Consider the following 55,001-nt stretch of genomic DNA (forward strand, 5'->3'; position numbering starts at 1 on the left):
GAGGGGGCACCTCCCTGCTCGAGCGAAGCCGAGAGCTTGGGGGAGGGCGTGCCAGACCCCGCGAGCCCGGCCTGATCCAAACGAAAGACCCTAGTCCTGCCAGTCCGCGTACAGCGGCTGGAGCGCGTCGGCGAGATAGAGCTCCCGCATCGCCACGCGCTGGATCTTCCCGCTCGTCGTGCGCCGGACGCTGCCCCTGCGCAGCAGCGCCACACCGCGCACCGCGAGTCCGAACTCGCGGCTGACCGTCTGCTTCATGTCGGCGGCGAGCCGTGCGTACTCCTCCTCGGGGAGCTGTCCGGTGACCTCCTGGGCCACCACGAGCGCCTCCTCGTGGCGGCCGCCGCGCTCCTCGATGACCGTGAAGGCGGCCCCCGGCATCGTCGCCAACTCCGGGTGCTTGGCGCGCAGTTCGTGCTCGACGTCCTGCGGGTAGAGGTTGCGGCCGTTGATCATCAGGGTCTCCTTCATCCGGCCCGTGATGAAGAGCTCGCCGTCGAGCAGCGCGCCGAGGTCGCCGGTGCGCAGATAGCGGTCGCCGTCCAGCGTGGCGCCGAAGATCTCCTCGGTGGCCTCCGCGTTGTCCCAGTACTCCTTGGCAACACTGGGACCGCTCAGCCAGATCTCCCCGACCTGCCCCTCCGCAAGGCCCTCGCCGCTGACGGGGTCCACGATCCGGCAGGCCAGGTCGTGGAGCACGCCGCAGCTGACCAGCTCGCGGGTCGTGAGGTCGGTGGCCTCGCCGGCCCCGGCGGACCTCGCGTGGGCGAGTTCGTTCTTCTCCAGGAACTCGGCGTCGGCCACCAGCGTGACCGGCTCCCGCAGCACGGATCCGGAGACGTACAGGGTCGCCTCCGCCATGCCGTAGCAGGGCACGAGCGCGTCGGCCCGGAAGCCGTAGGGGGCGAACCGTTCGGTGAACTCCCGCAGCGTCGCCGCGTGTACGGGCTCCGAGCCGTTGATCGCGTAGCGCCAGCGCGACAGGTCGAGCCCCTCGATCTGCTCGTCCGTGATGCGCTGCACGCACAACTCGTACGCGAAGTTCGGGGCGTTGGAGTGCCCGATGTCGAACCGGTCGATGGCGCGCAGCCATTGGTGCGGGCGGCGCACGAACGTGATCGGGTTGAGCGTGACCACGCCCCTGCCGAGCAGGACGCCGGTGAGCAGATGACCGATGAGGCCCATGTCGTGGTAGAGCGGGATCCAGCCGCCGTGCCGGGCGCCGGGCGCGACGGCGAAGCTCTCGCCCATGGCCGCGACGTTGTGCAGCAGATTGCCGTGGGTGATCACCACGCCCTTGGGGTCGGAGGTCGAACCCGAGGTGTACTGGATCAGCGCGGGCGTCTCGGGGTCCGCCGCGTCGCCGGGCAGGCTCGCCGCCTCGTCGTCCCCGGCACCGCCGTCGTACGCCGCCTCGTCGCCCGGCAGGCCCTCGCCCGCGGTCACGAGCAGCGGCACGTCGTCGAGGGACTCGGTGAGCGCCCACTCCGCGACCGCCGGGTGGTTCTCCCCGTCGGTGAGGATCGCGCGGATGCCGCCCTGGCGCACGATGCCCTTGACCCGCAGGCGCTCGCGCCGGTTGCGGCCGGGCAGCGGGGCGGGCACGGTGATCAGGCCCGCGTAGAGGCAGCCGAAGAAGGCGATCGGGAACTGCGTGCCCGACGGGTACTGGAGGAGCACCCGGTCGCCCGCGTCCAGACCGAGCTCCGTGCGCAGCCGCCCGGCGAGCTCGCGGGCCGCCCGGTCCAGGGCCGCGAAGGTCAGCGTGTCGAATCCGTCGTCGGTGTCCGGGACCCTGATGTGGATCACCGCCGCCTCCTCGGGCCGCGAGCGGGCGAGCCCGCGCAGGACCTGGGACAGGCTGGACGCCTTGCGTACGTCGGTCATCGTTCTCCACGTCGTCCGGGGCCGGCGGGCGGCGCGCGGCCGAGGGTGCGCTTGCCGAAGAGGCGCTTCTGACACTGCCGCACGACCGTAGGGAAACGCCTTATGCGCCCGGTATCGACCAGCCATCCGCCGCCCGGGACCAGCGGATAACAGGGCGATACGCACCCCATATCCCGCGAACCGAGACTGAGACGGCTCGACCGGTGGGCCGTCGGAATCCCCGCGGACCGCAGTCCCGGGCCGCCGAGCGCGGATCCCCGTCCAAGGAGTGCCGGATGACAACAGCGGGCACGAACACGGCAGTGATCGCCGGAGTGGGCGCCCATCTGCCGCCGAACACGGTGTCCAACCACGATCTCGTGCGACGTCTGGACACGACGGACGACTGGATCAGGTCCAGGACCGGCATCGCCACCCGGCACGTCATCTCCCCCGGCACCACGACCGCCGACCTCGCCGTCGAGGCGGGCCGGCGGGCGCTGAAGTCGGCGGGCCGCGACCGCGTGGACGCCGTCGTGCTCGCCACCACCACGCCCGACAGGCCCTGCCCCGCGACGGCGCCCGAGGTCGCGTCGCGGCTCGGTCTGACCGGGGTCGCCGCCTTCGACGTGTCGGCCGTGTGCACCGGGTTCCTGTACGGCCTGGCGACCGGCGCCGGACTGATCGCGGCGGGCACCGCGGAACACGTCCTGGTGATCGCCGCGGAGGCGTTCACCACCCTGATCGACCCCGACGACCGTACGACGGCGCCCATCTTCGGCGACGGCGCGGGCGCGGTGGTGCTGCGCGCGGGCACCCCCGACGAGCCCGGCGCCGTGGGCCGGACGCTGCTCGGCAGCGACGGCGAGAACGCCGACCTCGTGGCCGTCGGCACCAGCGGCGGCGCGCGCCGCACCGAAGGTCCGCTGCCCCGCGAGGAGCGGTACTTCCGGATGGCGGGCAGCCGGGTCTTCCGGCACGCGGTGACGCGGATGTCCGTCGTCTGCGCGGAGGCCCTCGCCGCCGCCGACTGGACGGCGCAGGACGTCGACCTGCTCGTCGCCCACCAGGCCAACGCCCGCATCACGTCGGCCGTGGCGGACTTCGTCGGCATCCCGCCCGAGCGGCGCGCCACCAACATCGAGCGGGTCGGCAACACCGCGGGCGCCTCGGTGCCGATCCTGCTCGCCGACGCCGCGGCCGACGGCACCCTGCGCCCCGGCCACCGGGTGCTGCTCACCGCCTTCGGCGGGGGTCTCACCTGGGGCGCCACCACCCTCGTCTGGCCCGATGTGTCCCCCGTCCTCTGAAAACGCTTGGAGATCCGCATGTTCGACAAACTGCTCGCCATCCTCGGTGACCAGCTGCACGTCCCGGTCGAGGGCCTCACCCCCGAGACGACGCTCGCCGACGCCGAGCTCGACTCGCTCGCCCTGGTCGAGCTCAGCCTGATCCTGGAGAAGTCGCTCGGCTTCGAGATCCCGGAGGAGTCCCTCACCGGCGTCACCACCCTCGGCGACGTCGTGGGCCTCATGGAGAACGCGGGCACGAGGGCCTGATGGACCGTCACGACATCGCCGTCACCGGCCTCGGGCTCGTCACCCCCGCCGGCATCGGCGTGGCGACCAACTGGGAGACGGTGTGCGCCGGGCGTCCCACGGCGTCCCTCGACGAGTCCCTCGCGGACAACCCGGTGCGGATCTCCAGCCGGGTGCCGGACTTCGACGCCGCGGCGCTGCTCGGCGCCCGCCGCGCGCACCGCCTCGACCGCTTCGTCCAGTACGCGCTCGTCGCGGTGCACGAGGCCCTCGCGGACGCCGGACTCGACGCCACGTCGTGGGACGCGCCGCGCGTCGGTGTCGTGCTCGGCACCGCCCAGGGCGGCCAGTCCACCGTCGAGCGTCAGTACCAAGTACTGCTCGACGAGGGCGCGTCGCGGGTCTCGCCGCTGCTGCTGCCCATGCAGCTGCCCAACATGCTGGCCGGACAGGTCGCCATGGAGTGCGGCGCCCGCGGCCCGAACCTCGTCGTCGTCACGGCCTGCGCCTCCGGCACCACGGCCATCGGCACCGCCCGCGACCTGCTGCTCCTCGACCGCTGCGACATCGTGATCACCGGCGGCAGCGACGCGATGGTGACGCCGCTGATCATGGCGGGCTTCGCGCAGATGGGCGCGCTGTCGCGCCGCCAGGACGACCCCTCGGCGGCGTCCAGGCCCTTCGACGCGGACCGGGACGGCTTCGTCGGCGGCGAGGGCGCGGGCATCCTCGTCCTGGAGCGCCTCGCGGACGCCAGGGCCAGGTCGGCGCGGGTGCACGCGCGCGTCGCCGGGTACGGCGCGAGCGCGGACGCCCACCACCTCAGCGCCCCCGACCCGCAGGGCCGCGGCGTCGAGGCGGCCGTCCGCGCGGCGCTCGCGGACGCCGGGGCGGGCCCCGCGGACGTCCAGCACATCAACGCCCATGGCACGTCGACCCCGTTGAACGACCGGGTCGAGGCCGAGGCGATCGAGCGCGTCTTCCCCGACGGCCCGCTCGTCACCTCGACGAAGGGCGTCACCGGACACCTCCTGGGTGCCGCGGGCGCGGTCGAGAGCGTCTACACCGTCCTCGCGATCGAGCACGGCGTGGTGCCCCCGACGGCGAACCTCACCACCCTGGACCCCGCCGTCAACGTGGACGTGGCCGCGCAAGTCACCGAGGGCAAGGTCGACTTCGCGCTCAACCACTCCATGGGATTCGGCGGCCAGAACGCGGTACTCGCCTTCCAGGCGGCCTGAGCCTCCCCCCACAGGCGACAGCGGGCCCTGACCGTGATCACGGTCAGGGCCCGCTGTCGTCGTACGCGCCGTGCCCGCCGACCGGTCAGGCCGGGGTCGGCGCGTGCACCTGCCAGCCGAGATCCGTCAGCCACAGGGCGAGCTTGTCCGCCTCGGTCTCGTCGACGAGGAGCTCGATCAGACCGCTGGGCGCCTCCGGATCGTTGTCGATGCGCAGGTCCTCGACGTTGACCCCGCGACGGCTCACGTCCGAGAGCAGCCTGGCCAGTTCGCCCTCGCGGTCCGGCAGCGCCACCCGCAGCTGGGCGAAGACCCGGTCCTGCGGGCCGTACTTGACGGGGATCCTGGCCCGGCCGTCGCGGCCCTCCTCAAGGACGGTGCGCAGCCACTGCCTGGCCTCGGTGTCCTCGTCGGTGGCCGCGTCGGCGCGGCCCGCGCCTTCCCCGGTCAGCGAACGCAGCGCGCGCAGCGTCGTGTCGACGTCACGGGCGAGCACTTCGAGGGCGTCGCGGACGGCCGTCGCGTTGGAGCCGAGGATGTCCGTCCACAGCTCGGGGTCGCCCGCCGAGATCCGGGTGAAGTCGCGCAGCCCCGAGCCGACGAGCGTGAGCGCGTGCGGGTCGGCCTCGCGCAGCAGCCGCGCCGTGAGGCTGGACAGCAGGTGCGGCAGGTGCGAGGTGACGGCGACGGCCCGGTCGTGGGCGTGCGCGTCCATCGTCACGAGCGTGGCCCCGCACAGCTCGACGAGCCGCCGGGCCGCGCCCGACGTGGCGTCGGAGGTGTGCGCGGTGGGCGTGAGCACCCACGGCTTGGCGTGGAACAGATCTCCGCGCGCCGCCGCGGGGCCGGGCTTCTCGCGCCCGGCGATGGGGTGGCCCCCGACGAACCTCGATGTGTCGAAGCCGGGACCGCCGGGGCCCGTGCGGCCGAGCGTCTTCACGCTGGCCACGTCGGTGTAGTGCAGGGCGGTACCGCGCCGCTGCGCGTCGCGCAGCACACCGGGCACGTGCCGGGGCGGCACCGCGAGCACGGCCAGGTCCGTCGGCCGCCCGGCCGCCTCGACGGTGCCCGCGCCCATCGCCTCGGCGATGCGCAGTGCCTCCTCGCTGGCGTCCTGGAGGTGCACGGTCACCCGACGCTCGGCGAGCGCCAGCGCGATGGACGTGCCGATCATGCCGGTGCCGATGATCGTGACGGTGTGGAGAGGGGTCATGGAGGTCATCGGGGCTGAGCCCACGGAAGTGTTCCCTACTTCTCGTCCTGCGTCCGGGCAGTGCTGATGTACGCCGCCGAGGTGCGCCGTGCCGCGCCCTGCGACCCGCTGACCCGTCACATCCGCATGATGTTGAGCTTGACCTCGTTCAGGCCGGTGATGCCCCGCACACCGTTCTCACCGGCCGAGGGGTCGTAGTCGAAGACCTCCTCGGGGCTGTCGTCCCACTGGCCGCAGACCACGAGCTCGAAGCCCGAGCTGTCTCCGGTGGTGGTCGCCCAGTCGATCCACCAGGCGGCGCAGACGCCGTCGGGCGTCCCGAAACCAGCACCGGGCAACGTGTCGACGAGGTTGCCCTTCACCCGCGCCCTGCCGTCCGCCTCGACGCAGATCGTGATCTCGCCGCTCGCCCCGGTGATGGCGTCCTTCACCGTCGTACAGCCCGGCGCCGCCGCGGCCGTCGGCGCCATCACCACGGTCGTGCTGCCGACAAGAACCGTGAGCAGGGCCGCGCTGAGGGGTCGCTTCATGGGACGCCTTCCGGTCTCCGCGTATGAGGACCCCCGGACGCTAGCCACGTCCGTTATCGGCGGCTTATCTCAGCCCTCTCCTCGCGGCACGGCGAAGGCGCGGGTGAAGGTCTCGACGGCGGCGGCGACGGTGGCCCGCACCTCCTCGTCGGGCACCGCCCGGGTGCCGAGGACGGAGCGGCCCTCCATCGGTCCCGTCAGGAGCGCGACGAACTGCTCGGCGGCGCGCACCGGGTCGTCGAGCCGCAGCCGGCCCCCGAGCGCGAGCCGCGCGAAGCGGTCGGCGAGGGCTTCGGAGAGTTGGCTCGGGCCGTTGCCCCAGACCTTCTCGAAGAGGTCGGGGAAGCGGGAGATCTCGGCGTACAACAGCCGCCGCAGCGCCCAGGCGTCCTCGCCGCAGTAGCGGAGCAGGAGGCGGTACCCGACGTCCCGCAGCGCCTGCGGCAGGTCGTCCACGTCGCCGCCGAGGCCCGCGACCACGGCGAGGCTCTTGGCGGTGGCCTGCTCGGCGGTGGCGGTCATGGCGTCCCTGAAGAGCTGCTCCTTGCCGCCGAAGTGGTTGTAGACCGTCGGCTTGGCCACCCCGGCCTCACCGGCGATGGCCTCCACGCACGCCTTGGCGTACCCCTCCCTGGCGAAGACGGCGAAGGCCGCGTCAAGGATCGACAGCCGCTTGTCGATACGCCCGCGCGAGGTCCGGCGGCTGTCCGCGGTCGAGACATTGGCTTCGGTCACCCGGCCAGCGTACCTACCTCACATGCAAACCGATTGAACCAGCGAGTTCAATTTCCCCCACCGGCTGGTTGCTCGGCGCCTCGCTCGGCGGCGGCCGAGAAGGCCGCCCCCCGCGAGCACGGCCCGCGGGAGGACGGAGCGCGGAAGGGCGACGCGCGACGACGAATCGCGGAGCGCCACCGCCGTCCGCGACTGAACCGGAACCACCGCGCCCGCCAAGGGCGTTCGGCGCGTGACCGCGCCTCAGCGCCCGGCCGTCACTCCTCGTCCGCCGTCAACCTCATCGAGATCGAGTTGATGCAGTACCGCTGGTCCGTGGGCGTCGCGTAGCCCTCGCCCTCGAAGACGTGGCCGAGGTGCGAGCCGCAGCGGGCGCAGCGGACCTCGGTGCGGACCATGCCGTGCGAGGTGTCCTCGATCAGCTCGACCGCGTCCGTGTCCTTCGGGTCGAAGAAGCTCGGCCAGCCGCAGTGCGACTCGAACTTCTCGCCGGAGGTGAAGATCTCGGCACCGCACGCCCGGCAGGAGTAGACGCCCTTGGTCTTGGTGTCGGTGTACTCGCCGACGAACGCGGGCTCCGTGCCCGCCTGGCGCAGGACCGCGTACTCCGAGGGGCTCAGCTGCGCGCGCCACTCCTCGTCCGGCTTCTCCACGTCGTACGACATGACGGGCACCCCTTACTTCCTACTTCGACAGTTCGGCCAGGATCCGCGGGCCGAGGTCCGTGACGTCGCCCGCGCCCATGGTGAGAACGAGATCACCGGGCTTCGCCATTCCCGCGATCTCGCGGACCGCCTCGTCCTTGTCGCCCGCGGCCCGCACCTCGGCGCCCGCGGCACGGGCGGCGTCGATGATCAGGGCGCTGGTGATGCCGGGGATCGGGTCCTCGCGGGCCGGGTAGATGTCGAGGACCACGGAGGAGTCGGCGAGGCCGAGGGCCTGGCCCATCTCCGTGCCCAGCTCCTGGGTGCGCGAGAAGAGGTGCGGCTGGAAGAGGACGAGGATGCGCCCGTCGCCCGCGGCGGAGCGCATCGCCTCCAGGTCGGCCGTCATCTCGGTCGGGTGGTGCGCGTAGGAGTCGATGACCTGGACGCCCGCGGCCTCGCCCTTGAGCTGGAGGCGGCGCTTGACGCCGGTGTACGACTTCAGGGCGCCGGCCAGGTTCCGGGACGGGATGCCGAGCGCGATGCCCGCGGCGAGGGCCGCGACCGCGTTGTTCGCGTAGTGCCTGCCGGGCACCGAGACGGTGAAGGTGAGCAGCTTGCCGTCGAGCAGGACGGTGACCTCGCTGGTCAGACCGCGCGCGGTGATCTTGTGGATGCGCAGGTCGGCGTCCTCGGACTCGCCGTAGGTGACGACCTTGAGCTCCCCCAGGTCGCGCACGCGCTTGGTCAGCTCGACCGCGCCCGCCTGGTCCGCCGAGATGACCAGGGTGCCGCCGGGCACGACCTTGCCCGCGAAGATCTCGAAGGACTCGTAGATCTCGTCCATCGACGCGTAGTTGGCGTGGTGGTCCAGCTCCACGTTGAGGACGATGGCGACCTCGGGCGCGTACTTGTGGAAGCTGCGGTCGCTTTCGTCGGCCTCGGCTACGAAGATGTCGCCCGCGCCGTGCAGCGCGTTGGAGCCCGGTACGTCCAGGTCGCCGCCGATCGCGTACGACGGGTCGAGGCCGAGGGTGGCGAGCGTGACCGCGAGCATCGAGGTCGTGGTGGTCTTGCCGTGCGTGCCCGCGACCGCGATCGGGCGCAGCCCCTCCATCAGGGCGGCGAGGGCGTCCGAGCGGTGCACGACGGGGATGCCGAGCTCGGTGGCGCGGGCCAGCTCGGGGTTGTCGGCGCGGATCGCGGAGGAGACGACGACACAGCTCGCGTCGGAGGCGAGGTGCGCGGCGTCGTGCCCGATGTGGACGGTGGCGCCGAGCGCGCGCAGCGCCTCCGCGGTGGCGGAGTCCCGGGCGTCGCTGCCCGCGACCTCGGCGCCGCGCTGGGCCAGGATCTTCGCGATCCCCGACATTCCGGCGCCGCCGATGCCGATGAAGTGCGGTCGGTCCATGGCGGTAGGAAGGCCGGGTGCCATGCGTGTGTCTCCCCAAGTCGTACGTAGCTGAGCAGCCCAGCCTAGTAGCTACCGGGCACCGCGAAGGGCGCGGGACGGTGACACCGGCGGCTCCGCCGCGGGGCGCGACCGGCCACGGCGGCCCCCGCGGACGGCTCACCGGCCCCGCGGAGCGCTACTCCGCCGCGCTGTGCGAGAACAGCTTCAGCACCGGGACCCCCACCTTGTGCCGCGCCCGCGACGCCCAGTCGCGGTGGAAGAACTCCTCCACGTAGTGGGGGTCGGTCAGCACGATGACCTCGTCGGCCTCCACCTCGTCGACGAGGGTCTTGAGCGCGTCCAGGGGGTGGTCCTCGATGAGCCGTCCGGTCGCCTCGCAGCCCGCCGCGCGCAGCGCGACGAGGGAGACCTGGACCGCCTGTTCGCCGGGGCCCGTCGCGTCCTGCCCCTCGGGCGTCTCCCGCTCGCGCGCCGCCTCGTCGAGCTCGCCGAGTGCGACGTCGTCGATGGCCCTGAGAAGCCGGTCCGCCTGGTCGCCCCTGGGCTGGAGCAGTACATGGAAGGTGACCTGCTCGTCACCGTGCAAGGTGGTGACGAACTCCACGTCGGCGGACGTCAGGGCCTTCTCGATCATCAATACGCTCGTGAACACTGCAGGCGCCCTTCTCCTCCGTGGGCCGTCGCGAGGCCCCTGCGGAAACCATCCTGCCCCGTGGCCGCACGGGGTCTGCGAGATCTAGTGTGCCCAGCGGAAGGCAAACGGAACGGCTGATTCCGCTGATTGTCAGGTACGACGGTATCGGGTGAAGAGGAACCCGGCCTCCTCCAGTACGGACGTCAGTACGAATTTTTCGGGCACCGCGATGGCGGGTCCGCCCGCGATCCGCTGGGCGTCACCGCCGGTGAGCATCGGCGAGATCGTCAGGCAGAGCTCGTCGAGTACCCCGGCCGCCACGAACTGACCCAGCAGACGGGGCCCTCCTTCGGTGAGCAGCCGGTTCAGGCCGTGCTCGGCAAGGGCGGGAGCCACCCGCTCCGGCTCCACGACGGCGCCCTCGCCCGCGAGCACCACGACGGCGCCCGCCTCGCGGGCCTCGGCCATCCGGTCGGCGGGGGCCGCGGCGCCGGTCACCACGAAGGTGGGCGCGAGCGGCGCGGTGAAGAGCGGAAGCGTCAAATCCAGCTCCAGACTGGCGCTGACCACGGCGATCGACGGGGCGACGGTCTGCCCCGCGGCCGCCCTGCGGGCCGCGAACTGCTCACGCGCGCGTGCCGGGCGGTACCCCTCCTGGCGCACGGTCTGGGCCCCGACGACCACCACGTCGGCGAGCCCGCGCAGGGTGCCGAAGATCCGCATGTCGGTGTCGTTGGAGATCGGCTGGGAGCGTCCGTCGTGCTGGGCGGCGCCGTCGAGCGTGGAGACCATGTTGGCGCGCAGCCAGGGCGTGTCGCCGCCCGGATAGGCGTACGCGTCGGCCAGCTCGTCGAGCCCCCACTCTCCTCCGGTCGCCCCGTCCGCACGACCATCCGTACGGTCGCGCGTCCGGTCAGGTGTCCGGTCCTCCGTCCGGGCGTCCCTCCGGTCGCATGTCTGGTCGGTCACAGGGAACAGGCGTCGCATATCCGCAGTCTTGCACGCCCCTTAAGGTGGGGAACCGTGTCGTCCTCCACCGCCGCCCCCGGGCAGACCCCCATAGCCGAAGCGGCTCCGCTGTCCCTCTGCGCCCGCGAGCCCCATGTCCCCGCCGACCGTCTGGTCGCCGAGATGGTGCCGCCGCCGCGCTTCGACTCGGTCCGCTTCGCCACGTACATCCCGGATCCGAACCAGCCGAGCCAGACCGAGGCCGTCCGGGTCCTGAGCGGCTTCGCCGCCGGTCTCGGCGGGGCGCACGCCAGCGGCGCCGCCAAGAAGCGGTGGTTCGGCAGGTCCAGGCCCGCCGCTCCCGCGGGCCCGCGCGGCGTCTACCTCGACGGCGGCTACGGAGTCGGCAAGACCCATCTGCTCGCCTCCCTCTGGCACGCGACGCCCGCCGCGCCGGAGAAGAAGGCGTTCGGCACCTTCGTGGAGCTCACCAACCTGGTCGGCGCCCTCGGCTTCCAGCAGACCGTGCGCACGCTCAGCGAGCACCGGCTGCTCTGCATCGACGAGTTCGAGCTCGACGACCCGGGGGACACGGTGCTCGTCTCCTCGCTGCTCGCCAAGCTGGTGGAACAGGGCGTGGCCCTGGCGGCGACCTCCAACACGCTGCCCGGCAAGCTCGGCGAGGGCCGGTTCGCCTCGGTCGACTTCCTGCGCGAGATCCAGGGCCTGTCCGCCCACTTCAAGGCGCTGCGCATCGACGGTGACGACTACCGCCACCGGGGCCTGCCCGAGGCCCCCGCCCCGTACTCCGACGAGCAGGTCACCAAGGCGGCGTACGCGAACGAAGGCGCCGCCCTCGACGACTTCCCGCATCTGCTCGCGCACCTGGCCAAGGTCCACCCCAGCCGGTACGGCGCGCTGACGGACGGCGTCGGCGCGGTGTGCCTGACCGATGTGACGCCGGTGCCCGACCAGTCGACCGCGCTGCGCCTGGTGGTGCTCGCCGACCGGCTGTACGACAGGGAGGTGCCCGTGCTCGCCTCGGGTGTGCCCTTCGACCGGCTGTTCAGCGAGGAGATGCTGAACGGCGGGTACCGGAAGAAGTACTTCCGTGCGATCTCGCGGCTCACGGCGCTGGCGCGCGACGCCAAGGGGCTCGTCGGCGAGTAGCCCCACCGCGCCGGGGAGGCGGAACGACGGGCGACAACCGATGGCTACGCGCGTGGTTCCCGTGCAACAGACCGCGTGGTACACACATCCGGTCACATTCCTGTCCGCCAACAGGAGGTTGCCCACATGTCTGCCACTCGACGTCAGGTTCTCGCCCGTTCCGGTGCCCTGGGCGCCGGAATCGCCTTCACCGGCGCCCTCTCGGAACTCTTCGCGGGGACCGCGGCCGCACACGGAAGAGCCGGTTACGGCCCGCTCGTCCCCGACCCCAAGGGGCTGCTCGACCTCCCCAAGGGCTTTCGCTACTCGGTGCTCTCGCGCGAGGGCGACGAGCTCCGCTCCGGCGAGGGCAAGGTGCCGAGCAATCACGACGGCATGGCCGCCTTCCGCGGCAGGAACGGCGGCGTGCACCTGGTCCGCAATCACGAGAACCGGGTCACCGGCAAGATCGGCGTACCCACGGTCAAGGGTCTGACCTACGACCCGATGGCCAAGGGCGGCTGTACGGCGCTCGCGCTCGACCGGCGGAACGACGTCGTCGGCGAACGCGTCGCCATCGCCGGTACCGCCGTCAACTGCGCGGGCGGGCCCACCCCTTGGGGCACCTGGCTCACCTGCGAGGAGACCGAGGACAAGGCCGGCACCAACGGCTACACCAAGGACCACGGCTTCATCTTCGAGGTCGACCCGGTGGACCCGCGCCGCACCGGAGCCGTGCCGCTCACCGCGATGGGCCGCTTCCAGCACGAGGCGATCGCCGTCGATCCCCACCGCGGCGTCGTCTACGAGACCGAGGACGCCTTCCTCAAGCCGTTCGGCCTCTTCTACCGGTTCCTGCCCGACAAGCCCGAGGGCGGGCGCGGTTCACTGCGCGCGGGCGGCAGGCTCCAGGCCATGCGGGTGCCGGGCGTGCCCGACCTGTCCGCCGTCCAGGAGACGGGGACGTGCTTCGAGGGCATCGAATGGGTCGACGTCCCCGACCCGCTCGCCGCCCAGACGCCCATCAGGGACCAGGACTTCGGGCCCAAGGGCATCACCCACGCGCAGAAACTGGAGGGCTGCTACTGGGGCGGCTCCTCCGTCTACTTCGTGTCGTCCTTCGCCCACAGCGCGGAGGGCTCGGCGGCCGACCACTTCGGGCAGATCTGGCGCTACGACCCGGCGAGGCGCCGCCTCACCCTCGTGATCGTCTTCGGCCCGAGCACCGACATCCAGCTGCCCGGCGAGTCCCCCGACAACATCTGCCTCGCGCCGAGCGGCGGCCTGATGGTGTGCGAGGACGGCGGCGGCGCCCAGCACGTGTACGGCCTGACGCGCGGCGGCGAGGTCTACCCGATGGCCCGCGGCCGGCAGAACATCGGTACGCCGGAAGAGCCCGAGTGGGGCGAGTTCGCCGGGGTCACCTTCTCGCCCGACCACGACACGATGTACGTGAACTGCTACACGCCCGGCACGACGTTCGCCGTGACGGGGCCCTGGCACAAGTAGCGGCCCCCCGGCCCTCGTCGCACGATCGAGGGACACGACCGGAAGGGGTGCGCGGTGGCGAAGGCCAAGAAGGACGGCAAGAGCGCGAAGAAGCGGGGCAAGAAGGCCGGTGGTTCCGCCGCCCCGCCCCTGCTGCGCGATCTGCTGCGCATCCCCGAAGGAGAGCGGGTCGACCTCTCCTCGTACGACGCGGCCGCGACGCCCGGGAGCCCCGCCGGCAAGTCCGACAAGCTCGCGGGCCTCGCGGCCACCGCCCAGATGGGTGAACGCCTCGCCGACCTCCAGGAACGGCTGTACGCGGCGAGCACGGCGGGCGACCGACGCCGCGTCCTCCTGGTCCTCCAGGGCATGGACACCAGCGGCAAGGGCGGCACGGTGAAGCACGTCATCGGCCTCTTCAACCCCTCCGGCTGCCGCATCAAGGCCTTCAAGGCCCCGACGCCGGAGGAGCAGAACCACCCCTTCCTCTGGCGCATCATGAAGGCGCTCCCCCAGCCCGGCGAGATCGGCATCTTCGACCGCTCGCACTACGAGGACGTCCTCATCGCCCGCGTCCGCGAACTGGTCCCGCGCAGCCAACTGGGCCGCCGCTACGGCCAGATCAACCGCTTCGAGAAGTCGCTCGCCGACGACGGCGTCACCGTCGTCAAGTGCTTCCTCCACATCTCGTACGCCCAGCAGCGCCGCCGCCTCCTGGAGCGCCTCGACAACCCCGACAAACACTGGAAGTTCAACCCGGGCGACATCGCGGAGCGCGCCCTGTGGCCCGCCTACCAGGAGGCCTACGAACTGGCCCTGGAGCGCTGCTCCACCGACGCGGCCCCCTGGCACCTGATCCCCGCGGACCGCAAGTGGTACCGCAACTGGGCCATCAGCAAGCTCCTCCTCGAACACCTGGAGTCCCTCGACCCGCGCTACCCGGCGGCGGACTTCGACGTCGAGGAGAGCAGGAAACGGCTGCTGAGCGAAGGGTGAGGTGAGGGGCGAGGGGCGAGGGGTGAGCTGAGGGGCCCGGATCCGCCCGGCGGCTACTCGGCCGCCGTGAGACCGGAACGCAGCTTGGCGAGCAGCTTGCTGATCAGACGCGAGACGTGCATCTGCGAGCAGCCGATCTCGGCGGCGATGTCGCTCTGGGTCCGCTCCTCGACGAACCGGAGGTGGATCAGGCGACGCTCCCGCTCCCCCAGGTCGGCGATGAGGGGACCGAGGGACTGGAAGCTCTCCACCAGTTCGAAGCGCTCCTCGTCGACACCGATGAAGTCGGCGAGCACCGTGTCGGACTCGTCGTCCTTGCCGGAGACGGCGGCGTCCAGGGAGATGCTGGTGTAGCCGTTGGACGCCTTCTGCGCCTCGGACACCTCCGACGCGTCCAGCTGCATCAGCTCCGCCAGCTCCGCCGTCGACGGCGAGCGGCCCAGGCGACTGCTCAGCTCCTCCTGCGCCTTGGTCAGTTCGGTGCGCGCCTCCTGGAGCCGGCGCGGCACGTGCACGGCCCAGGACGTGTCACGGAAGAATCGTTTGATCTCACCGGTGATGTAGGGCACCGCGAAGGAGGTGAACTCGACCTCGCGGGACAGCTCGAACCGGTCGATCGCCTTGATCAGTCCGATCGTGCCGACCTGGACGATGTCCTCCATCTCCTGCACGCCCCGGTGCTTGAACCGGGAGGCGGCGTACCGCACGAGGGAGAGGTTCATCTCGATCAGGCAGCCGCGCACGTAGCTGTACTCGTGCGTGCCTTCCTCGAGGTGGGCGAGACGGTCGAAGAAGGACCGGCCGATCTCGCGGGCATCCTTCGGACGGACTGATGCGGGGTCTACGTAGGCACGCTCGATCAGATCCTCCGCGACCGCCTCGGTCGCGGTGTGAGTCTGCTCGTCGACTGCCACGGTGCGCATGTGTTCCGCCCCTGTCTACTCGTCGTCTGTTCGTACCTGGCCACTCTGTCCTGCATGCGTGCTGTTACCCCCGGACTGCGAACACATACCTGTCGTTTCCTGAAAGGTTTTCACCACCGCACGGTCACACGTGGCAGCGGCGCCGACGGACGGAGCGCCAGCACGGCGGCGATCGTCTTGCCTTCGGGCTCCGCCTCGACGTGCAGGCGCGTACAGAGACGCTGGACCACCATCCAGCCGTGACCTCCCGGCATGCCCCGAGGGACCGTCATGCGGCGCGGCACTTCCCGGCTTCCGTCACTCACACGTAGGTGGAGTTCGTCGCCGAGCAGGCGGACGCTGAAACCGGTCACACCTCCCGCGTGCAGCAGGGCGTTGGCCGTCAGCTCGCTGACCACGAGCAGCGCGTCGTCACGCAGCCCCTCCGCCAGCTCCCGGCGCCCCTCCGCCAGCACCTCGCGGACCGCACACCTCGCGTCCGCGCAACTGATGTCCTCCGCATCCACCGGCTTCCCCGTCCGGGCAACGTCCGCTGTGGCGTGGGTCCTCTCTCCGTACACGTCCAGATACATGTCCAGTCACTGCTCTCATGTCGTCGGTACCTCTTCGCCTGCCCGCCGCACAGAGCCCCACACTCCCCCCGACGCCGCCCCACCCGTGCGGCCGCCCACGCCCGGCCGCACCGGGCGAGAAGGAATCCGGCCTGGCGCGCCCCCTGGCGTCCTTCCGTCCGCACGTAAATGGGGTGGGCACGGCCTCGAAAGGCCGTGCCCACCCCATTTACGCATTCTCCGAAAAGGGCGGTCGGACTCACTTCACCATCGGTACCAGCGCCCCTTGCGTCCGCCGCTCGCGGCGGGCCGGATCACGAAGCCGAGCAGCCACACCACCAGCACGACGACGGCTATCCACCAGAGCGCCTTCAGGGCGAAGCCCGCGCCGAAAAGGAGCAGAGCCAGAAGCAGAACCACGAGCAGGGGAACCATTGTTATTACCTCCTGGCCACCGTGTGCTCCCGGCCTTCGCGCACAAACCCGGAAAGCGGGTGTTTATTTCCTGCCCCCGTGGAAGGGGCGTCAGTTCGCCGTCACCGGATAGTGGTCCGACAGGTTCGTGTACGTGTACTTCTTGCCCCAGCTGGAGACCGTCCAGGGTGCGCTCTGCTCCTTGACGACGTTGTTGCGCCAGGAGGCGGGGCGGGCGTGGCCCTTGCGGTGGAGGATGTGGTCGAGGTCCTCGCGGGGGTCGTCCGGGTAGCGCTCGGAGGCGATCGAGTTGTCCTTCGTGTCGAAGGAGTACGGGTGGCCCGTGCGGCTGTCGGCCGGGGTGAAGCCGCCGTCCGTGAGCATCGAGGCGTACTCGGGGCTGTGCGAGTCGACGTTGAAGTCGCCTGCCACGATGACCTGTTCGCCGGCCGGGATGTTCTTGGCGGCGAGGAACGCGTCCATCTCCTTGAACTGCTTCGCGCGGGTGGCCGCCGCCTCGCCGCTGCCGCAGCCCGGGTCGGTGGACTGGGTGTGGGTGCCCACCACGTGCGTCCTGGTGCCGTTCACGTCCAGGACGGCATAGACGAAGCCCTTGTTGGAGTACGAGTCGGAGCCGCACGCGTCCTTGTAGACGTACTGCTCCTTGCGCAGGATCGGCCACTTGCTCAGGACCGTCACGCCGCCGTCCTCGGGCGCCACCGAGGAGTAGGCCCCGCCGGTGGCGTCCCAGCCGCTCTTGCCGCGCCCCATCACGGGCGTCTGGTGCGGGTAGCGGTCCTTGGCGTTCGCCTGGAGCGCGTCGGAGGAGGAGTTGTCGAACGCCTCCTGGAGCACGACGACGTCCTGGCCCTGGAAGAAGTCCGCGGCCGGTATCGCCTTGGCCCGGTGGTCCTGGCCCCAGTTCGGGTACAGCGTCTTGCTGAACAGGAACGTGTTGTACGTGAGCACCTTGAGCGAAGGCGGGGCGGCGGGCGCCTCGGCGGCGGTCGCGGACGGGGCGACGGCGGCGAGCGTGGCGGCGGCGAGCACGGTGGAGATCGCGGTCGCGTGGGTCCTGCGCAGCGCTGAGTGCGGCACTGAGACTCCTGGAAGTGGGGGCTGTGGAGTGAAGGCTGCTGCTGTTCCGGCCGGGCCGGAAGCGCCCGTCGTGCCGGGCGTCCGCACATCCAACCAGCTGTGATTACTTCTGGGGATACTTCGCGTGAACGCCGCACGCGGAGCCGGGTGCGCCCGTCGCCCACGTCGCGGAGACAGCCCAGGAAAGCCACTCCCACGCGACCGGAAACGCCCCCGTGCGGGCGCCTCGCGCAGCCGTCGGCGTCCCGTGCGGCCCCGGTCGGCCGGGTGGGTCCGGCGCCCGCCCCGGAGACCGCCAGACGCCCGCGGGAGGCCTTCCGCACACCCCCGCATACACCTTCTGACCTGGGCCTATTCGGCAGCCGCGACCTACAATAACCCTCTACGTAAGGGGACTTGATGGACCGCGACATTCGCACGGCCGACGACGTGATGAAGCTCCTCGACGGGCTGTTCGCGCCCGAGGCCGACCGGTGGACCACCGAAGGGGCGGCCTGGTGGGACGGCTTCTACGCGGACCGCGCCAAGCCGGTGCCGTTCTTCGCCGCGAAGCCGGACGAAAACCTCGTCTCGTACGTGGAGCGGGGGCTCCTCACCCCGGGGCGCGCCCTCGACATCGGCTGCGGACCCGGCCGCAACGCCCTCCACCTCGCCTCCCTCGGCTTCGAGGTGGACGCCGTCGACCTCTCCCCCGCCGCCCTCGCCTGGGCCGCGGACCGCGCCGACGAGGCGGGCGCCGGCATCCGCTTCCACCAGGGCGACATCTTCGAACTGACGCGGACCGAGCCGGCCCGGACCGAGCTGACACGGACCGAGCCGACGCGGACCACGCTGACCGGGCCGTACGACCTGGTCTACGACTCGGGCTGCTTCCACCACCTGCCGCCGCACCGCAGGATCAGCTATCTCGCGCTCCTGGACCGCGTCCTCGCGCCCGGCGGCCACTTCGCCCTCACCTGCTTCGCGGCGGGCGAGAACGGCATGGGCTCCGAACTGCCCGACGCGGACTTCTACCGCACGGCCGCGCTGCACGGCGGACTCGCCTACGACGCGGACTCGCTGCGCCGGATCTTCGCCGGTCTCACCGAGCTCGAACTGCGCCGCATGCACGACGAGAAGAACGGCTCGCCGTCGTTCGGCGAGCCGTTCTTGTGGACGGCGCTGTTCCGCCGGGAGGCCACCAGCGCATGACGTGGGCGTCCGGCGCGCACACGGCCTACCTCCTTCGTACCGGCAGGATCTGGGCGAAGGCGCGTAAGACGGTGGCGCGCTCTTCCGGGGCCGTACCCCGGACCGCGATGGCGAGTGCGGCCAGGAAGGTCACGGCGATCACGATGACGGCCACGAGCAGCAACTGGGGCGTACCTGCGGCGATTTCAATGAGGATGGTGGTCATGGGATTCCTCCGTCGACAGGCCAGGCTTTGGCGAAGGGCGAGAGCCGAAGATCCAGAGATCCGGTGATGCGGAGATCTGGACGTCCGGGTCGGGAGACCCCCGGATCAGGGATCCGGAATGCCGAGCGGCCGAGGGAGGCGCGTCTGACGCTGATCAGTGCCGAACTGTGCGGCGGAGCAAGGAGGTTCGGCTGTCACGATCAAGGGCAGAGCCGCGTCCCGGGACGGCCCCGGCGACCGGGGTCACTTCCCGTGAACACTGGCGCACATGCGCCGATGGTTCGCAGCCATGTCGATCACTCCCTGCGGTCGAACCCCATGACGGGTCCGTACGGTGCGCGCATCGCACCGCGCACTCCCACCATGCCCTGCCGCACCGCCCGCGCGCCAGAGGCTAACTCCCTTTTCGCATTGGGTCGTTACTCACACTCTCAGCTCCGCCCCGACCGCACGAGCCGCACCTTGTCGACCCCGAGCAGACCGGCGAGGGGCACCTTCGCGCTGGTCTGACGCGGGTCGACCGTCGCACCGTCCGCGCGCAGGATGTCGAGCAGCAGACCGGCGAGCGGCATCACCATGTGCCGTCCCCAACAGCGTTCGGAGACATGGCCGAAGGGGAGGTAGCCGGGGTGGTCGTCGGGGTCCAGGGCGGCCCAGCGCTCGGGGCGGAACACGTCGGGGTCCTCCCAGAGCGCCGGGTCCCGGTGGCTGAGCAGCGGGAGCAGCAGGACGTCGTCGCCCGCGCCGATGCGGTCGTCGATGGCCGGGTACTCGGGGGACGCGTTGCGCAGGATGTTCCAGGACGGCGGGAGCAGCCGCATCGACTCGTAGAGGATGTGCTCGTTCGGCGTCCCTTCGGCGAACGGCGCCCCGAGCCAGTACGCGTTGGCGACGAGCGTGGAGACGGTGAAGCAGACCGGGGCCGCGGCCCGCCGGTACATGCCCATCGCGTAGCGGCGGTCGCTGTAGTTCGTGGCGTTCGCGGTGAGCCCCGCGATGCTGGTGACGGGCGCTCCCGGGCGGAGCCCGCCGGGCAGCGCGGCGCCGACGGCGATCACCGACCAGGTCAGCTTCGGCGTCAGTTCCAGGGTGCGGTCCATCAGGATGCGCAGCCGGTAGGGGTCGGCGCCCAGGATCAGTTCGCGCAGATGGACGTGGCCGACGTGCGGCCACTCACCGGAGAGGTCGACGTTCCCCGACACGGGCTCGCGCAGCGCCCTGCGTACGTCCTTGCCGATCGCCTGCATGACGTGGGACGCCTCGGTGCGCTGGATGGAACGCCCGTGCAGCGGCTTGAAGGTGGGGCGCTCGACCTCGGTGGCAGGGCGGGCGGCGAGGATCCGGTCGGTCAGCTCGGGCCCGGCGACGCCGACGGTGTCGGCGTCCAGGCGGAACACGTCCTCGCCGCGGTGGTCGCGCAGCAGGGCGTGGAGTCGCGGTGTGAAGACGGTGGTCCTGGACAGCCGGTCGGTACCGGAGGAGGGCGTCGGGGGCATCGGGGTCTCCAGGTGCGGGAGGCCCGCGCCCGGCGGCTTTGCCGGGCACGCCGGGCGCGGGCCTCGACGGCGAGTTACTTCCCTGCGGGGCGCGTCCCTCGCGGGTACGCCCCTACGGGTTGCGCACCCCCGTCACGCGTGCGGGATGCGCGAGGTGAGCACTTCGCCGGCCTAGTACCAGTGGTACCAGGCGTACGCCTTGAGGCTCTTCTCTCCGGTGATCCTCTTCTTGAGCGAGCGAACGATCTTCATGCACATGCCTCCGGTCAATTCCGTTGGTACATGACTGACTTGGACCCGCGGAGCGTGCCTGTATCCGATCAACACCTGATAAACGCGCAGGTGATATGCCATGCCGGGCATATCCGGAGTACGCGGGTGGCTCCCACGGGACCGTCCTGGAAGAGGGAGCCGGAGGGCTTTGCGTTGCCTCAGGGGACACATGAGTAGCCGGAGCCCCTCACAGATCGGCGAGCGCCCCGTCCACCGTGGCGATCAGGACGTCGCGGTCGTCGTGCACGCGGCCGAGGACCCGCAGTCCGTAGTACGTGCTCTGCACCCGGCGGGCCACGGTCCGCGCGTCGCCGGTGGAGCGGATCTCCCCCGCGCGCCGCCCCGCCTCGACGACCTCGCACAGCTCGTCCTCGACGCGGTCGAAGGTGCGCCGCACCGCCGCCCTGACCTCCGGGTCGGCCCCGGCGACCTCGACGGCCGCGTTGATCGCGAAGCAGCCGTGTTCGTCGCGGACGTCGGACTCCCCGTCGACGGCGAGCAGCATCATGGCGCGCAGCCGCTCCTTCGCCGGGCCGGGCCCGCGCAGGACGGCGACCTGCTCGGCGGTGCTGGTGTCGTAGTAGTGCTGGAGGGCGCGCAGATAGAGCTGCCGCTTGCCGCCGAAGGTGTTGTACAGGCTTGAGGGGCCGAGCCCCGTGCTGTCACACAGGTCCCGCGTCGAGGTGCCCTCGTACCCGTGGCGCCAGAACGTCTCCATCGCGGCGCCGACGACGCGCTCCTCGTCGAACTCTCGTGGCCTGGCCATGTCCCCACCGTAAACGTTTTGGAACATGCTTACAAAACTGCTCGCGGAGCGGTCACCAGGCCCACCGCCTCGATCTCGATCAGCCACGCGGGGTCCGCGAGCGCGGCGACCTGCACGAAGGACTCGGCAGGGAAGGGCGCGACGTAGAACTCCGCGCGCAGCCTGGCGAATACGTCCTGGTGGGCCATGTCGGTGACGAACACCGTGAGCTTCACGGCCCGGTCGAGTCCGGACCCGGCGCGGTCGAGGACGGTGCCGACCTGGGCGAGCGCCTGCCGGGCCTGCGCCTCGAAGTCCCCCGCGCCGACGGTGGCGCCGTGCGCGTCGACCGGCGCCTGCCCCGAGGTGAAGACCAGGTCGCCGACGCGGATGCCGAGCGAGATGCCCGCCGACTCGTACCAGTCGGGTGCCGCGGTGACCCGGGTGCGCCCGGACCGCTCCCCGGCGCTCACGCCTCCGCCCGCACGGACTCACGGGCGGACTCACGGGCGGACTCGCGGGCCGACTCGCACGCGGACTCCCCCAGGGACTCACGCACGGGCCGCGCCTCGGATAGCGGAGTCGCCGGACTCCCGCGTTCCGCCCGCTGGAGCCGCGCCGCCCACAGCACGCCCAGCGTCCCCGCGGCGGCCAGCGCGGCGCCGACCCAGGCCACCGACGCGTAGCCCAGACCTGCGTCGATGGTCAGGCCGCCGAGCAGCGGGGCCACGGTGTTGCCGACGTTGAACGCGGCGGTGTTCGCGGCGCCGACCAGCGTCGGGGCGCCCGGCGCGAGGGTGAACACCCGTGACTGCAGAGCGGGGTTGGTGACATAGCCGACGAGCCCGAGCAGGAAGACCAGGACGATCGCCACGGCCGTCACCCGGGCCGTCACGGCGAGCAGTGCGGAGAAGAGGGCGAGCGCGCCGAGCCCCAGACCGAGCGTGCCGAGGGGCCTGGCCTCCGCGGTACGCCCGCCGATCACGACACCGGCCAGACCGCCGGCCCCGAACAGGGCGAGGACCGCGGGCACCCACCCCTCGGAGACCCCCGCGACCTCGGTCAGCAGCGCCGCCAGATAGCTGAAGGTGACGATGACCGCCCCGAAGGCGAAGGCCGTGACGGCGTACGAGAGCCAGAGCTGCGGCCGCGCCATCGCGCGCAGTTCGGCCCGGACCGAGGGGCGCTCGCCGTCGCCGCGCCCGCCGGGGACGAAGAGCAGCGTGCAGACGAGGCTGACCACGGTGGCCGCGGCCACCGCCCAGAACGCGGCGCGCCAGCTGGAGACTTGACCGAGCAGGGTGCCCGCGGGAACCCCGACGATGGTGGCGAGCGTCAGACCGCCGGCCACCACGGCGACGGCCCGCGCCTTGGCCGCCGGGGGGACGAGCGCGACCGCGGTGGCCACGGCGACGCCCCAGTAACCGGCGTACGCGAGGGCGCTGAGCACCCGCGTCACGAACAGCACGCCGTAGCCGGGCGCGAGGGCGCCGACCACGTGGGCCACGACGAACGCGGCCTGGAGCGAGACGAGCGCCGTACGCCGGGGCCAGCTCAGCGTGGCGACGGCGAGCAGCGGGGCGCCGACGACCATGCCGATCGCGAAGGCCGAGATGAGCAGCCCGGCGTCGGGGATCGAGACCCCGAGGTCGCCGGCCATCCCCGGCAGGAGCCCGGAGAGCATGAACTCCGAGGTCCCCTGGGTGAAGATGCCGAGCCCAACTATGTACACCGCTGGCGGCATTGAGACGCCCCTCCCTCTCGCGGCGCCCGCTCCGAATCTTTTGGAGCGGGCGCTTCAGAACTGACGGGAGGGGACGCTAGCACATTATGAAGCGCACGCTTCAAAACGACGGAAGGGCGGGCGCGCGATGGCACTCGACGACCACCCTCGCCGCCCTCGCCGCCCGTCAGGCGGGCGCCAGCCGCCAGAGGGAGGTGACCTCGGCGGCGCGGGCCGCGTGCAGTGGATCGCCGGTGTCCGCGGCGCGTGGATGCCGCGGGACGGTGTCGAGCCGGCCGACCACGCGCAGCCCGGCCGCACCGATGTCCGCCAACAACTGCGCACGCGTACGGAGTTGGAGATGCTCGGCCAGATCCGACAGCACGAGCCATCCCTCGCCGCCCGGCTCCAGCCGCTCCGCGAGCCCGCTCAGAAAGCCGGAGAGCATCGCACCGCCGGAGTCGTACACGCCCTGCTCGACGGCGGAGGTCGGACGGCCGGGCAGCCAGGGCGGGTTGCACACGACGAGCGCGGCGCCCCCTTCGGGGCCGGGAAAGAGACTCCCACTCACCACCTCCACCTGCCCCCCGAATCCCAGGAGTTGGAGGTTCTCGCGGGCGCAGGTGACGGCACGGGGGTTGATGTCGGTGGCCACGACGCGGTCGAGCCCGCGCCGGGCAAGTACCGCCGCGAGCACGCCCGTTCCGGTCCCGATGTCGAACGCGGTACGCGGCCGGGCCGCACCGAGCCGGACGGCGACAGGCAGCGGGGCTCGCGCCACCAGGTCGACGTACTCGCCTCTGACCGGCGAGAACACCCCGTAGTGCGGATGGATCCTGGCGCCACCGAGGGCAGGCACCGGCACGCCCTTCAGGCGCCATTCGTGGGCGCCGAGCACGCCGAGCAGTTCGCGCAGGGAGACGGCGACGGGCCCGTCGGGCGGACCGTAGGCGGCGCGACAGGCGGCCCGGACGTCGGGCGCGCGACGCAGCGCAAGCCCGTACTCCGCTTCGCCGTACTCCCCTTCGCCGCGTTTCTCTTCGAGGAGTACGAGCAGCATGCCGAGCACGCGGGCGCGATGGCCCCTGGCACGGCGGTGCAGGTGGAAGGACTCGGCGGGCGTGCGCGCGGGGGCGGGGGCGAGGGCCTTCCGGTCGACGCGGCGCGCGATGGCGGCGAGCAGCTGCCGGGCACCGTGGAAGTCACCGCGCCAGAGCAGGGCGGTGCCTTCGCAGGCGAGGCGGTGGGCGGTGGCGGCGTCGGTCGTGTCATCGGCCACGACGACGCGGCGGGGGACGGGGGCGCGACTCTCGGAGTGCCAACGGGCTTGAGAGGTATGTGCGTTGCTGGTGCTACTAGTGTCGCTGCTGTCGCTGTGGCTGTCGGTCCACTCGATGCGGGCAGGCATCAGGACTCCTCGTGATCGCAAGGCTCAGGGGCACGAAGAGCGCGGCGACGAGGAGAGGAGCGAGCCTGAGGGGTCGCGGCCGGAAGGCCGGAGCGATTCGGAGCGAGTTCGGAACCCAGGGGGCAGATCCCTGGACCAGAACCACTTCAGGGCAGGCGGAACTCCCGCGTCGCGGCGCGCGAGCGGAAGTCAGCCGACAACCATGCCCAGAGTCATGACCGGAACGGTGTCACATCCCGCCCCCGCCCGACAAACACTTTTCCCCCGCGTCCCGCTCCGCCTCACTGCGCAACAGGCAGAACTCGTTGCCCTCCGGGTCCTGGAAGACCACCCACCCCTTGCCGTCCGGCGTGCGCCGGTCCGCGAGCACCGTCGCGCCCACGCCCTTGAGCCGCTCCACCTCCACGTCACGCGGCCCGTCGGGCTGGAGGCACAGATGCAGGGGGTTCTTGGGGACCCTTGCGGCCCCCGCGGCCTGAGCCGCCTTCGCCTCCGGAGTCTCGGCGAAGTACAGCCGCAGGCCCGTCGGGAGCCGTACGACGGCCGTGGACTCGCCGGGGAAGTCGTCGTCGTTCAAGGGGTGGCCGACCACCTTGCTCCAGAACTGCGCGAGTTCGTAGGCGTTCGCGCAGTCGACGGCGACGTTGTAGAGGGACGAGCGCATGGGGACCTTTCGTCGCTGGAGCCGAGTGTCCGAGGACCGGTGCGGACCGTGAGGACCGGAAGACGGCGTGATTTTGGAATGTGCACGCGAAGGCGGGGCGGCATTCTAGGCTCCTTGTGGCTGCCGAGTGGGGGGCGTATGGAAGCGACGGAACTTGCGGAAAGAGCGGTGGGCGCCCTCACCGCGGTGGTCACCGGGGCGGCAGGTGGTGTCGGGCAGGAAGTGGGCGCGGCCGTAAGCGAGTTGGTACGGGCCCGTCTCGGTGGAACCGAGCGGGGGCGAGGCGCCTTGGCGGGGCTGGACTCCGACGCGGAGAGCGCGACCGCACGGTCCGAGGCGCAGGCGGTCCTGCGCGAGGAGATCGAGGCGGACCAGGAACTGCGGCGCGAACTGACGTCGCGGCTCGACGTTTCGACGACCTACACCCGGGACGCCGTGGTCATCACCGGCAGCCGGCTGTCACGCAGTCAGATCTCACTGGGCCCGCTGACGGTGCACAACACGCCCGGCGGGTGGACGTTCCTCTCCATAGCGGCGCTGGTGCTCGCGGCGTTGATCGCTCTCGGCGTGTACGGCGGCGTACGGGTCATCACGGACGAGGGCTCGCCCGATGCCCGACCCCAGCGGAGCGAGGGCGAGCGCGCCGAGCCGACCGGGGCGCGGAAGGACGACGCCCGGAGCAACGGCAGTACGGGCGGGAACGCGACGCTCACGCCTGAGGAGGTCGATGCGGCCGTGCCGACCCGGGAGAGCCTGCGGTCCGGCTGGACGGTCTACGACGACGAGGACCACGTGGCGGCGGAGGACCGCGAGACCGGATGCCACCCCGATGGCGCCTGGTTCGAGAACGACCCCCCGAAGGACCTCCCGGGCGATCGCGGCTACCTCAACGCATGGTTCCGCCTCTACGCCTGCCCCTCACAGGCCCGCGCCGCCGCCCTGTTCGACGAGCAGGTGGCGGCCGACGGAGGGAGGAAGACCCCGCACCCCCGTCTCGGCGACGAGAGCGTGCTCCTCGCCTCCGAGACGGGAAAGGGCACGACGCGCCAGATGAGCGCGACCACGCTGGTCCGCGTAGGGACGGTCATCATCAAGCTGGACTACAACCCGTTCGGCTCGCTGCCCGCGCACGAGGAGCAGATCGTCCGTCTCTCCCGACTGGCTACGGAGCGGGTGGAGCGGGCGCTCGGGGAGCGGCCCTGACGCATCGGCGTTCCTGGCGTCTCCCTTCCCGTTCTTCTCCTCCGTCCCGTCTTCTTCTCCTCCGTCCCGTCCTTTCGAACGCCGGCGACGGCGGGCGGCGGCCTCGGAGCCGCGCCGCGCTCGGGCTACCGGGTCGCGCCCTCTCCGACCGGCTCGGAAGTGTTCGGTGCGGTGGACGCGGCCGTGGAACCGTTCGCGCGGAGCCCGTCGGGCGCGAACGCCGGGGCCCCGCCCCTGCCCCGGTCCCGCTCCATCCACACCGCGCACGCCGACCACACCAGCAGCGTGACGCCCGCGCTCGCGAACGCGCCCGCCGCCGTGTCGGAGAGCCAGTGCGCGTGCAGCCAGGTACGGCTCCACATCATCGTCAGGACCAGCAGCACGCCCACCGGCCACCACCAGCGGCGCCTGGCCGCGGCAGGCACGAAGAGCGCGCCCGCGACGATCACCGTCATCGCCATCGTCGCGGCGTGCCCGGACGGGAACGAGCCGTGGTCGACGGTGATCAGCGGGTGCTCCGGGCGCGGCCGGTCGACGAGGTGCTTCAGGGACTGGACCACCAACTGCGTGGCCAGCACGGAGAAGAGGACGAACAGCGCCGAGCGCCATCTGCGCAGTACGCACAGGGCCACGATCGCCAGCAGCGGCACGAGCGAACCCGCGGGCCCGCCGAACCAGTTGAGCGCGTCCGCGACGATCCGGAGCGCCCCGTCGTGCGGTCCCCCCATCCACCGCAGCCAGGTGTCGTCGAGCCCTTGGAACGGCGGCCGCGTCACATCCGGCCGGATGAACAGGCCCACCGCCACAGGGACGAGCAGGAGCAGCACGGCTCCCAGGGCCAGCCGCCCCGACGGGCGTGGCACAGCAGCGGGTTCACGTACGGATTCGGAACTGGGCATGTCGGAACTGGGCATGTCGGATCTGGGCATGGCTGAGCCTTCCGGGCACGGGCGTCAGTGGGCGTCACGAGGGACATCACGGCGTGCCGCACGCGAGATACACGGCGGCACGACAGGCGTGTCAGACGCCAGGCACGACGACGGGCGTGGCAGACGTGACAGGTGTGACAGCTAGGACAGAAGTGAGAGACAGCGCGGCGGCGGCGAAAGCTCGTGGCAACACCGGCGCACCCGCTCCGGCTGGATACTGACACGTGTCACGCCCTGCTGGCCAGATCCCGGAGTCCTGAATCCGTGACCCGCACGTAGTCCGGAAGGCGATCTGGCGAGGGCCCGCGCAGGAGCGGTCCGGCAGGCGATCAGGGGCAGGGCTCCCGAAGGTGCGGTCCGGCAGGCGATCAGGGGCAGGGCTCCCGAAGGTGCGGTCCGGCAGGCGATCAGGCGGGGCCCCAGGCCGGAACCCCTCAGGCCCGCAGGCCCGAGCTCCTCTGCACCGCCCACCCCAAACCAGAACCCCTAAGCCCCGAGCCCCGAGCCCCGAGCCCCTCAGACGGAAACGCCCGCCCCTCCCCCACCGAGCCCCCCACTCGACCCCCTGACCTCGATGTGCGCCGAAGACCGGCGATGCACCGCGGGCGGCGTCTCCGGCTCGCGGATGAGGCGGTCGACCAGGGCCGCGACCTCGCCCGGAGTCGGGAGTTCGATCCGTACGCTCGTCAGGCGTGGGCGCAGGAGGCGCCCGAGGAGCAGGTCGTCGGCGCCCACCACGGCCGCCTCGCCGGGGACGTCGATGCCCGCGTCCTGGAGGGCGCGCATCAGCAGCATCGCGTACTCGTCGTTGTACGCGAACACCGCGTCGAGGCCCGTCTCCCGCCATCTGGCGGCCAGTTCCGCGGCCGAGTCCTCGGCGTAGGCGAGCGCCAGGGGTTCGACCCGCGCCCCGGGGAACGCCGCGGCCGCCGCCCGTACACCCTCCAGTCGCGGCATACCGAACATCGAGAGCCCGTGCTCCACGGGGACCACGACCCCGATGTGGCGCCGCCCGCCCGACAGGAGGTGCGCGGCGGCCACCGCGCCGATCTCCCGCTGGTCCATGGCGATGCCGTGCGCGCCGGGCGCGGGCGGGGGGCCGTAGGAGACGACGGCCGAGGTGCCGGAGCGCTTGAGGATGTCGACGGACGGGCCGCTCAGCGGGCTGCCGTCCATGGTGAGGACGGCGGCGGGCCGCAGTTCGGCCCAGGCGCGGGCCGCGTCGAGCGGATCTCGGCCCGCGGTCGCGCCGTGCAGGACGCCGATGTAGCCGTACTCCTGGAGCGCCGACTGGAAGCCCGCGACGAAGCCCGTGAACAGGGGCCCGAACGCGGGCACGGTGTCGGCGGGCACGGCGATCAGGACGAGCCCGCTGGTGCCGGAGCGCAGCGAACGCGCGGCGGCGTGCGGCACGTAGCCGAGCTCCTCAGCGGCCGCGCGCACCTTGCGCTGGGTGGCCTCGCTGACCCGCCCGGCGGCCAGACCGTTGAGCACGTAGCTGACGGTGGCGCGCGAGACACCCGCGTGCCGGGCGACGGACGTACTGGTGGGCGGGCCGAGGGACGCGCGGGCGGGCGGGGCAGCAGCCGTGCCGGTGGGTGGGGCAGCAGATGTGCCGGTAGGCGGGGCGCCAGACGTGCCGCCGGCCGGGACGGCGGACGTGCCGGTAGCCGGGACCACGGACGGACCGGCGGACGCACCGGACGCCGAAGCAGCGGACGTGCCGGTAAGTGGACCGGCGGACGTACCGGCAGGCCGCGCCGTCCCGCCCCGCGGCTGCGGGCCGGAACCCTCACCGCCCTTGCCCCGCAGGGGATTCGAGCTGTCGTTCATCCTGCGGCCATCCTTTCACAGCAGCCTCGGCCGACACCGTGACCTCGACCGACGCAGCAACCACGGCGGCCACAGCAGTCACTACGAGGCACAGCGCCTCACCCGCCACTCCCCCAACCTCAGTCCCAGAAGACTCACAAGCCCCACCACAGCTTTTTCCGCAGAGGTCTGGTGGAACCGCATAGTCCAGTGCTAAACATTCGTTACACGTGTCAGGTTACACGTGTAACGAATCGTTCTCGGTCATGAGACCGACCGTCCGAGGAGGAGGGCATCGTGGCCCTTTCCGCTCGTCAGGAACAGATTCCTCCGCAGGACCCGGCCTCGTCACCGACGGAGTCGGGCCACCAGGACCCGCAGCGCACGCCGCGCGGCCTCCTCCCCCTGCTGATGCTCGGCAACACCGCCATGTTCACGCTCTACATCGGCGTCGGCGGCGTCCTGCTCCCGTTGCAGATCGAGCAGATCGACAAGGCCGACAAGGTCGCGATGCTCGGCCTGGTCAGCGGCGTCAGCGCGGTCTTCGCCACCCTCTTCAACCCGGTGGCGGGCGCCCTCTCCGACCGCTCGGGCCGCCGCAATCCGTGGATCCTCGGCGGCGGCATCGCCGCGGTCGGCGCGATGGCGCTGCTCGGCGGCGTCAAGACCGTGCTCCTGGTGACGATCGCCTGGTGTCTCGGCCAGGCCGTCATGAACGTCTTCCAGGCCGCGATCACCTCCGTCGTCCCCGACCGCGTGCCGCTCTCCGCCCGCGGCAAGGCGTCCGCGGCCGTCGGTCTCGGCATGCCGATCGGTTCGACGGCGGGCGCCCTGCTCGGTTCGGCCTTCGCCGACCACATCGGCACCGGGTATCTGGTGCTCGGTCTCTTCGTGGCGCTCTCGGCCGTGCTCTTCACCTCGCTCGCCCGCGAGAAGCCGCTGCCGTCGGCCGAGCGGGCCGGGCAGGTGCCGCTCAAGAAGCAGTTCGCGGCGTTCCTCGGCGCGCTGCGTCACCACGACTTCCGCTGGGCGTTCATCGGGCGCGCGCTGCTCGTGCTCGGCTACTTCTGCGTCTTCGGCTACCAGCTCTACATCCTCCAGGACCACATCGAACTCCCGTCCGGCATCGAGCCCGAGGACGCCGTCGCCATCCTCACACCGATCAACGCGGTCGCCATGGCCGCCTCCACGATCGTCGGCGGGCTGCTCTCCGACCGTCTGAACCGCCGCAAGCTGTTCGTGGCCCTGTCCGCGGTGATCTCCGCGGTCGCGCTCGCCGTCCCCGCGGTGTCGCCGACCTGGACCGCGATGCTCGTCTTCGCCGCGCTCAACGGCCTGGGCTTCGGCTGCTTCATGGCCGTCGACAACGCGCTGGTCTCGATGATCCTGCCGAGCGCCGACGACGCGGCCCGCGACCTCGGCGTCCTCAACATGGCGCAGGCGGGACCGCAGATCCTGGCGCCGTTCGTCGCCTCGGTGATCGTCTCGCTCTGCGGCGGGAGCGACGGCGGCGGCTACACCGCGCTGTTCGTCGTCGGCGCCGGGCTCTCCCTACTCGGCGCACTCTCCGTGCGCCCGATCCGGGGCGTGCGCTGACCGGTCCGCGTACGGCCGGCGCCGCCCTGCCCGGGGCTGTCGGCCGTACGCGGACCGGATCGACCAAGATCGACGTGTGCCGACCGGCCCACGTACAAGAAAGGCACCACCATGAAGCTGCACACCCACGAATGGGGCACCGGCGACCGGGTCGCCCTGCTGGTCCACGGGATCATGTCGGACCACCGCACCTGGCGGCGCGTGGGACCCGCCCTGGCCGAGCGCGGCTACCGGGTCATCGGCGTCGACCTGCGTGGGCACGGGGAGAGCGGGCGCGGCGCGTACGGCGCGGAGATCTTCGCGGACGACCTGGTCGAGACGCTGCCGGCCGGCGCGGAGCTCGCGATAGGGCACTCGCTCGGCGGGATGGCGCTCGCCCTCGCGGCCGAGCGCCTCGCGCCCGCGCGGGCCGTCTACTCCGACCCGGCGTGGGCGCTCGGCACCGAACGGTCCGTGGATCCCGCGGTGTTCGTGGAGTTCCAGCGGGCGACGCGCGGCATGATCGCGAACTTCAACCCGCGCTGGGAGGAGGCCGACGTGGACGTCGAACTCGCCACGCTGGCCGCCTGGGACGCGGACACCGCGCTCGCGATCTCCGGCGCGAACGCCGTCGACCGCACCCCGGCCGCGCCCGCCGTGCCCTCCCTCGTCCAGGTCGCCGACCCCAGCCTCCTCGTCGACGACGCGCTGAAGGACGAGCTGGCCAGGCGCGGTTTCGAGGTGCGTACGGTCAAGGGGGCGGGTCACACGATCCACCGCGACGACTTCGAGGGCTTCATGGCGTCCCTGGAGGGCTGGCTGTGAGCGCGCGGACGACGGACGAGGGCAGCGGGTCCGGGCGTCCGGAACCGACCGTCCCCACGGCCCCGGTCGCCCGTCCCACGACCCCCGCCCCGGTCACCGCACTGACCGCGTACGGCGAGGTGGGCGGCGAACGCCTCGGTGAGCGCGGCGCGTTGCGCTTCCTCGGCGTCCCGTACGCGGCCGACCCGGTCGGCGACCTCCGCTTCCGTCCCCCGGCCAGGCCCGCCGCCTGGTCCGGCGTGCGCGACTGCGTGACCGCGTCGCCCGCGCCCCCGCAGGGCCCCGACGCACTCCTGGAGGACGTCGTCGGCTACGAGCGGATCGTCACCGACGAGGCGGGCTGCCTGACCGTCAACGTCTGGACGCCCGCCACCACGGGCCGACGCCCCGTCATGGTGTGGGTGCACGGCGGCGGTTACGTCCAGGGCCGCGGCCTCCAGGTGTGGACCGACGGCGCGCGCCTGGCCGAACGCCACGACGTGGTCGTCGTGTCCTTCAACTACCGCCTGGGTGCGCTGGGTTGGCTGGACGTCGCGCACCTGCTCGGCGCGGATTACGCCCAGTCGGCCAATCTCGGCCTCCAGGACCAGATCGCCGCGCTCGCCTGGGTGCGCGACAACATCGGTCATTTCGGGGGCGATTCGGGGTCCGTGACGGTCTTCGGCGAGTCGGCGGGCGGCGGCAGCGTCGCGATGCTGCTCGGCGCCCCGGCCGCGCGGCCGCTCTTCCACCGGGCGATCCTGCAGAGCGCGCCCGCGACGGCGACGAGGACGCGCGCGGAGGCCGCGGAGGTCGCCGACGCGTTCGCGGCGGTGCTGTGCGAGACGACGGGCTCCGCCGACCTCTCCGTACTCACCGCGTCCGCCGGTCAACTCCTGGCCGCACAGCAGGAGTTGATGAGCAGGAACCCGGTGGACATGCTGCCCTTCGCGCCGGTGGTCGACGGCTCCGTACTGCCGTTGCCGCCCGTCCAGGCCCTGCGCAACGGCGCGTGCGCGCACATCCCCCTGATCGCGGGCACCAACGAGCACGAGGGGCGGCTCTTCACCGGCCTCGGTCCCGAGGTGGCGCCCGAGGCCTTCGAGGCGGCGCTGGCCTCGGCGTTCCCCGACCGGGAACGGGCGGCGCGGGCCCGCGCGCTGTACGAGGCGTACGAGGGTCCGGCCGCCGCCGCACCCACCGCTTCGCTGGCCGCGCTCCTGACCGACCTGCTGTTCCGCTCGCAGACGGACGCGCTGCTCGACGCCCAGGCCGCGGGCGGCGGCACCGTGTGGTCGTACCTCTTCCGGGAGCCGACCCCGGCGCTCGGCGGCGGCCTCGGCGCCGCGCACACGCTGGACATTCCGTACGCCTTCGACACCCTGGACGGCCCCGGCCTGCGCTCCTGGCTCGGCGACGCGCCGCCGCAGGAACTCGCGGACGCGATGAGCGGCGCCTGGGTCCACTTCGCCCGCCACGGCACGCCCGTCGCCGCGTCACTCCCCCGGTGGCCCCGCTTCGATCCCGAAGGGCGCCCGACGATGATCCTCGGCGGCCCCGAAGGCTCCCGGGTGGCGCGGGATCCGCTGGGCGACCGCAGGGAGCTGTGGCAGGAGGGCCGGGAGAGGTAGCAGGGGTGAGGAGGTGAGGGAGGGGGCCGGACGGGCGACGGTGGGGACCCACCGGGCAGTTAAGCGATTTGTCGCATTCGCACATATATCGTCGCCGTGTGATCACTCTCGTACGGAGAAGCGCCGCGCTCTGCGCCCTGGGCGTCCTGACCACCGTCCTCGCCGGGTGCTCCGGTGACACCGCCGCGCCGGGGCACCCCGGCCGCCCCGCCAGGCCCCCGGCGGCCACCACCGCACCCTCGCCGTCCGCCCCGCCCACCCTCGCGCCCGGCCCCGCGGGCCTCACCCCCGTCTTCATGAACGGGTCCCGCGCGCACGGGCGCACCGTCGCGCTCACCTTCGACGCCGACATGACCGCCGACCAGGGGCCGCGCGCGGCGGCCGGCGAGAAGTTCGACAACCCCGCCCTGGTCGCCACCCTGCGGCGGCTCAAGGTGCCCGCGACCTTCTTCATGACGGGACGCTGGGCCGACGAGTACCCGGCGCAGGCCAAGGACATCGGCAAGGACCCGCTCTTCGAGGTCGCCAACCACTCGTACAGCCATCACGCCTTCACCGGCAGCTGCTACGGCCTGCCCGCCGTGCCCGCGCCCCGGATGCGCGCGGACATGCAGCGCGCCTTCGACGCCTTCCGCAGGGCGGGCGTCGAGCGCGCGGTGCCGTACTTCCGCTTCCCCGGCGGCTGTTACGACCGGCGGGCCCTGCGCGCCCTCGCGCCCGGCGGCGTCACCGCCGTGCAGTGGGACGTGGTGAGCGGCGACGCCTTCGCCACGGACTCGGCGGCGGTCACGCGGCAGGTGCTCGAAGGGGTGCGGCCGGGGTCGGTGGTCGTCATGCACTGCACGCGCAGCGCGGCCCCCGCGACGGAGCGCGCTCTGCGCACGATCGTTCCGAAGCTGCGCGAACGCGGGTTCCGCTTCGTACGGGTGTCCGAGCAGATCGGGTCCGCGGGGGCGGCGGGGGCCACGGGCACCGCAGCGACGGCCGGGCCGGTGGAGGGCCACGGCTAGGGTGGGCCGCATGGGCGACGACCACTGCACGGGTACGGACGGGGATGCGGACCGGGGCGCGGGCGGGGGGACGGGTACGAGTACGGGTACCGGCGTCGCGCCCTCCTCCGTGGAAGGTGCGGCTCCGATCCCCGCACCCGCACCGGTCCCCGCCCCCGCACCAAGCTCCGCTTCCGCACCAGTCACCGCATCCGTATCCGGCGAACCCTTCGCCGAGTGCGTCCTGTGCCGCGCGCCCACCGAGTACCCGGAGTCCCACCGGGGCGTCACGCTCTGCCCGGTCTGCGCGTGGCAGGAAGCCCAGCGCACGGCCTGCTCGGGCTGAGCCGCCCGCGAGCCGGGACCCGCTGTCCGCTATCCGCCGCGCCGCGAACTGAGCGCGCACGCCACCCACACCGCGGCCGCCGCGGCGGCCCCCGCCACCGCGAGCGCCCCCACCGGTACCGGTACCACCCCGTCCCGCGAGCCCGCCGTCAGATCCGTCAGGACGGACTTCGCGGGTGAGCCCGTGGTGACCAGGGCGAGCAGTGCGAGGAGCAGCAGCGCGGGGACGGCGCGGCCCGCCGAGCGCAGCACGGGCCAGTTGGTGAGCGCGCCGACGGCCGTGCCGACGAACGCGCTGACCAGCATCGCGAGGAGTCCGGCCGCCGCCGAAGGCAGCCGGGGCACCGCGTGCCGCGCGTCCGTGCTCGACGCGTCGCTGATGGCCGTCACGACCAGGACCGCGAAGGCACCGAGCGCGGCCGCCGTGAGCAGCGCGGCGAGCAGCGAGGCGAGATGGGCGCGGCCGGGTCCCGCGGCGGCCGCGGTACAACTCCGCGCCGCGGGCGGCTCGTTGGTCGCACAGATCCGCACCAGCCAGGCCGCGACGGGCAGCAGGGCGGCGGCGGCGTACGCGAGCGAGTCCAGGATGGGCTGGCCGCCCTGCACGCCGACGGCGAGGAAGACCGCGTAGAGGATCACGGGCGCCAGCCAGCGCTGGGAGCGGGCGAGCAGCGAGAGCTGGTAGTGCAGCAGCGCGTTCATCGGCGGTCACCCTTCTCCGCCACAGCCGCCACAGCCGCCACATCTGGCACGGTCGACTCGACCGTCGCTCCTTCTCCCCTCGCCTCCGCAGGCGCGGTCGGCGCCGTGCCGCCGCGCACCGTCACCACGTGCCACGGCGGACGGGCCGTGAGGAGTTCCTTCAGTACGACGTCGGAGCGGCTCTCCGGTACCGAGAGCCGCGTCCCCCCCTCGGGCGTCGGCTCGCCGATCCCCGTCGCCGCCGATGCCACCGTCGGCGGGAGCTCCACGCCCTTCGGCCCCTGCGCCTCGATGACGACGACGGGCCCGGCGGACGTCGCCCCCGCGCCTCCCTCGCCACCCGAACTGCCGCTCCCCGCACGGCGGTTGAGCGAAGCACCCACCAACGCGTACGTCTCGTCCGTCGCCCCGAGGAGCCTGCGCGGATCGTGGTCGACGAAGACCACCGCGCCGCCCGCCGCCCGCCGTTCGGCCACGGCGCGGTCGAGTTCGGCGCGGGCCGCGGCGTCCAGGCCCGTCCACGCCTCGTCGAGCACGAGCAGGTCGGGGTCGGCGAGCAGTGCCTGTGCCACGGCGACCTTCTGGCTGCTGCCCTTGGACAGCTCCGACAGCGGCGTACGCGCGTAGCAGCCCGCGCCGAAGCGCTCCAGCCACTCCTCCGCGCTCCGTGCGGCGGCGGCCCGTGCGAACCCGTGCACGCGGCCCAGGTGCGTCAGGTAGCCCACCGCGGTGAACGGCAGCGACGACGGGAAGCGTTCGGGGACGAACGCCGTGCGCGGGCGTCCCTCGCGGCGGCCCTCCGAGGGCGCGTCGATGCCCGCGAGGATTCTCAACAGGGTTGATTTCCCTGTTCCGTTGGCGCCTTCGATCCGTACCAGGGTGCCCTCGGCGACCGCGAGGGCGACTCCGCGCAGCACCCAGGGACCGCCCAGGGCGTAGCGCCGGCCCACCCCGTCGAGCCGTATCGCGTGAGCGTGTTCCATCCGGTCATCCTCGCGCACGCCCCGCCCGCCCAGGACGAATTCCCAGGTACGGCCGATCTTCGGCCTGGCAGACTGGGCGCGTGAGCAGTGACCAGACCCTCCCCGGCGCGCCTGAGGGCCCGCACGCCCCGAGCGCGGCGGACAGCCCCTTCCGGCACGAGACGACCTCGCGCGACGAGGCCCCGCAGTTCGTGCTGCCCCTCGTCGCCCGCATCGAACGCGCCGCTCCCCCGGCCCGCACGGACGCCCTGGAGACCGCGGCCCGCGCCGTCCTCGTGATGCTGAGCGACGAGCGCTCCCTCGGCGACGGTGCGTGGGCGCAGGCCGTGCGCGACTGGCAGGACGCCCGGATCCGCAAGGTGGTCAGGCGCGCCCGCGGCGCCGAGTGGCGGCGCGCGGAGACGCTGCCCGGGATCACGGTCACCGGCAAGTCGGCGGAGGTCCGCGTCTTCCCGCCGGTGCCGCTCGACGGCTGGCCCAAGGAGCTGGCCAAGCTCCAGGTCTCCGGCACCGAGCTCGACGACCCGGAGCCGCCGGGCGGCGCCGACCCCACGCACCCGGTGCTCTGGATGAGCCCCGACGTCGAGATGTCGGCGGGCAAGGCGATGGCCCAGGCGGGCCACGGCGCGCAGCTGGCCTGGTGGGACCTGTCGGATGCGGACCGGGCCGCGTGGCGCGACGCGGGCTTCCCGCTGTCCGTACGCACCGCGGACCCGGCGCGCTGGCGCGAACTGACCGCGAGCGGGCTGCCGGTGGTGCGCGACGCGGGCTTCACGGAGATCGCCCCCGGCTCCTGCACGGTGGTCGCCGACCACCCCGCGCTGCGTACGGCACGGGCATGACGGGCGGCCCCCGGCTCGACGGCAGGGTCGAGCGCGGCAACCAGACCCGTCGCCTGGTGCTGCGGCGCACGGTGGACGTCGCCTCGGTGGAGGGGCTCGACGCGCTGTCGCTCGGCCGGATCGCCACCGAGCTGAAGCTCAGCAAGAGCGGGGTGTTCGCGCTCTTCGGCTCCAAGGAGGAGCTCCAGCTGGCGACGGTGCGGGCCGCCGGGCGCATCTACCTGGACACGGTGGTGGAGCCCGCCCTGCGGACCCCGCCCGGCGTCGCCCGCGTCTGGCAGCTCTGCACGGCCTGGCTCGACTACTCGGAGCAGCGCGTGTTTCCCGGTGGCTGCTTCTTCTACGGGGTGATCGCCGAGTTCGACGCCCGCGAGGGGCCGGTGCACGACGCGCTGGTCCGCGCCAACCGCGACTGGCACGAGCTGATGGAGCGCTCGCTGGCCGAGGCCGTCGAGGCGGTCGAACTGCACGGGGACACGGACCTGTCCCAGCTGGCCTTCGAGTGCATCGCGCTCATGGAGACGGCGAACGCGCACTCGGTCCTGCACGGCGAGTCGGCGGCGTACCGCCGGGCGGGCACCGCCATCGCGGCGCGGCTGCGCGCGGCGGCGACGGACCCGGCGCTGGTACCGGCACCGCGCGCCTAGGGCCTGGTCCGACGAAAGACCCTAGCCCCCCTGCGGCACCGCTTCGTGCCGTGCCCGGGGCAGCCGCCAGTCGCCGCCGCGGTCCTCCTTGGACCAGCGCGCGACGAGGTCGGGGACGCGCAGGAAGCAGGCCAGCGCGGTGACCGTCTGGAAGGCGTCGATGGCGCGCCGCGTCGTCGGCATGGCCAGGCGCAGCAGCCGCGGGTTGACCTCGGCCTGGATCTGGTCGACGAAGGGCCGCAGCACGGTGTCGTAGTGCGCGAGTGCGGTCGGCAGGTCGTCCGGGTGCCGGTTGATCGCGTCGGCGAGGACGTGGGCGCCGACCAGGCCGCCGGAGATGCCCATGCCGCTGTAGGGGGAAGCGCAGTGCGCGGCGTCCCCGGCCAGGACCACGCGGCCCTTGGACCAGGTGTCGGTGCGCACCTGGGCGATCTCCTGGGAGTAGAAGAACGGGCTGGTCGCCATGCCCTCGATGAAGCGCCCGGTCTGCCATCCGGCGTCGCGGAACCTGTCCGCCCAGAACTCCTGCTGCCGCTCGACGGGTGCCCGGTGGATCGCGGAGGCCGCCGCGGATTCCTCGCGCAGCACGAAGTAGGCCTGGGTCTCGGTCGGGTTGTGGCTGCGGCGCATGACCTGCCGGCCGCCCGTGGCCATGTAGGTGTCGCGGATGTCGCTGTCGGACGCGACGCGCGGCACGAACCAGTACGCCATGTGGATGCCGACCCGCCAGTACGGGTCGGCGCCCTCCGGCAGGATCGCCCGGCGGATGCGTGATCCCTGGCCGTCCGCGCCGACCAGGAGGTCGAACGTGCCGGAGGACCCGTCGGAGAAGTGCGCGAGGACCTCGTGCTCGTCCTGCTCGAAGCCGTCCACGCTCTTGCCGAAGACGTACGCGGCGTCGTCCTTGGTCGCGTCGTGCAGGATGCGGACCAGGTCGCCGCGCATGATCTCGTACTCGGACGTCAGCGTCTGGCGGCCCCGGCCCGAGGTGTTGGCCATGATCGTCGCCCTGGCCCTGCCGCGGGCATCCACGAAGGCCACGCCCCTCTCGTCCACGAGCTCGTCCCTGACGGCGTCGAGGAGTCCCATGCGGCGGACGGCCTCGATGCCCTGACCGCGCAGGTCGACCTGGGCGCCGGTGGCCCGCAGCGCGGGGAAGCGTTCGACGACGGTCACGCGGTGGCCGCCCCGCGCCAGCCAGAAGGCCAGCGCCTGTCCCGCGACCCCGCCGCCGGCGATGAGGACCCGCAAGGACCGCGTCTCCGCACCTTGTGTCATGTCCACCACTCCAAAATCTATCAGTGAAAGATTTCTTTCCAGAGTCATCTATCGGCGATAGATTGTCAACGTGACGAAGATGAACCGAGAGACCGTGATCGCCGAGGCCCTCGACCTGCTCGACGAGGCCGGGCTCGACGGCGTCAGCACGCGGCAACTGGCGAAGCGGCTCGGCGTCGAACAGCCGTCCCTGTACTGGTACTTCCGCACCAAGAAGGACCTCCTGGCCGCCATGGCGCAGGCCGCGATGGAGCCCCACGCGCACGAGCCGCTGCCGACGCCCGAGGACGACTGGCGCGCCTGGTTCCTGGAGAACACCCGCAGCTTCCGGCGCACCCTGCTGGCGCGCCGCGACGGCGCACGCCTCCATGCCGGGTCCACGCCCACCGCGGACCTCGACCGGATCCGCCACAAGATGGCCTTCCTCGTCGACTCCGGCGTGCCCGAACGCGACGCGCAGATGGCGATGCTGACGGCGGGCCGCTTCACGGTCGGCAGTGTCCTGGAGGAACAGGCGGCCGCAGGCTCCGGCGGAGAACCGGACCTGCCGGCCGATGTGCCGCTCATCGATCCCGAGGCGGCGTTCGAGGCGGGGCTCTCCCTCATCGTGGACGGCTTGACCCCGCGCGCCACGGCCCGGTAGCCGCCTCCGGAGGAACCCCGAAGAACCTCTCGTACCGCTGAACGCACCGCCCGCATCTTCCGTACCCCCCGGTACCACGGCGATTGGGGAGGCACCTTGCGGCGCGTCAACGGAACGGCTCTGATCATCGCGGCACTCGTGGCCACGCTGGGGGCGATCGCGTTCCCCGTGTGGTCGTACGCCGACCGCTCGGGGACCGGGCCCGCCAACCTGGCGGCGGGTTCCGTGCCCACCCGCTGGGGTCCCCTCTCCGCGGCCGACAGGGACCTGCTCGTGAAGGTGCGGCTCGCCGGGCTCTGGGAGATACCCGCGGGACAGCAGGCCGTCGAGCGCGCGCCCACCGAGGCGGTCAAGGACGCGGGCGACCACCTCATCGTCGGCCACACCGATCTGGACCGGCGCGTGCGGTCGGCCGCGGCCCAGCTCGGCGTCGAACTCCCCAGTCAGCCCACCGCGCAGCAGCAGGGCTGGCTCCAGGAGCTGACGGACGCGAGCGGCGAGACGTACCAGCGGAAGTTCGCGAACCTGCTGCGGGCCTCCCACGGCAAGGTCTTCGCCGTCATCGCCCAGGTCCGCGACAGCACCCGCAACTCCCTGGTCCGGCAGCTCGCCACGGACGCCAACCAGACCGTCCTCGACCACATCACGATGCTGGAGGCGACCGGCCTCGTCGACTTCGACGGCATCGCGAACGGCTCCGCCACCTCGACGGCCAGCCCCACCGGGCCTCCCCCGCCGTCCGGCGCCACACCGCCCGCGCCCTCGCCCGCCGGACCGAGCGGCGACGTGTCCACCACGTCACGCCCCTCGCCGGGGCAGCCGGGCCGGATCGAGACGGGCCGGGCGGAACCTCAAATGTAGCTCTGAACGTCTCCACCTGGAGGTTCGATCCACCCGGCCGGGGTCATGGTCCTGGCAACGGGGGACGAAGGGGGAGCGACATGAAGCGGCTGGGTACGGGGATCGGCTGGCGTCCCGAGATCGCGGACGCGGTGGCGGCGATGCCGGGCATCGACTGGGTCGAGGCCGTGGCGGAGAACCTCTGCCCCGGGCATCTGCCCGACGCGCTGCTGCGGCTGCGCGAGCGCGGGGTGACCGTGGTGCCGCACGGCGTCTCGCTGGGGCTCGGCGGCGCCGACCGCCCCGACGAGGGACGGCTGCGCGCGCTGGCCGAGCGCGCCGACGCGCTCGGTTCGCCGCTCGTCACCGAGCACATCGCGTTCGTACGGGCCGGTGGCCCGCTCACCGCGACGCAGCCGCTGGAGGCCGGGCACCTGCTGCCGGTGCCGCGCACCCGCGACGCGCTCGACGTCCTGTGCGAGAACGTCCGCATCGCGCAGGACGCGCTGCCGGTGCCGCTCGCCGTGGAGAACATCGCGGCGCTGATCTCCTGGCCCGGCGAGGAGATGACGGAGGGGCAGTTCCTGTACGAACTCGTCGAGCGCACGGGCGTACGGCTGCTCATCGACGTCGCCAACCTGCACACGAACCACGTCAACCGCGGCGAGGACCCGGCCAAGGCCCTCGGCGAGCTGCCGGTCGAGGCCATCGCGTACGTCCATGTCGCGGGCGGCTTCGAGCGGGACGGCGTCTGGCACGACAGCCACGCGCACCCGGTCCCGGACGCCGTGCTCGCCGTCCTCGCCGACCTCGCGTCCCGGGTGAGCCCGCCCGGCGTCCTCCTGGAGCGCGACGACAACTTCCCGGCGCCGGCCGAGCTGGAGCGCGAACTGGCCGCGATCCGGGCGACGTTGGCGGCCGCGGACGGGCCGCCGCCGGGACCGGCCACGACGGCCGTCGGGGCGGACGAGGGCGCGGATGAAGCGGCTGTCGGCGCGGACTCGGGCGCCACTGCTCCCGAACTGCCGTCCGCCGCACCCGCCTCGCCCGCCGCGCGCCAGCGCACGGGGCTCGCGCAGGCCGCGCTGCTCTCCGCGCTCGTCGCCGGGACGCCCGTGCCCGAGGGGTTCGACCACGCGCGGCTGCGGGTGCAGAGCCACGCGCTCGCGGCCAAGCGCGCCGACGTCGTGGCCAAGGTCGCGCCCGAACTGCCGGAGATCCTCGGCGCCGCGTACCGCACCGCGTTCCTCTCGTACGCACAGCACCGGCCCATGACCGGTGGCTACCGGCACGACGCGCTGGCCTTCGCCGAGCACCTGCTGCTCGCGGGGACCTCCCTCGACGGGGCGGGCGCGGACGCGCGGCGGCGGCTGAGCGACTGGTGGCTGGAGCGCTCGGGCCCGGCGCCGCTGTCCCGGCGGCGGCCCGCCACGAGGCTGCTGCACGCCACCCGCCGCGTACTGCTGGGACGGTGACGCGATGTACGTCGTGGGCACGATCTACACCCTCGCCGTCGTGCTCTCCGCCGGGGAGCTGATCAGGGGGACGGCGGCGGCCCGGCGCACTCGGACGTCGCCGTTCCGCGCCGACGACGGCTCCGCGGACGGGGTGTTCGTGCGCGGCACCCTGGAGGCCGCGTTCCTCTCCGGCGGCCCCGCCCGGGTCGCCGACGCGCTGATCGCGGGCCTGCACGAGGACGGCGGCCTGGTCGTCGCGGGCCCCGGCATCGTCGGCCTCACCCGGCCGACGCCGCGCAACGCCGCCGAACAGGCCGTCGCCGACGCGTACGCCGCGGCGCCCAACGGCGCGCTGCACTGGCTGCGGGCCGAACTGATGCGCGGTGCCCTGGTGCAGGGGACGGGCGACGCGCTGGCGCGGCGGGGGCTCATCGTGCGGCGGGGGCCGCAGCTCAAGTGGCGCCGCTGGGCCGGCCTGCACCTGGTCCTGAGCCTCTTCGGGTTCTTCGCGGCGGCCATGCTGACGGTCGCGCAGTACTCCGACGCGCCCTCGGCCACATCGGAGAGCCCGGCCGTCGACGGCGTCTTCATGCTGCTGCCCGCCGTGATCTTCGGCGTCGTGTCCGGTCTGATCTGCCTGCGCGTCACCGAGCAGCGCCTGACCATCGCGGGCCGCGGCGCCCTGCGCGAGTACGTCCTCTCGTCGCGCCATCTGACCGGCGCCGCCCACCTGGTGGCGACGCGCGGCCTGTCGGCGGCCCACCCGGACCTGCGCGCGCAGCTGGTGGCCGCGGCCAGGGTCCGGCGCGCGCCGACACCCTCCACCGGCCCGCACCTGGCCCCGCACCCCACGCCGTACAGCGGGAGCACGAGTTCGAGTCCGAGCTCGGGCACCCCGACCTGGTGCGGCTCGGGGAGCGGGTACGGCGGCGGGGGCGGGTCGGCCTGTTCGGGCGGGGGCTCCTCCTGTTCGGGCGGCGGGTCCGCGTGCTCCGGAGGCGGGTCCTCGTGTTCCGGCGGGGGCGGGGGCTCTTCCTGCTCCGGGGGCGGATCTTCGTGTTCCGGCGGCGGCTCGTCCTGCTCCGGAGGTGGCGGGTCCAGTTGCAGCAGCTCCTAGTCCTCCTTCTGACGGCGCGCGTCGCGGCCACCGGATCGGCGCGGGAGTACGGCGGTTGACGTACTCCCGTCCGTATGCCGGTGCCCCCGGCCCGACGCGCACTAACGTGCGGTGCCGCAACAGGAGGCACCATGCGATCCCGATCCATCAACGGCACCGGCCTCATCGTCGCGGGGCTCGTCGCGACCCTGGCCGCCCTGCTCTTCCCGCTCTGGTCGTACACGGACCGCTCCGGCACCACCCTCGACAGACTCAACGCGGAGACGGTGTCGACCGACTTCGGGCCGCTGTCCGCCCTGGACCGGGAGTTCATCACCAAGGTGCGCCTCGCGGGCCTGTGGGAACTCCCGGCAGGGCAGCAGGCCGAGGAGCGCGGCACCGCCAAGGCGGTGCGCACGGCGGGTGAGCATCTCGTCCAGGGGCACACCTTCCTCGACGCGCGGGTGCGCGAGGTCGCGTCCCGGCTCAGCCTGGAACTGCCGAGCCAGCCCAATCCCCAACAGCGGGGCTGGCTTGCCGAGTTGAGCAAGGCGCACGGGCAGACGTACGACGAGGAGTTCGCGAACATCCTGCGCCGCGCCCACGGCAAGGTCTTCTCGGTGGTGGCCGAGGTCCGCGCGAACACCCGCAACTCGCTGGTCCGCGCCCTGGCCGACGACGCCAACACCACCGTGCTCGACCACATCAAGGTCCTGGAGCGGACCGGCCTGGTCGACTTCGACGACCTCGCGCGGGACGCCGCGACGGGCCAGGCCCCCGCGACCCGCTCCCCCGCACCACCGGGCCCCACCGCCACACCGTCCCCCGCCGCACCGGTCACCCCGTCCCCGACGTACTCGCTCCCTCCGGCGGCATCGCGCCCGAAACCGAAGTAGCAAGAACCACGCACCCGCAGAAAACGGAACGTTACCCACCCGTCACCCGCCGTCCACATAGTGAAAATGCCATGGCGCACCGCACCGCCTTCGCATAGAAATCCGCCATGTTCTGGCTGCCCCTTCTCCTCCTCGCCTGGGCCGCGACCGGCCTCTCCTGCGGCAGGCTCTGCCTCGCCGCGAGCCGCGCCGCCGGTCAGGAGAGAGCCGCGCCGCGCGGGCACGAACTGACCCTCTACGAAGCGGCGTTCCTCTCCGGCGGCCCCGCGCGGGTGGCCGACGTGACGCTCGTCGCCATGGCGGGCGCGCGCCGGCTGCTGATCGCACACACCGGCTGGGCGACCGTCGTCGACCCGGTCGGCCGCGACGACATGGAGCGTTCGGTGCTCGGCGCGATCGGCCCCGACGGCCAGTCGCCCCTGTCGCCGATACGCAAGGGCGCGGCCGCCGCCGACGCGGTGCGCGCCCTCGGCGAGCGGCTCGTCGCGGCGGGCCTCGCCGTCCCGGAGAGCGCGGGCACGGGCGTCGCGGCCGCCGCGCGGCAGGTGCGCGCGGCGACGGTGGCGGTGCTCGCGCTCGGCGCCCTCGCGGTCTGCATGCCGACCCAGGAGCGGGTCGCTGCGGGGCAGGTCCCGGTGGCGATCTGGTTCTCGCTGCCGCTGCTGCTCTGCGTGGGCTGCCTCCTCATCGCCCGCGTCGAGGTCCACCCGTACACACGGTGGGCGTCCCCCGCGGGACAGCGGCTCCTGGGTGCGCTGCCCGCGGGCCGCGACGAGCTGACCACCGTGGCCGTGCGCGGCGTCCGCGCCCTGCCCGACCCCTGTCTGCGGGCGGCCTTCGCGCGCCGCTCCCGGCCGGATTCGGCGCAACGGGGTCATTGAGCCGACACCGGCGGGCCGGTGCTTTACTTCGCCAACTACCGCACGAAGTATCCCTTTTGTTCGAGTGTGCGACAAAAGGGGTATGAAGCGCGATGAGAGCAGCAGCCGCCCGCTACGGAACCGCCGGATCCTTGGTCCTGACCGCCCTCGTCGCCGCCCCCGCGGGTTCCGCGAGCGGCGCTCCGCCCTCCCCCGAGACACGCGGCACCGCCGTCGCCGCCCAGCGCGCCGAGGCCGCCGGGATCCACTGGGGCACCTGCGCGAAGGCCGAGAGCCTCCCGCCGTCCGTCCGGTGCGGCACGGTCTCGGTGCCGCTCGACTACGCGCACCCCGACGGCAAGAAGATCAAACTGACCGTCAGCCGCACCAAGGCCACCGGGAAGACGGCGGGCAAGGCGGCGGGCAAGCCGGTCGCGCGCCAGGGCGCGCTCGTCTTCAACCCGGGCGGTCCCGGCGGCTCGGGCATGTACTTCCCGATGGTGGGCGTGCTGCCCGAGTGGAAGCGGATCGCCGCCGCGTACGACCTGGTCGGCTACGCGCCGCGCGGGGTGGGCCGCTCGGCGCCGCTGACCTGCCAGGACCCGAAGGAGTACACCAAGGCGCCCACGCAGGCGCCGATCCACCCCGACGCCGCGTACAAGCGGAAGCGGATCGAGCGGGCGAAGGCGTACGCGCACGGCTGCGGCACCCGCAATCCGGGCCTGCGGCACTACACGACGCTGAACAACGCCCGTGACCTGGACGTGCTGCGGGCCGCCGTCGGCGAGAAGAAGCTGACGTTCATGGGCGCCTCGTACGGCACCTACTTCGGCGCGGTGTACGCGACGCTCTTCCCCTCGCACGTACGGCGCATGGTGTTCGACTCGGCGGTCAACCCCGACCCGGCGCAGATCTGGTACGGCAACAACCTCGACCAGTCGATGGCGTTCGAGCGGCGCTGGGCGGACTTCCGTGCCTGGGTGGCCAAGCACGACAAGACGTACCACCTGGGCGCGACGCCCGAAGAGGTGCTGCACAGCTACGAGAAGGTCCGCGCCGATCTGTCGCGCAAGCCGGCGGGCGGCAAGGTCGGCCCCGGCCAGTTGCAGGGCGCCTTCCTCAAGGCCGGCTACTACGACGACTACTGGCCGACGCGCGCGTCGGCGCTCTCCGAGTATCTGAAGGGCAACCCGAAGCCGCTGATCGAGCAGGCGTCGCCGGAGCCGAAGGCGGCCGCGGAGGAGGAGAACGGCAACGCCGTCTACACCGCCGTCGAGTGCAACGACGCGGCCTGGCCCACGGACTTCCGGGTCTGGGACCGCGACAACTCCGACCTCGCGCGCGTGGCGCCGTTCGAGACCTGGGACAACGCCTGGATGAACCTGCCCTGCGCCTACTGGCCCGCGCCCCGGCAGCGGGCGGTGGACGTGCGCACGGCGCAGGACGCGCTGCCCCCGACGCTGATCCTGGCGGCCGAGCGGGACGCGGCGACGCCGTACGAGGGCGCGCGCGAGCTGCACCGCAGGCTGCGGGGATCGGTCCTGGTGACCGAGGAGGCGGCGGGCACGCACGGGATCGCCGGCGGCCCCAACAAGTGCGTCAACGGATACATGGACGCGTACCTCCTGGAGGGCCGCCTCCCCGTGCGACGCGCGGAATGCGCGCCGCACAAGGAGCCGAAGCCCTTGACAGGGGAACGGGCCGCCGAGCTTCCGGCCCCGTAAGGGGCGCGGGGAACTGCGCGCCCAGCCCCCGCGAGCCCGCGGGCTCAGAGCGACCCGAGTCGCTCCAGGGGGAATGGCGGCTGCGCCAGTGGCCGCACGGCCAGCCGCGTCAGCGGCAGCGCGTTGTCGTCACCCGCCGTGCGATTCGCGTGCAGGACATCGCAGTGGACGCAGCGGTGGACGAGGACCCATTCGCCGTCTCCCTTGACGGAGATGGCGAGGGGTTCCATCCGGGCACCGCAGTCGGCGGCCCGGTCGCCCGGCGTGTCGTCGAGGTGACGGCTCCACAGGCAGTTCGGACAGTGATTGCGGTGGCTGGTGCCCGGTGCGGTCATCGGGACGTCGAGGCCGCAGTGCAGACAGCGGAAGGACTGGGCGCGTGCTTCAGTGCGCGCCCGCCTGGAAGTGTCGCGGGACATACGGGACATGGTCGGAGTGGCTCCTGAGCGATGCGGAATGGGGTGGGGTCGAGAGATTCCGCAGGGCCCTGGGCATACAACACCGGCTTTCCGTAGACGCACGAGAGGCCGGACCGCAGCCGGTCCGGCCTCTCGATGAAACCCGCACCCCCGTGGGCGCGGCAACCCAATTACCGCTACGCGAGACCCGCGACGAGGTCCGCGACGGACTTGCGGCGGCCGGTGTAGAACGGCACCTCTTCGCGTACGTGCATGCGGGCCTCGGAGGCGCGCAGGTGACGCATCAGGTCGACGATGCGGTACAGCTCGTCGGCCTCGAAGGCGAGCAGCCACTCGTAGTCGCCGAGCGAGAACGAGGCGACCGTGTTGGCGCGCACGTCGGGGTAGCCGCGGGCCATCATGCCGTGGTCCTTGAGCATGCGGCGACGGTCCTCGTCGGGCAGCAGGTACCAGTCGTAGGAGCGCACGAAGGGGTAGACGCTGACATAGTCGCGCGGCGTCTCGTCGGCCAGGAAGGCCGGGATGTGCGACTTGTTGAACTCGGCGGGGCGGTGCAGCGCCATGTTCGACCAGACCGGCTCCAGGGCGCGGCCGAGCCGGGTGCGGCGGAAGAGGTTGTAGGCCTCCTGCAGCTCGTCGGCGGTCTCGGCGTGCCACCAGATCATGACGTCGGCGTCGGCGCGCAGGCCGGAGACGTCGTAGGTGCCGCGGACGGTGATGTCCTTGGCGGCGAGCTGGTCGAACAGCTCCTGGACCTCGTCGGCGTAGCCTGCGCGGTCCTCGGGGAGCACGTCACGCAGCTTGAAGACGGACCACAGCGTGTAGCGGATGACCTCGTTGAGGTCCTTGGCCTTCTTGCCGGCGTTGGGGGTCTTGGCGGGGGCGTCGTCACTCATGGCCCTATTCTCCTCCGCCGCCGTGCGGACTCCGCACCGGGTCGCGGGTGAGCTCGTGCACACCGGCGAGGTCACCGGCCAGCTGGTCGACGGCCGCGTCGGCGCTGGCGACGCAGGCGGGAATGCCCACTCCGTCGTACGCGGCGCCGCAGACGGCGAGGCCGGGCAGGCGGCTCACCTGGTCACGGATGCGGGCCACGCGCGCGTGGTGGCCGACGGGGTACTGCGGGAGTCCGTCGTGCCAGCGGGTGACGCGGGTGGCGACGGGTTCGGCGGCCAGGCCGGTGGCCGCGCGCAGGTCGTGCCGGGAGAGCTCGACGAGTTCGGCGTCCTCGCGCTTGAGGATCTCCGTCTCGCCGTACCGCCCCACCGAGGTGCGCAGGACCAGCAGGTCGGGGTCCTCGTCGGCGATCCAGCCCCACTTGCGGGACGCGAAGGTGGACGCCTTGATGGTGTGTCCGTCGACGGGCGGCACGAGGAAACCGCTGCCTTCGGGGAGGTCGGTCTCGCTCCTGCGGTACGCGAGGGTCATCAGGGCCATGGAGGCGTACTCGACGCATCCGAGCTCGGCGGCCGCGGCGGGCGACTCGGTGCCGAGCAGCGCGGCGGCGGCGTAGGCGGGCACGGCGACGATCACGGCGTCGGCTTCGAGGGTCCGCTCCGCCGTGCCGACCTGCCAGCCCGTGGCGGTGCGCCGCAGGGCGGTGACCGGGGTCCCGGTGTGGATCTCACCGCCACGCGCGCGTACGGACTCGGCGACGGCGAGCGGCAGTCGTCCGACGCCGCCCGCGATACCCATGAAGACGGGCCCGGTCTGCTGGTGCGCGGCGGCGCGGGCCTGGAGGGCGCGGACGCCCTCCGTGAGGGAGCCGTGGGTGCGGGCGGCCTCGAAGAGCTGCGGGACGGCCGCGCGCATGGAGATGCGGTACGCGTCACCGGCGTACACCCCGCCGAGCAGCGGCTCCACGAGGCGGTCGACGACCTCGCGGCCCAGGCGCTCGGCGACGTACGCGCCGACCGCGACGTCGTCGCCGACCTCGGTGGGCGGCAGTTCGCGGTCCTGCTCGATGCGGCGCAGTCCCTCCTCGGAGAGGACTCCGGAGAGGGCGGACGCGTCGCCGGGCACGCCCATGACGTGGCCCTTGGGCATGGGGCGCAGGGCGCCGCGGGTCCAGATCGACGCGGTCGCGGTGGCGGGCGGCTGAAGGCTGTCTGCGAGGCCCACCTCGCGGGCGAGCGCGACGGCCTCGGGGCGGCGGGCCAGCATGGATTCGGCGCCGAGGTCGACGCGGACGCCCTCGATCTCACCGGCGAGCAGCTTGCCGCCGAGCCGGTCGGAGGCCTCCAGGACGGTGACGCGGGTGCCGGGGTGCCTGGTGAGCAGTCGGTGCGCGGCGGCGAGTCCGGCGATCCCGCCCCCGACGACGACGGCGTGGCTGTTCCCCGTACGTGTGTCCGTTTCGCGCATGCCTCCACTCTCTCAGACCGCCGAGTCCCGACCGTGACCGCATCGGGACCGGTCGGCAACCACCGTCGCGCCTCCGTCCGGCGTCAAAGGAGCATCACTCGTCACGTCTTCCGGGGGTACGCCGATGCACACGTCCAGCAGGTCCAGCCGCCGCACGGTCCCGGCGCTCTCCGCCGTCCTCCTCGCGGTCGCCCTCGCGCTCACGGGGTGCAGCGGGGCGGGTTCGGACGACACCGACGCCGGCGGCAAGGCGGCGGGCTCCGCGGCCGACGCGAAGGGCCCGTCCGACGGCGAGCCTGACGGCGGCGGCGCCGAGGGATCGCGCGGCGGCAAGCAGAAGCCGATAGGCCCCGCCGACACCCACATCATCCGCACCGCGAAGCTCACCGTCCGGGTCGAGGACGTGCCCGCGGCCCTGGACCGTGCGCGCGCGGCGGCCGAGGACGCGGGCGGCATCGTGGGGAACGAGAACACCTCGCGCGACGGCGCGGGACGCGAGCGTTCGCGGATCGTGCTGCGCGTGCCCCAGGAGAAGTACGAGGAGGTGCTCGACTCGCTCGAAGGCACCGGCAAGCTGATCGACCGGGACTCCAAGGCGCAGGACGTCACCGATCAGGTCGTCGACGTCGAGAGCCGCGTCGCCTCGCAGCGGGCGAGCGTGGCGCGGGTGCGCGAGCTGATGGACAAGGCGACGAAGCTGAGCGACGTGGTCTCCCTGGAGGGCGAGTTGAGCACCCGTCAGGCCGATCTGGAGGCGCTGCTCGCGCGGCAGGCGTCGCTGAAGGACCGGACGGACATGGCGACGATCACGCTGTCGCTCACCGAGCGCCCGGTGCGGGCGGCGGCCGCCGCCGACGACGACCCGACGTTCCTCGACGCGCTCTCGGGCGGGTGGGACGCGTTCGTGACGACGCTGCGGTGGATAGCGGTCGTGCTCGCCGCGGTGTTGCCGTTCGCGGCGGTGGTCGTGTTGCTGGTGCTGGTGTGGGTGCGGGTCGTGCGGCCACGGCTGCCGCGCCGTGCCGCGACGGCTCCCTCCCGGGAAGGGGGCGAGGGCTGAGCTCTTCGCCGGGGCGCGGGTCTCGTTGGGCTGGTCGCGCAGTTCCCCGCGCCCCTACAGGGCCCCTTACGGGGTCCCGGCCGCCGTAGCGTGTGCCTATGAGCAGCACACGAGAGCGACTGGTGATCATCGGAGGCGACGCGGCGGGCATGTCCGCCGCGTCGCAGGCACGCAGGCTCAGGGGTCCTGACGAGCTGGAGATCGTCGCGTTCGAGCGCGGCCACTTCACCTCGTACTCCGCCTGTGGCATCCCCTACTGGGTGGGCGGGGACGTCCCGGAGCGCGACGACCTGATCGCGCGCACGCCCGAGCAGCACCGGGAGCGCGACATCGATCTGCGGATGCGCACGGAGGTGACGCGGATCGACGTGGCGAACAGCCGCGTCCTCGCCCGCGATCTCGAACGGGACGAGGAGTCCTGGACCACGTACGACAAGCTCGTGATCGCCACCGGCGCGCGGCCGATCCGCCCCGCGCTGCCCGGCATCGACGCCCCGGGCGTGCACGGCGTGCAGACGCTGGACGACGGACAGGCCCTGCTCGACACCCTGGGCAGGACCGAGGGGCGCAGGGCGGTGGTCATCGGGGCGGGCTACATCGGCGTCGAGATGGCCGAGGCGATGCTCCACCGCGGCTACGAGGTGACGGTCGTCAACCGCGGCAAGGAGCCCATGTCGACCCTGGACCCGGACATGGGGCGCCTGGTGCACGGGGCGATGACCGGCATGGGCATCGAGATGGTGAACGACGCCGAGGTCACCAAGATCCTCACGGGCGACGACGGGCGGGTCAGGGCGGTCGCCACGGAGGACGCCGAGTACCCGGCCGACGTGGTGGTGCTCGGCATCGGCGTACGCCCCGAGACGGCGCTGGCCCGCGCGGCGGGGCTGCCGCTCGGCGAGCACGGCGGGCTGCTCACCGACCTCGCGATGCGGGTGCGCGGGCACGAGAACATCTGGGCGGGCGGCGACTGCGTGGAGGTGCTCGACCTGGTGTCGGGCAGCCACCGGCACATCGCGCTCGGCACCCACGCCAACAAGCACGGCCAGGTGATCGGTTCGAACGCGGGCGGCGGGTACGCCACGTTCCCCGGTGTCGTCGGCACGGCCGTCAGCAAGGTCTGCGACCTGGAGCTGGCCCGCACCGGGCTGCGCGAGAAGGACGCGCGGGCGGCCGGACTCCAATTCGTGACGGTGACCATCGAGTCGACCAGCAGGGCCGGCTACTACCCGGGCGCCGCCTTGATGACGGTGAAGATGCTCGCCGAGCGGCGCACCGGGAGGCTGCTCGGGGTGCAGATCGTGGGCCGCGAGGGCGCGGGCAAGCGGGTGGACGTGGCGGCCGTCGCGCTGACGGCGCAGATGACGGTGGAGCAGATGACCGCGCTCGACCTGGGGTATGCCCCGCCGTTCTCACCCGTGTGGGACCCGGTCCTGGTGGCGGCGCGCAAGGCGGTGGCGGCGGTGCGGGCGGGCTGACCGGCCCGCGTCATCGGACGGACGGACGAGAAGGGTCCCCGCCGCGCACGGCAGGGACTCTTTTCGGACAAACTTTCAGACCGCGGTGCGCGTGTGCACGTACTCGACGAGCCTGGTCAGCGCCTCCGGATCGGTGGTCGGCAGGACGCCGTGGCCGAGGTTGAAGATGTGCCCCTCCAGGCCGTTCGCGGCGGCCAGCACCTCGTCCGTCTTGGCCTCGACGGCCTCGCGCGTGGAGAAGAGCACGGCCGGGTCCAGGTTGCCCTGGAGCGCCTTGCCGGGGCCGACGCGGCGCGCGGCCTCGTCCATCGGCACCCGCCAGTCGGCGCCGACGACGTCCGCGCCCGCCTCGCCCATCAGACCGAGCAGCTCGCCCGTGCCGACGCCGAAGTGGATGCGGGGCACGCCGTACCCGGCGACCGCGTCGAAGACCTTCACCGATGCGGGCATCACCGCGCGCCGGTAGTCGGCGGGCGACAGGGCGCCCACCCACGAGTCGAAGAGCTGCACGGCGCTCGCGCCCGCCTCGATCTGCACCTTCAGGAAGGCGCCGGTGATCTCCGCGAGCCGGTCGAGCAGGTCGGCCCAGAGCTGCGGGTCCCCGTACATCAGGGCCTTGGTGTGCTCGTGGTTGCGGCTCGGCCCGCCCTCGACGAGGTAGCTCGCGAGGGTGAAGGGCGCCCCGGCGAACCCGATGAGCGGCGTGGACCCGAGCTCGGCGGTGAGCATGCCGATGGCCTCGGTGACGTAGTGGACGTCCTCGGGCGTGAGGTCCCGCAGCTGCGCCAGGTCGGCGCGCGAGCGGATGGGGTTGGCGACGACGGGGCCGACGCCGGGCTTGATGTCGAGGTCGATCCCGATGGCCTTCAGCGGGACGACGATGTCGCTGAAGTAGATCGCGGCGTCGACGCCGTGCCGCCGCACCGGCTGCAGGGTGATCTCGGTGACGAGGTCGGGCCGCATGCAGGACTCCAGCATGGCGGTGCCCTCACGGACCTTGCGGTACTCGGGAAGTGAGCGCCCCGCCTGCCGCATGAACCAGACCGGCGTGTGCGGCACGGCCTCGCGCCTGCACGCCTTCATGAAGGGGGAGTCGTACGTCGCTGGGTTCGGCCGGCCCGCGGGGCTCTGGCTCTCGTTGGCACTCACGCGGAAAGTCTCGCACGTTGACCGGGAACCCCCTGACGGGTGTCTCTCCCTGCGCGAAGCCGCCGTTCCCCTTAACCTTCCCCGCATGGCTGCGGCTCAGGGACAACGGTCGGACGGCGCTGGCGAGATGGAGAGTTCGGAGGGGAAGGTGGCGGATTCGGCTCCGTTGCCCTTCCGCGCGGCGGTCGACGCGCTGCGGGGGGCACGGCTGCGGCCGGAGATCGAGATCGACCCGACGCGGCCGCCGCAGCGGCTCGCGCCGTACGCGTACGCGCTGGAAGCGGCGGTCGTGGACGACGACGAGGACCTCGCGGACGGGCGGCTCGTGCTGCTGCACGATCCCGCGGGGCACGACGCCTGGCAGGGCACCTTCCGGCTGGTGACGCTGGTGCGGGCGGAGCTGGAGCCGGAGATGGCGGCGGATCCGCTGCTGCCCGAGGTCTGCTGGTCCTGGCTGACCGGCGCCCTGCACGCGCGCGGGCTCTCGGCGGGCGAGGCGAGCGGCACGGTGACCCGCGCGGGGTCCCACTACTTCGGGGGGCTGGCCGAGCGGCCGCCCGCGTCGCAGATCGAGATCCGCGCCTCGTGGACCCCCCGGGAGTGTGCCAACGGGGCGCCCGACACCGCGGCGCACCTCGCCGCGTGGTGCGATCTGCTCTGTCAGATCGCGGGGCTGCCGCCCGTGGGCCCCGGCGACGGGTCCGTGGTCTCGCTCCCCCAGCGCCGTGGTCCGTCAACTCCTTGACCATTCGTCCCCGGGCGGATTTTCTCCACCCTTCCGAGTGCCCCGCGGCCCGCTGCCGCGGGGTTTTCGCATGTCACCCGTAGGGCGGCGTGTTCGGTTTGATCTTCGGATGATCGAGCGCGCGTCTGAATTGTCCCGATTCAGACTCACCAAATCGTGATCATTTCCTAAAGGCGGGCGGGATTGGTGCCGAAGAGGTTTGTGACCTTGAAAAGCATGGTTCGTCCCGGCTTCCTCCCCGAGCCGGTTCCGTCCCGCCACCCCAGGAGGCCTGGTGTCCGTTCTCCTCGAGCAGCCCGCAAGCCTGGTCGCCTACCGCCCGAACAAGCCGACCGCCATGGTCGTCGTGGCCGACCCCCGCGTGCGTTCCACCGTCACCCGCCACCTCTGGGCGCTCGGTGTACGCGATGTCATCGAGGCCTCGTCCATCGCTGAGGCTCGTCCCCGCATCGGCAACCCTCGGGACATCTGCGTCGCAGACGTCCACCTTCCTGACGGCTCCGGCCTGACGCTCCTCTCCGAAACCCGTGCCGCGGGCTGGCCCAACGGCCTCGCCCTCTCCGCCGCCGACGACATCGGTGCCGTGCGCAACGCCCTCGCGGGCGGCGTCAAGGGCTATGTCGTCACCGGCACCCGCACGAACGTCGGACTCCCCACCCGCCCCGGCGCCGCGCCGATCGGCTCGGCCGCCGCCCGAATGCACCGCCGTCCTCCGGGCGCCCCCAGCCACCCCGGCGGCTACCGCGAACTGTCCGGCCGCGAGGTCGAGGTGCTCCGCCTGGTCGCCGAGGGCCAGTCCAACAAGGCCATCGGCGTCTCGATGGGCCTGTCCGCCCTGACCGTGAAGAGCCACCTCGCCCGGATCGCGCGCAAGCTCGGCACGGGCGACCGGGCCGGGATGGTAGCGGTCGCACTGCGCACCGGCATCATCCACTGACTCATTTACAACCCTCGCGCGCCCGTCGACGGAACGTTCCGTCGACGGGCGCCGTGCATGCACAAGTACCCTTGACAGGTGACCGACGCCCAAGAGACCGCAGCAGACAGCTCACTGCGAACCACCGGAGGCGCCCCTCCGGCCGACGACGGCCTCGCTCCCGAAGGGCTGCCGATCCCGCTACTGGAGCCGCGCGACGGCATTCCGCCGGTGATCGCCGACGAGGAATCCCTCGCCGCGGTCGTCGCCGCCTTCGCCGCGGGCACCGGACCCGTCGCCGTCGACGCCGAGCGCGCGTCCGGCTACCGGTACGGACAGCGCGCCTATCTCGTCCAGCTGCGCCGCGAAGGCGCGGGCACCGCGCTCGTCGATCCCGTCGCCTGCCCCGACCTGTCGGGCCTCGGCGAGGCCATCGGCGACACCGAGTGGGTGCTGCACGCGGCGACCCAGGACCTGCCGTGCCTGCGCGAAATAGGCATGGTTCCCTCGCGGATCTTCGACACCGA

56 protein-coding genes (1 of these 56 running past the window's edge) are annotated in these 55,001 nt (G+C 72.5%); 27 read left to right on the forward strand and 29 right to left on the reverse strand.

All coding sequences use genetic code 11. From position 1 onward, the window contains the following. Nucleotides 1-90: 90 nt before the first annotated feature. Nucleotides 91-1,887: a fatty acyl-AMP ligase gene (locus ACIO9J_RS38700; RefSeq protein ID WP_402009786.1), complete on the reverse strand. Its 1,797-nt coding sequence runs from the start codon at nucleotides 1,885-1,887 to the stop codon at nucleotides 91-93. 275 nt (nucleotides 1,888-2,162) lie between these two features. On the opposite strand from ACIO9J_RS38700, the gene ACIO9J_RS38705 reads away from it, so the two are divergent. From ACIO9J_RS38705 to ACIO9J_RS38715, 3 genes are read left to right on the forward strand one after another with little or no spacing between them, the layout of a single operon-like run. After that, nucleotides 2,163-3,176 carry a beta-ketoacyl-ACP synthase III gene (locus ACIO9J_RS38705; RefSeq protein WP_402009788.1) on the forward strand — a complete coding sequence of 338 codons (1,014 nt, stop codon included), beginning with the start codon at nucleotides 2,163-2,165 and terminating at the stop codon, nucleotides 3,174-3,176. Nucleotides 3,177-3,194: 18 nt separating this feature from the next. Next, the gene (locus tag ACIO9J_RS38710; RefSeq protein ID WP_402009789.1) at nucleotides 3,195-3,425 is read left to right on the forward strand and encodes an acyl carrier protein; all 231 of its coding nucleotides are present in this window, start codon (nucleotides 3,195-3,197) and stop codon (nucleotides 3,423-3,425) included. After that, complete coding sequence (locus ACIO9J_RS38715) at nucleotides 3,425-4,645, forward strand: beta-ketoacyl-[acyl-carrier-protein] synthase family protein (protein ID WP_402009791.1); 1,221 nt, start codon at nucleotides 3,425-3,427, stop codon at nucleotides 4,643-4,645. Before ACIO9J_RS38710 ends, ACIO9J_RS38715 begins: the two co-directional genes overlap by 1 nt. An 85-nt stretch (nucleotides 4,646-4,730) precedes the next feature. Here the strand turns inward: ACIO9J_RS38715 and ACIO9J_RS38720 are convergent, their stop codons facing one another. The 7 genes from ACIO9J_RS38720 to ACIO9J_RS38750 form a co-directional block, all read right to left on the reverse strand. After that, entirely contained in the window at nucleotides 4,731-5,858 is a 1,128-nt protein-coding gene (locus ACIO9J_RS38720; protein WP_402009793.1) for a prephenate dehydrogenase, read from the reverse strand. 116 nt (nucleotides 5,859-5,974) lie between these two features. Further along, entirely contained in the window at nucleotides 5,975-6,388 is a 414-nt protein-coding gene (locus ACIO9J_RS38725) for a hypothetical protein (RefSeq protein WP_402009795.1), read from the reverse strand. Nucleotides 6,389-6,457: 69 nt separating this feature from the next. Next, complete coding sequence (locus ACIO9J_RS38730; RefSeq protein ID WP_402009797.1) at nucleotides 6,458-7,123, reverse strand: TetR/AcrR family transcriptional regulator; 666 nt, start codon at nucleotides 7,121-7,123, stop codon at nucleotides 6,458-6,460. Nucleotides 7,124-7,380: 257 nt separating this feature from the next. Then, nucleotides 7,381-7,788, reverse strand: a complete 408-nt coding sequence (msrB, locus tag ACIO9J_RS38735) for a peptide-methionine (R)-S-oxide reductase MsrB (RefSeq protein ID WP_402009799.1) — start codon at nucleotides 7,786-7,788, stop codon at nucleotides 7,381-7,383. A 19-nt stretch (nucleotides 7,789-7,807) separates the two neighbouring features. Further along, a complete protein-coding gene (murC, locus tag ACIO9J_RS38740; protein WP_402009801.1) occupies nucleotides 7,808-9,202 on the reverse strand; it encodes a UDP-N-acetylmuramate--L-alanine ligase in 1,395 nt (464 codons plus the stop codon). Between the two features lie 154 nt (nucleotides 9,203-9,356). Continuing rightward, nucleotides 9,357-9,833, reverse strand: coding sequence for an indole-3-glycerol phosphate synthase (locus ACIO9J_RS38745; protein WP_402009802.1), 477 nt, complete (start codon nucleotides 9,831-9,833; stop codon nucleotides 9,357-9,359). 132 nt (nucleotides 9,834-9,965) lie between these two features. Further along, a complete protein-coding gene (locus tag ACIO9J_RS38750; RefSeq protein ID WP_402009804.1) occupies nucleotides 9,966-10,802 on the reverse strand; it encodes a pyrimidine reductase family protein in 837 nt (278 codons plus the stop codon). Nucleotides 10,803-10,838: 36 nt separating this feature from the next. On the opposite strand from ACIO9J_RS38750, the gene zapE reads away from it, so the two are divergent. The 3 genes from zapE (at nucleotide 10,839) to ACIO9J_RS38765 (ending at nucleotide 14,396) form a co-directional block, all read left to right on the forward strand. Next, nucleotides 10,839-11,933, forward strand: coding sequence for a cell division protein ZapE (gene zapE, locus ACIO9J_RS38755; RefSeq protein ID WP_402009806.1), 1,095 nt, complete (start codon nucleotides 10,839-10,841; stop codon nucleotides 11,931-11,933). A 126-nt stretch (nucleotides 11,934-12,059) separates the two neighbouring features. Continuing rightward, entirely contained in the window at nucleotides 12,060-13,421 is a 1,362-nt protein-coding gene (locus tag ACIO9J_RS38760) for a PhoX family protein (RefSeq protein ID WP_402009807.1), read from the forward strand. A 54-nt stretch (nucleotides 13,422-13,475) separates the two neighbouring features. After that, entirely contained in the window at nucleotides 13,476-14,396 is a 921-nt protein-coding gene (locus tag ACIO9J_RS38765) for a polyphosphate kinase 2 family protein (RefSeq protein ID WP_402009809.1), read from the forward strand. A gap of 53 nt (nucleotides 14,397-14,449) precedes the next feature. Here the strand turns inward: ACIO9J_RS38765 and ACIO9J_RS38770 are convergent, their stop codons facing one another. The 4 genes from ACIO9J_RS38770 to sph form a co-directional block, all read right to left on the reverse strand. Further along, nucleotides 14,450-15,319 (reverse strand): SigB/SigF/SigG family RNA polymerase sigma factor, encoded by an 870-nt coding sequence (locus tag ACIO9J_RS38770; protein ID WP_402009811.1) that lies wholly within the window; start codon nucleotides 15,317-15,319, stop codon nucleotides 14,450-14,452. Between the two features lie 110 nt (nucleotides 15,320-15,429). Next, nucleotides 15,430-15,825 (reverse strand): ATP-binding protein, encoded by a 396-nt coding sequence (locus ACIO9J_RS38775; protein ID WP_402009813.1) that lies wholly within the window; start codon nucleotides 15,823-15,825, stop codon nucleotides 15,430-15,432. A 309-nt stretch (nucleotides 15,826-16,134) separates the two neighbouring features. Next, entirely contained in the window at nucleotides 16,135-16,305 is a 171-nt protein-coding gene (locus ACIO9J_RS38780; protein WP_055701566.1) for a hypothetical protein, read from the reverse strand. Between the two features lie 90 nt (nucleotides 16,306-16,395). Further along, nucleotides 16,396-17,382 carry a sphingomyelin phosphodiesterase gene (gene sph, locus ACIO9J_RS38785; RefSeq protein WP_402009815.1) on the reverse strand — a complete coding sequence of 329 codons (987 nt, stop codon included), beginning with the start codon at nucleotides 17,380-17,382 and terminating at the stop codon, nucleotides 16,396-16,398. 399 nt (nucleotides 17,383-17,781) lie between these two features. Between sph and ACIO9J_RS38790 the strand changes: the two genes are divergently transcribed. After that, the gene (locus ACIO9J_RS38790) at nucleotides 17,782-18,573 is read left to right on the forward strand and encodes a class I SAM-dependent methyltransferase (RefSeq protein WP_402009816.1); all 792 of its coding nucleotides are present in this window, start codon (nucleotides 17,782-17,784) and stop codon (nucleotides 18,571-18,573) included. A 25-nt stretch (nucleotides 18,574-18,598) separates the two neighbouring features. On the opposite strand, the gene ACIO9J_RS38795 is transcribed toward ACIO9J_RS38790, so the two are convergent. The 8 genes from ACIO9J_RS38795 to ACIO9J_RS38830 form a co-directional block, all read right to left on the reverse strand. After that, nucleotides 18,599-18,778, reverse strand: a complete 180-nt coding sequence (locus tag ACIO9J_RS38795) for a hypothetical protein (protein ID WP_402009817.1) — start codon at nucleotides 18,776-18,778, stop codon at nucleotides 18,599-18,601. Nucleotides 18,779-19,209: 431 nt separating this feature from the next. Further along, nucleotides 19,210-20,274 (reverse strand): cytochrome P450, encoded by a 1,065-nt coding sequence (locus tag ACIO9J_RS38800; protein ID WP_402009819.1) that lies wholly within the window; start codon nucleotides 20,272-20,274, stop codon nucleotides 19,210-19,212. Between the two features lie 171 nt (nucleotides 20,275-20,445). Continuing rightward, entirely contained in the window at nucleotides 20,446-20,718 is a 273-nt protein-coding gene (locus ACIO9J_RS38805) for a tryptorubin family RiPP precursor (RefSeq protein WP_402009821.1), read from the reverse strand. Between the two features lie 16 nt (nucleotides 20,719-20,734). Continuing rightward, nucleotides 20,735-21,313 carry a TetR/AcrR family transcriptional regulator gene (locus tag ACIO9J_RS38810; protein ID WP_402009823.1) on the reverse strand — a complete coding sequence of 193 codons (579 nt, stop codon included), beginning with the start codon at nucleotides 21,311-21,313 and terminating at the stop codon, nucleotides 20,735-20,737. A gap of 29 nt (nucleotides 21,314-21,342) precedes the next feature. Next, complete coding sequence (locus ACIO9J_RS38815) at nucleotides 21,343-21,765, reverse strand: RidA family protein (protein ID WP_402009825.1); 423 nt, start codon at nucleotides 21,763-21,765, stop codon at nucleotides 21,343-21,345. Beyond that, nucleotides 21,762-23,036, reverse strand: a complete 1,275-nt coding sequence (locus ACIO9J_RS38820; protein ID WP_402009827.1) for a Cmx/CmrA family chloramphenicol efflux MFS transporter — start codon at nucleotides 23,034-23,036, stop codon at nucleotides 21,762-21,764. The genes ACIO9J_RS38815 and ACIO9J_RS38820 overlap by 4 nt, the downstream gene beginning before the upstream one ends. A 166-nt stretch (nucleotides 23,037-23,202) precedes the next feature. Continuing rightward, complete coding sequence (locus ACIO9J_RS38825) at nucleotides 23,203-24,423, reverse strand: methyltransferase (RefSeq protein WP_402009829.1); 1,221 nt, start codon at nucleotides 24,421-24,423, stop codon at nucleotides 23,203-23,205. A 229-nt stretch (nucleotides 24,424-24,652) separates the two neighbouring features. Continuing rightward, nucleotides 24,653-25,087, reverse strand: coding sequence for a VOC family protein (locus ACIO9J_RS38830; protein ID WP_402009830.1), 435 nt, complete (start codon nucleotides 25,085-25,087; stop codon nucleotides 24,653-24,655). Between the two features lie 138 nt (nucleotides 25,088-25,225). Here ACIO9J_RS38830 and ACIO9J_RS38835 point away from each other — a divergent pair, with 138 nt between their 5' ends. After that, the gene (locus ACIO9J_RS38835; RefSeq protein ID WP_402009832.1) at nucleotides 25,226-26,290 is read left to right on the forward strand and encodes a hypothetical protein; all 1,065 of its coding nucleotides are present in this window, start codon (nucleotides 25,226-25,228) and stop codon (nucleotides 26,288-26,290) included. Nucleotides 26,291-26,415: 125 nt separating this feature from the next. Here ACIO9J_RS38835 and ACIO9J_RS38840 read toward each other — a convergent pair whose 3' ends face one another. Both ACIO9J_RS38840 and ACIO9J_RS38845 read right to left on the reverse strand, forming a co-directional pair. Continuing rightward, nucleotides 26,416-27,189 carry a phosphatase PAP2 family protein gene (locus ACIO9J_RS38840; RefSeq protein WP_402009834.1) on the reverse strand — a complete coding sequence of 258 codons (774 nt, stop codon included), beginning with the start codon at nucleotides 27,187-27,189 and terminating at the stop codon, nucleotides 26,416-26,418. A 546-nt stretch (nucleotides 27,190-27,735) separates the two neighbouring features. After that, on the reverse strand, nucleotides 27,736-28,899 hold the full coding sequence (locus tag ACIO9J_RS38845; protein ID WP_402010031.1) for a LacI family DNA-binding transcriptional regulator: 1,164 nt from the start codon (nucleotides 28,897-28,899) through the stop codon (nucleotides 27,736-27,738). Nucleotides 28,900-29,328: 429 nt separating this feature from the next. Between ACIO9J_RS38845 and ACIO9J_RS38850 the strand changes: the two genes are divergently transcribed. The 5 genes from ACIO9J_RS38850 to ACIO9J_RS38870 all read left to right on the forward strand — a co-directional run bounded on the left by ACIO9J_RS38850 (nucleotide 29,329) and on the right by ACIO9J_RS38870 (nucleotide 34,376). Next, nucleotides 29,329-30,627 carry an MFS transporter gene (locus ACIO9J_RS38850; protein ID WP_402009836.1) on the forward strand — a complete coding sequence of 433 codons (1,299 nt, stop codon included), beginning with the start codon at nucleotides 29,329-29,331 and terminating at the stop codon, nucleotides 30,625-30,627. Nucleotides 30,628-30,738: 111 nt separating this feature from the next. After that, entirely contained in the window at nucleotides 30,739-31,431 is a 693-nt protein-coding gene (locus ACIO9J_RS38855) for an alpha/beta fold hydrolase (RefSeq protein ID WP_402009838.1), read from the forward strand. After that, nucleotides 31,428-33,041, forward strand: a complete 1,614-nt coding sequence (locus ACIO9J_RS38860; RefSeq protein WP_402009840.1) for a carboxylesterase/lipase family protein — start codon at nucleotides 31,428-31,430, stop codon at nucleotides 33,039-33,041. Before ACIO9J_RS38855 ends, ACIO9J_RS38860 begins: the two co-directional genes overlap by 4 nt. A 98-nt stretch (nucleotides 33,042-33,139) precedes the next feature. Then, nucleotides 33,140-34,051, forward strand: a complete 912-nt coding sequence (locus tag ACIO9J_RS38865; protein ID WP_402009842.1) for a polysaccharide deacetylase family protein — start codon at nucleotides 33,140-33,142, stop codon at nucleotides 34,049-34,051. A 109-nt stretch (nucleotides 34,052-34,160) separates the two neighbouring features. Next, nucleotides 34,161-34,376, forward strand: coding sequence for a hypothetical protein (locus ACIO9J_RS38870; RefSeq protein WP_402010033.1), 216 nt, complete (start codon nucleotides 34,161-34,163; stop codon nucleotides 34,374-34,376). 29 nt (nucleotides 34,377-34,405) lie between these two features. On the opposite strand, the gene ACIO9J_RS38875 is transcribed toward ACIO9J_RS38870, so the two are convergent. After that, a complete protein-coding gene (locus ACIO9J_RS38875) occupies nucleotides 34,406-35,077 on the reverse strand; it encodes an ABC transporter (RefSeq protein ID WP_402009844.1) in 672 nt (223 codons plus the stop codon). Further along, a complete protein-coding gene (locus tag ACIO9J_RS38880; protein ID WP_402009845.1) occupies nucleotides 35,074-36,060 on the reverse strand; it encodes an ATP-binding cassette domain-containing protein in 987 nt (328 codons plus the stop codon). The genes ACIO9J_RS38875 and ACIO9J_RS38880 overlap by 4 nt, the downstream gene beginning before the upstream one ends. 80 nt (nucleotides 36,061-36,140) lie before the next feature. On the opposite strand from ACIO9J_RS38880, the gene ACIO9J_RS38885 reads away from it, so the two are divergent. Together ACIO9J_RS38885 and ACIO9J_RS38890 are read left to right on the forward strand one after the other, a co-directional pair. Beyond that, nucleotides 36,141-36,902 (forward strand): aminoacyl-tRNA hydrolase, encoded by a 762-nt coding sequence (locus ACIO9J_RS38885; protein ID WP_402009846.1) that lies wholly within the window; start codon nucleotides 36,141-36,143, stop codon nucleotides 36,900-36,902. After that, a complete protein-coding gene (locus ACIO9J_RS38890) occupies nucleotides 36,899-37,549 on the forward strand; it encodes a TetR/AcrR family transcriptional regulator (RefSeq protein ID WP_402009848.1) in 651 nt (216 codons plus the stop codon). Before ACIO9J_RS38885 ends, ACIO9J_RS38890 begins: the two co-directional genes overlap by 4 nt. A gap of 21 nt (nucleotides 37,550-37,570) precedes the next feature. Here the strand turns inward: ACIO9J_RS38890 and ACIO9J_RS38895 are convergent, their stop codons facing one another. Next, entirely contained in the window at nucleotides 37,571-38,827 is a 1,257-nt protein-coding gene (locus ACIO9J_RS38895) for an FAD-dependent monooxygenase (protein ID WP_402009849.1), read from the reverse strand. A 79-nt stretch (nucleotides 38,828-38,906) separates the two neighbouring features. Between ACIO9J_RS38895 and ACIO9J_RS38900 the strand changes: the two genes are divergently transcribed. The 7 genes from ACIO9J_RS38900 (at nucleotide 38,907) to ACIO9J_RS38930 (ending at nucleotide 46,343) form a co-directional block, all read left to right on the forward strand. Next, nucleotides 38,907-39,470, forward strand: a complete 564-nt coding sequence (locus ACIO9J_RS38900) for a TetR/AcrR family transcriptional regulator C-terminal domain-containing protein (RefSeq protein WP_402010035.1) — start codon at nucleotides 38,907-38,909, stop codon at nucleotides 39,468-39,470. 96 nt (nucleotides 39,471-39,566) lie between these two features. Then, complete coding sequence (locus tag ACIO9J_RS38905) at nucleotides 39,567-40,331, forward strand: DUF4142 domain-containing protein (RefSeq protein WP_402009851.1); 765 nt, start codon at nucleotides 39,567-39,569, stop codon at nucleotides 40,329-40,331. Between the two features lie 80 nt (nucleotides 40,332-40,411). Continuing rightward, complete coding sequence (locus ACIO9J_RS38910; RefSeq protein WP_402009853.1) at nucleotides 40,412-41,785, forward strand: DUF692 domain-containing protein; 1,374 nt, start codon at nucleotides 40,412-40,414, stop codon at nucleotides 41,783-41,785. A 4-nt stretch (nucleotides 41,786-41,789) separates the two neighbouring features. Then, complete coding sequence (locus ACIO9J_RS38915) at nucleotides 41,790-42,884, forward strand: TIGR04222 domain-containing membrane protein (protein ID WP_402009855.1); 1,095 nt, start codon at nucleotides 41,790-41,792, stop codon at nucleotides 42,882-42,884. 131 nt (nucleotides 42,885-43,015) lie between these two features. Then, nucleotides 43,016-43,759, forward strand: a complete 744-nt coding sequence (locus tag ACIO9J_RS38920; RefSeq protein WP_402009857.1) for a DUF4142 domain-containing protein — start codon at nucleotides 43,016-43,018, stop codon at nucleotides 43,757-43,759. A gap of 107 nt (nucleotides 43,760-43,866) precedes the next feature. Continuing rightward, entirely contained in the window at nucleotides 43,867-44,640 is a 774-nt protein-coding gene (locus ACIO9J_RS38925) for a TIGR04222 domain-containing membrane protein (RefSeq protein WP_402009858.1), read from the forward strand. 92 nt (nucleotides 44,641-44,732) lie between these two features. Then, a complete protein-coding gene (locus tag ACIO9J_RS38930) occupies nucleotides 44,733-46,343 on the forward strand; it encodes an alpha/beta hydrolase (RefSeq protein WP_402009860.1) in 1,611 nt (536 codons plus the stop codon). 44 nt (nucleotides 46,344-46,387) lie between these two features. Here ACIO9J_RS38930 and ACIO9J_RS38935 read toward each other — a convergent pair whose 3' ends face one another. The 3 genes from ACIO9J_RS38935 to hemG form a co-directional block, all read right to left on the reverse strand. Continuing rightward, nucleotides 46,388-46,762 (reverse strand): RNHCP domain-containing protein, encoded by a 375-nt coding sequence (locus tag ACIO9J_RS38935; RefSeq protein WP_402009861.1) that lies wholly within the window; start codon nucleotides 46,760-46,762, stop codon nucleotides 46,388-46,390. A gap of 176 nt (nucleotides 46,763-46,938) precedes the next feature. Next, nucleotides 46,939-47,658, reverse strand: a complete 720-nt coding sequence (gene hemQ / locus ACIO9J_RS38940) for a hydrogen peroxide-dependent heme synthase (RefSeq protein ID WP_402009863.1) — start codon at nucleotides 47,656-47,658, stop codon at nucleotides 46,939-46,941. 4 nt (nucleotides 47,659-47,662) lie between these two features. Further along, nucleotides 47,663-49,126: a protoporphyrinogen oxidase gene (hemG, locus tag ACIO9J_RS38945; protein WP_402009865.1), complete on the reverse strand. Its 1,464-nt coding sequence runs from the start codon at nucleotides 49,124-49,126 to the stop codon at nucleotides 47,663-47,665. Nucleotides 49,127-49,250: 124 nt separating this feature from the next. Between hemG and ACIO9J_RS38950 the strand changes: the two genes are divergently transcribed. Both ACIO9J_RS38950 and ACIO9J_RS38955 read left to right on the forward strand, forming a co-directional pair. Continuing rightward, nucleotides 49,251-50,186, forward strand: coding sequence for a DUF4349 domain-containing protein (locus ACIO9J_RS38950; RefSeq protein ID WP_402009867.1), 936 nt, complete (start codon nucleotides 49,251-49,253; stop codon nucleotides 50,184-50,186). A gap of 98 nt (nucleotides 50,187-50,284) precedes the next feature. Then, nucleotides 50,285-51,664, forward strand: coding sequence for an FAD-dependent oxidoreductase (locus tag ACIO9J_RS38955; RefSeq protein WP_402009869.1), 1,380 nt, complete (start codon nucleotides 50,285-50,287; stop codon nucleotides 51,662-51,664). 75 nt (nucleotides 51,665-51,739) lie between these two features. Here ACIO9J_RS38955 and hemE read toward each other — a convergent pair whose 3' ends face one another. After that, on the reverse strand, nucleotides 51,740-52,813 hold the full coding sequence (gene hemE / locus ACIO9J_RS38960) for a uroporphyrinogen decarboxylase (RefSeq protein WP_402009871.1): 1,074 nt from the start codon (nucleotides 52,811-52,813) through the stop codon (nucleotides 51,740-51,742). An 85-nt stretch (nucleotides 52,814-52,898) separates the two neighbouring features. Between hemE and ACIO9J_RS38965 the strand changes: the two genes are divergently transcribed. From ACIO9J_RS38965 to ACIO9J_RS38975, 3 genes are all read left to right on the forward strand, one after another. Beyond that, entirely contained in the window at nucleotides 52,899-53,558 is a 660-nt protein-coding gene (locus tag ACIO9J_RS38965) for a DUF3000 domain-containing protein (RefSeq protein WP_402009872.1), read from the forward strand. Nucleotides 53,559-53,832: 274 nt separating this feature from the next. Then, nucleotides 53,833-54,495 carry a response regulator transcription factor gene (locus tag ACIO9J_RS38970; protein WP_030687574.1) on the forward strand — a complete coding sequence of 221 codons (663 nt, stop codon included), beginning with the start codon at nucleotides 53,833-53,835 and terminating at the stop codon, nucleotides 54,493-54,495. A gap of 78 nt (nucleotides 54,496-54,573) precedes the next feature. Then, a protein-coding gene (locus ACIO9J_RS38975) for an HRDC domain-containing protein (protein WP_402009874.1) crosses the window boundary here: on the forward strand, nucleotides 54,574-55,001 show its 5' portion. The gene runs 850 nt beyond the window's last position; 428 of the gene's 1,278 nt are visible here — the first part of the coding sequence; its start codon is at nucleotides 54,574-54,576; the stop codon falls past the right edge of the window.

Source organism: Streptomyces sp. NPDC087300 (assembly GCF_044744425.1).
Taxonomy (GTDB): Bacteria; Actinomycetota; Actinomycetes; order Streptomycetales; family Streptomycetaceae; genus Streptomyces.

Excerpts from the sequence above, each read along its gene's own strand:
- ACIO9J_RS38700 (WP_402009786.1), bottom strand. The coding sequence starts at position 1,887 with ATGACCGACGTACGCAAGGCGTCCAGCCTGTCCCAGGTCCTGCGCGGG.
- ACIO9J_RS38800 (WP_402009819.1), bottom strand. The coding sequence starts at position 20,274 with ATGCCCCCGACGCCCTCCTCCGGTACCGACCGGCTGTCCAGGACCACC.
- ACIO9J_RS38705 (WP_402009788.1), top strand. The coding sequence starts at position 2,163 with ATGACAACAGCGGGCACGAACACGGCAGTGATCGCCGGAGTGGGCGCC.
- ACIO9J_RS38725 (WP_402009795.1), bottom strand. The coding sequence starts at position 6,388 with ATGAAGCGACCCCTCAGCGCGGCCCTGCTCACGGTTCTTGTCGGCAGC.
- ACIO9J_RS38910 (WP_402009853.1), top strand. The coding sequence starts at position 40,412 with ATGAAGCGGCTGGGTACGGGGATCGGCTGGCGTCCCGAGATCGCGGAC.
- hemG (WP_402009865.1), bottom strand. The coding sequence starts at position 49,126 with ATGCGCGAAACGGACACACGTACGGGGAACAGCCACGCCGTCGTCGTC.
- ACIO9J_RS38925 (WP_402009858.1), top strand. The coding sequence starts at position 43,867 with ATGTTCTGGCTGCCCCTTCTCCTCCTCGCCTGGGCCGCGACCGGCCTC.
- ACIO9J_RS38810 (WP_402009823.1), bottom strand. The coding sequence starts at position 21,313 with ATGGCCAGGCCACGAGAGTTCGACGAGGAGCGCGTCGTCGGCGCCGCG.
- murC (WP_402009801.1), bottom strand. The coding sequence starts at position 9,202 with ATGGCACCCGGCCTTCCTACCGCCATGGACCGACCGCACTTCATCGGC.
- ACIO9J_RS38840 (WP_402009834.1), bottom strand. The coding sequence starts at position 27,189 with ATGCCCAGTTCCGAATCCGTACGTGAACCCGCTGCTGTGCCACGCCCG.
- ACIO9J_RS38830 (WP_402009830.1), bottom strand. The coding sequence starts at position 25,087 with ATGCGCTCGTCCCTCTACAACGTCGCCGTCGACTGCGCGAACGCCTAC.
- ACIO9J_RS38955 (WP_402009869.1), top strand. The coding sequence starts at position 50,285 with ATGAGCAGCACACGAGAGCGACTGGTGATCATCGGAGGCGACGCGGCG.
- ACIO9J_RS38715 (WP_402009791.1), top strand. The coding sequence starts at position 3,425 with ATGGACCGTCACGACATCGCCGTCACCGGCCTCGGGCTCGTCACCCCC.
- ACIO9J_RS38930 (WP_402009860.1), top strand. The coding sequence starts at position 44,733 with ATGAGAGCAGCAGCCGCCCGCTACGGAACCGCCGGATCCTTGGTCCTG.
- ACIO9J_RS38720 (WP_402009793.1), bottom strand. The coding sequence starts at position 5,858 with ATGACCCCTCTCCACACCGTCACGATCATCGGCACCGGCATGATCGGC.
- ACIO9J_RS38710 (WP_402009789.1), top strand. The coding sequence starts at position 3,195 with ATGTTCGACAAACTGCTCGCCATCCTCGGTGACCAGCTGCACGTCCCG.
- ACIO9J_RS38805 (WP_402009821.1), bottom strand. The coding sequence starts at position 20,718 with ATGTGTCCCCTGAGGCAACGCAAAGCCCTCCGGCTCCCTCTTCCAGGA.
- ACIO9J_RS38895 (WP_402009849.1), bottom strand. The coding sequence starts at position 38,827 with ATGACACAAGGTGCGGAGACGCGGTCCTTGCGGGTCCTCATCGCCGGC.
- ACIO9J_RS38760 (WP_402009807.1), top strand. The coding sequence starts at position 12,060 with ATGTCTGCCACTCGACGTCAGGTTCTCGCCCGTTCCGGTGCCCTGGGC.
- ACIO9J_RS38820 (WP_402009827.1), bottom strand. The coding sequence starts at position 23,036 with ATGCCGCCAGCGGTGTACATAGTTGGGCTCGGCATCTTCACCCAGGGG.
- ACIO9J_RS38950 (WP_402009867.1), top strand. The coding sequence starts at position 49,251 with ATGCACACGTCCAGCAGGTCCAGCCGCCGCACGGTCCCGGCGCTCTCC.
- ACIO9J_RS38880 (WP_402009845.1), bottom strand. The coding sequence starts at position 36,060 with ATGGAACACGCTCACGCGATACGGCTCGACGGGGTGGGCCGGCGCTAC.
- ACIO9J_RS38795 (WP_402009817.1), bottom strand. The coding sequence starts at position 18,778 with ATGACCACCATCCTCATTGAAATCGCCGCAGGTACGCCCCAGTTGCTG.
- ACIO9J_RS38835 (WP_402009832.1), top strand. The coding sequence starts at position 25,226 with ATGGAAGCGACGGAACTTGCGGAAAGAGCGGTGGGCGCCCTCACCGCG.
- ACIO9J_RS38965 (WP_402009872.1), top strand. The coding sequence starts at position 52,899 with ATGGCTGCGGCTCAGGGACAACGGTCGGACGGCGCTGGCGAGATGGAG.
- ACIO9J_RS38825 (WP_402009829.1), bottom strand. The coding sequence starts at position 24,423 with ATGCCTGCCCGCATCGAGTGGACCGACAGCCACAGCGACAGCAGCGAC.
- ACIO9J_RS38780 (WP_055701566.1), bottom strand. The coding sequence starts at position 16,305 with ATGGTTCCCCTGCTCGTGGTTCTGCTTCTGGCTCTGCTCCTTTTCGGC.
- hemQ (WP_402009863.1), bottom strand. The coding sequence starts at position 47,658 with ATGAGTGACGACGCCCCCGCCAAGACCCCCAACGCCGGCAAGAAGGCC.
- ACIO9J_RS38915 (WP_402009855.1), top strand. The coding sequence starts at position 41,790 with ATGTACGTCGTGGGCACGATCTACACCCTCGCCGTCGTGCTCTCCGCC.
- ACIO9J_RS38935 (WP_402009861.1), bottom strand. The coding sequence starts at position 46,762 with ATGTCCCGCGACACTTCCAGGCGGGCGCGCACTGAAGCACGCGCCCAG.
- ACIO9J_RS38790 (WP_402009816.1), top strand. The coding sequence starts at position 17,782 with ATGGACCGCGACATTCGCACGGCCGACGACGTGATGAAGCTCCTCGAC.
- ACIO9J_RS38900 (WP_402010035.1), top strand. The coding sequence starts at position 38,907 with ATGAACCGAGAGACCGTGATCGCCGAGGCCCTCGACCTGCTCGACGAG.
- ACIO9J_RS38875 (WP_402009844.1), bottom strand. The coding sequence starts at position 35,077 with ATGAACGCGCTGCTGCACTACCAGCTCTCGCTGCTCGCCCGCTCCCAG.
- ACIO9J_RS38920 (WP_402009857.1), top strand. The coding sequence starts at position 43,016 with ATGCGATCCCGATCCATCAACGGCACCGGCCTCATCGTCGCGGGGCTC.
- ACIO9J_RS38770 (WP_402009811.1), bottom strand. The coding sequence starts at position 15,319 with ATGCGCACCGTGGCAGTCGACGAGCAGACTCACACCGCGACCGAGGCG.
- ACIO9J_RS38890 (WP_402009848.1), top strand. The coding sequence starts at position 36,899 with ATGACGGGCGGCCCCCGGCTCGACGGCAGGGTCGAGCGCGGCAACCAG.
- msrB (WP_402009799.1), bottom strand. The coding sequence starts at position 7,788 with ATGTCGTACGACGTGGAGAAGCCGGACGAGGAGTGGCGCGCGCAGCTG.
- ACIO9J_RS38750 (WP_402009804.1), bottom strand. The coding sequence starts at position 10,802 with ATGCGACGCCTGTTCCCTGTGACCGACCAGACATGCGACCGGAGGGAC.
- ACIO9J_RS38855 (WP_402009838.1), top strand. The coding sequence starts at position 30,739 with ATGAAGCTGCACACCCACGAATGGGGCACCGGCGACCGGGTCGCCCTG.